This window comes from Kribbella caucasensis (genome assembly GCF_004361855.1).
In the GTDB taxonomy this organism is placed as follows: Bacteria; Actinomycetota; Actinomycetes; order Propionibacteriales; family Kribbellaceae; genus Kribbella; species Kribbella caucasensis.
This window is the reverse complement of sequence record NZ_SNWQ01000035.1, coordinates 25,214-68,245: the sequence shown is the minus strand read 5'-3', so window position 1 is coordinate 68,245 and position 43,032 is coordinate 25,214. Positions and strand designations below refer to the sequence as shown.

The following is a 43,032-nucleotide window of genomic DNA, read 5'->3' as shown; positions in this document are numbered from 1 at the left end:
TGCGGAGCCGCACGATAAGGTCCACGACCTCTACGGGCGTCGCGTTCGGGTTGGAGGCGGGCCGTCGGGAGCGTGGATCGAAGACCGCGTCGCCCTCGCGGCGGTAGCGGGCCAGCAGTTCATAGAGCCACGAGGCTGAGACGCCGTAGGTCGCGGCGACTTCCCGGACAGGACGGTTCTCGACCACCATCGCGGTGATCAGCAATCTGTTGGATGTCATGACCGCACGCTCAGCGCGGGCGGCACTTCATCCCGGGATCTCTGGAGACATCAGTCCGGCATGTCGTGAGACACGTGTCCGGGATGTCGTGAACCAGAACACCACACCCTCCGCTCGAACCGCCAGAACGTCAGTCTGACCTGCGGAAACAGGCCGCTGTAGTCTGCTGGGCATGGTGTCCGGCTGAGTCCGGTTGGGTTCGGTTCCGATCGGTCACTTTCGGTTCTCCGTGCGGGCCCCAGCAAGTGCCACTGCCGGATAGGCGCCGACGGAGAAGCCTCGTGAGAATTTCTGCCAATGACCTGTCGGATCCGGAGTGAGGCGTTCGTAGTAGGGGTGACGGGCGGCCGGAGAAAGGCCGCCGGACGGACAGAAAGGCATGGCGCCATGCGGAAACTGATCTACGGCATGAACCTGAGCCTGGACGGCTACATCGCCGCGCCCGGCGACGACATCGGCTGGGGCGTGCCGAGCGACGAGCTGTTTCAGTGGTGGCTCGACCAGGAGTTGGCGATCGGGCTGTTGATGTACGGGCGCAAGCTGTGGGAGGCGATGAGTTCCCACTGGCCGACCGGCGACCAGCAGCCCGACGCCACCCCGGCGCAGATCGAGTTCGCGCGGAACTGGCGGGACACGCCGAAGGTGGTGTTCTCCTCGACGATCGACAAGGTCGACTGGAACACCCGCCTGGTCACCGGCGACGCTGTAGCGGAGATCACCCGACTCAAGGCCGACGACGGCGAGCCGATGAGGGTCGGTGGCGCCACGCTCGCTGGGGCGGCCATGCGGGCCGGGCTGGTCGACGAGTACGAGATCGTCACCCATCCGGTGCTGGTGGGCGGCGGCACACCGTTCTTCACCGCGCTGGACAGCTGGGTGAACCTGAACCTGATGGAGACGCGGACGTTTCCCGGCGGCGTGGTCCTGACCAGGTACGAGACGAGGCGTTGAGCGCGATTCCTTTGCTGCTTGTCTGAGGGAGTGGCAGCATGCCCCGGAGCAAGGTCGAGCTGTTCGCTGCGACAAGGCAGGGCTCGCCATTCCTCGCCCTCACCCGATAGATGCCGATACCAGTCGAGACGGCGGCGGGGCCCAAGATCAGCGGCAAGATGTTTCGGCTCCGGGAATCCTTGCGCGAGTGGAACGGTCCGGTGGACGGGTGAGGTGGCGGCCGAAAAGATCTTGCTGCACCTGGACGCCGACGGTGGCTCGGCGCACACTCCCTGGCATCAACGAAACCTCAGGCGAGCAGGTGACGTCGGCTTACGGGCTCGTCCGGGCGGTTCGGCCCCGGCCGGCTGGCCGGGATCGAGCGCGGGCTGGCCACGGTGGCGGCCCGCTGGCGCCGCCCTCAGTGGCGCGCTCACCGTCCATCCGCGCGGGATCACCCAGGTAAGGCAATCCCGGCGGACTAGACGTCAGCCTTCGCGCTTCTGGATGCCGTAAGCCATCACGACACCGTAGGGGTGGGTGGAGGTCGCGCAGAGCACGCTCGAGTCACCGAACTGGCTCGGAGGCTTCCACGGGCCGTACAGCGTCGATGCGCTCCAGTTGCAACGGGCCCAGACACGGAAGGTTCCGTACCCGGACTTGCAGAGTGCCCACGCCTTGGACGAGCGGAGGACACCCGCACTGCAGTTGGTCGGTGGCGACGGCTCACGTGCGGCGGCCGGGGAGGCGGAACTCACCGTAAAGGCCAGGGTCCCCACGGCGAGCAGCAAGACCACCGACGCCGCTACGCGCGCGCGGATCGACATCAACACGAACACTCTTCGTACGGACAGGGTCACAAACGCTCCTTTGGTGGGTCTTGGACGACGCCAGGTTAGGAATCGCCGCTGTCGCCGTACTGCCCGTACTGCGCCAGTACTCCGCCTTGCCGATGAGCTGGGCGAGACCCTCCAGGGGGTAGCGGCGGTCCGCCCGGTAGTGCGTGACCGCACTGACGAGCGGCGATGAACCCGGCCGGGGTGATCTGCAGAGCGTTTCTGGGGCATTCGTGCGCTTCCAGGTGACGTCACAGCTCCGGGTGCTCCGGTGGATCGGGCCGCGCCGCCAGTGCCTCTTCTCGATCCTCAGACGATGCAGCCAGCCGCTCCAACAACCGCGCCGCTTCCGCGTCCGAGGGAAGTTCAAGCACGTGACCAAACCTACGACAGGCTGTCCATCCGAGTCGCTGAGTTGCATGCCGTGAGGGAGTGCGGCTATTTGACGGGGACCGCCATGCCGAGGACGGTTTCCAGGACGGCTCGGTTGTTCAGGGGGGTGGTGAGGCGGACTGTGGTTTGTTGGAAGGTTCCGACTCCCGCACACATGACCGGGGCGGTCGGCCACTTGGTTTTGCGGGGTGGGATTTGGACCAGGGTGATGCCGACGGCGTGGTCGGTTTCGAGGGCGTGGGCGACCATGCTTGAGCCGTCGCAACTCCCGCCGAGGTGGGTCACGATCAGGGTGCGGCCGTCTGGGGCGAGTTGGGCTGAACCGATTCGGGTTGCGTCGACTGGGTGCTTTGGGTCGTTCGGGGCCGGGCCGACCGCGGGTGCTGCGATCGCTGCCTGCAGCACGGACACCGGGGAGTTGGCGATCTGGAATCGCCACGCCGGGACGGTGGCCTGACCGCGGGTGGTCATCACCTGCATCGTCGTCAGGGTTGCCTTGGTGATCTTCAGAGTTCGAGCCTTCACGCCGTCGAAGGTCCCTGGTTTGCATTGGTCACAGCGGGCGGCGCCGGTTAGGAGGTAGTCGAAGGTGGCCTTGGCCGGCCGGACCTCGGTCGGCTCGGTGGTGCCGTTGGCCCAGGTGATGGTGCCGTTGGTTGGCGTTGTGGGCAGCGGGATGCTGCTGACGATCTGGCGCAGGGCCAGCGCGATGAACGATGGACGGTCCTTGCCGTTGGAGTCCGGCCAATGGCCTACCTGCTGGTACTCCCACTCGGTGGGGGTCGTGTCCCAGGTGCCGACTGGCACGTAGTGGCTCGCGCCGACGAGCTGCTCCCAGCGGGCGAGTACGGCGTTGGCGCGGGCGAGCTGGTGCTCGCTCGGCTGGGGGCCTTGGTCGCTTGGTCGGGCGCTGGTCGTTGTGGCCAGTACGCCGGGCGCCGCCGTCGGAGTGTCGCCGCCGACTGTCGAGACCACTAGCACGGTGCCGGCCACCACGGCAGATACCAAACCGGCGGCGCCGAGCGGCAGCAGCCAGCGACGGCCTGCCAGGCCCGGCCGCTCTGGCCTCGCCTGCCGGATGCGTTGGTCAGTCATGAGCCCACCTCCGTGTTCGGGTCTACTCGTAGAGAGTCCGCAGGGCCGAGAAACATTGCCTGAGCTGGAAGGCTGTCCAGAATCGATTGGCGGTGCCGACCACAGGGTGAGCCGGCCGCGGGCCGGGACCGAGGAGGACTGATGAAGTACATGATCATGATGTTCGGCGGTGTCGGTGAGACGCTGCGGGACCGGACGCCGGAGTGGATCGCCGAGATGCACGCGTTGCTGATGGGTATCGACGCGGAGCTGCGGGAGTCCGGGGAGCTGGTCGACTCGCAGAAGCTGATGGATCCGCGCGCCGCGAAGACGGCGCGGTTCGTCGACGACGCAGCGCTGCCGACCGACGGTCCGTTCGCGGAGGTGAAGGAGTCGCTGGCCGGATACTGGATCATCGAGGGAACCGAGGAACGGGCGCTCGAGATCGTGTCCAGGGTGGTCAAGTACATCGAGTTCCCGATGGAGGTTCGGCAGATCATGGACCAGCCACCGGCGATGTGACGATGGAGGAGCTGCTGCGCGAACTGGTGCCGCAGGTCGTCGCCACGCTCTCCCGGCGGTACGGGCAGTTCGACGCCTGCGAGGACGCCACGCAGGAAGCTGTGATCGCCGCGCTGGGGCAGTGGCCGGTCGAGGGGGTTCCGAGCCGGCCGCGAGCCTGGCTGCTGACCGTCGCCCATAGGCAGCTCATCGATCAGTGGCGCAGCGACAACAGGCGACGGCATCGCGAGGAACGTGCCACCCGCGAGGAACGTGCCGCCGACGAGGCGATCGCTCCCCCAGCGGACGAGCAACCGCCGGACTCGGACGACACGCTCAGCTTGGTGTTCATGTGCTGCCATCCGGTGCTGCCGCCGACGGCCCAGGTCGCCCTGACCTTGCGGGCGGTCGGTGGGCTCACCACGAAGGAGATCGCCGCTGCGTTCCTCGTCCCCGAGGCGACCATGGCCAAACGCATCACCCGGGCGAAACACACTATCGCCGCCGCGCAGCGGACGTTCGAGCTCCCGCCGACGGAGGATCTCGCCGTACGTGTGCAGGCCGTCCTCAGTGTTCTGTACCTGATCTTCAACGAGGGATACACGGCCAGTTCGGGACCGATCCTGCACAGGATCGACCTGTCGACCGAGGCGATCCGGCTCACCCGGCTATTGGCCCGGCTGCTGCCGACGGAAGGTGAGGTCGTGGGACTGCTCGCCCTCATGCTTCTGACCGACGCACGCCGTCCAGCCCGGACCGGCGACAACGGAGAGCTGATCCCGCTGGAGGACCAGGACCGGTCCCGCTGGGATGCCGCAGAGATCCAGGAAGGTCTTGAGTTGCTGGCCAAAACGCTAGGCCGGCATCCGGTCGGCCCGTACCAGCTCCAGGCCGCGATCGCGGCGGTTCACGACGAGGCGCCAACGGCCGCCGCGACGGACTGGCCGCAGATCCTGGCGCTCTACGAAACCCTGGAGTACGTCGCGCCGGGCCCGATGGTCAGGCTCAGCCGGGCGGTCGCGGTCGCAAACGTTCGCGGCCCACGCGCGGGACTGGCCCTGCTCGGCACGCTGGCCGGGGACGATCCGGCCAGACGCTCACACCGGTTCGATGCGGTTCGCGGTCATCTTCTCGAGCTGGCCGGTGACCGTGAAGGAGCCCGTGCCGCCTACCTTCGTGCGGCCCGTTCGACTGCCAGCGTCCCCGAGCAGAACTACCTTCACCTCCGCGCGTCGAAGCTCGCTACGCAATAGCTGCCCGATGCGCAACAGATGTGAAGGCCTGGACAAGAACCGCCGGAGCGGGTGTCACCGGGTGTTGTTGGACCGCTACGATTCAAGGCGACTGTGATTGCGCCTGTGGATTGGATTCATCGATGAGCGACAGCACGGATACGAGCCTCGACGGACGGCTGGGACTGGACCGGCCGCACGGTGCGCGGGTGTATGACTACTTCCTCGGGGGCAAGACGAACTTCGCGATGGACCGGCAGACCGCCGAGCACCTGCTCGAGGTGTTCCCGGGCTTCCGGACCGCCGCGCAGTCCAACCGGATGTGGATGCACCGCGCCGCCAGGTATGCGGCCGAGCGCGGCATCACCCAGTTCCTCGACATCGGCACCGGGATCCCGACCAGCCCGAACCTGCACGAGGTGGTGCAGGAGGTCACGCCGGACGCCAAGGTCGTGTACGTCGACAACGACCCGATCGTGCTCGCCCACTCCCGCGCGTTGCTGGTGAGCTCGGAAGAGGGTAAGACGGCCTACCTGGAAGCCGATGTGATCGACCCGCAGTCGATCCTCGAGTCGGATGAGGTGAAGGAGACTCTCGACCTGAGCAAGCCGGTCGCGGTCAGCCTGGTCGGGGTGTTCCACTACCTGCCCGACGCGCTGAAGCCGTACGACCTGGTCAAGCAACTGGTCGACGCGGTCGCGCCGGGCTCGTACCTGATGTTCTCGCACTGTACGCCGGACTTCGCGCCGGACCTGTGGGAGCGCGTGATCCAGGTGTACAAGGCCGACGGCGGTGACGCGCAGGTCCGCAGCAAGGAAGAGGTCGAGCGGTTCTTCGAGGGCACCGAGCTGGTCGAGCCCGGTGTCGTGATGCCGTTCAACTGGTACCCGGACAAGGAGACCGACGACCTGGTCGCCAAGGGTGAGTTCACCGACGTCAAGTGCAGCCTCTGGGTCGGCGTCGGCATCAAGCCCTGATCGATCCACCACTGACCGTGCGCCGTACGTCGCACGGTCAGTCGGCTGATCCCGGCTGAGCTCCTCAGGCGGCGATCGGGATCAGCGGAAGGCCACCACGTTGCGCTCGGCCCAAGCACTGAAGGGATTCGGGCGTCGGCCGAGCACGTCCTCGACGTCCGGGCTGATCCGCAACTCCCGCTCGTTCGGTTCGCCGAGGATGGCGAGGGTGCCGTCGACCACCGGCTCGGGCATGAACGTCAGCATCTGAGCCCGGGCCTGCTCGCGGGTCTGCTCGACGAACTCGACCGGCTCGCCCAGGGCCGCACCGATCGCCGCCGCGATCTGCCGCGGGTTGACCAACTCGGGCCCGGTGAGCTCGTAGATCCTGCCTTGGTGGGCCGCCGGCTCCCGCAGCACTGCGGCCGCGACCGCTGCGATGTCGTCGGGATCGACCAGCGGCAGACCGACTTCGGCGAACGGCGCCGCCATCGTCCGACCGGTCCGGATGCTCTCGGCCCAGGCGAACGCGTTGGACGCGATCCCGCCGGGCCGCACGATCGTCCACTCCATCCCGGATCGCCGGACGTCCTCCTCGAACTCCAGCACCCGCTGACCATGCCCTGCCGATTCCGGTCGGCTCGCGGCCGACTGCGATGTCAGCAGCACAACCCGCCGTACGCCGCTGAGCCGGGCGAGGTCGACCACCTTCGACACGCCGTCGCGTGCGCCAAGGACGTCACCCGGAAGCATCAAGAACAACGCATCGGCCCCGTCCAACGCCGGCCGCAGACTGTCGGGATCGGTCAGGTCTGCGGCCAACGCCCGAACCCCGTCCGGTACGGCGGTGACGTGGCGCGCCACCGCGGTGACGGATTCGCCTGCTTCGATCAGCCGCCGGACCAGCTCACGTCCGACATTTCCCGTGGCACCTGTAACGACGATCATCAGATCTCCTGAGTTAGTTAGTTGGCTGACTCAGAGGACGCTAGCATGATTTGCCGAGGTACTGTTAGTCAGGTGACTGACTCGCAGACCGGGACCAGTTCCCGGGCCAGGATCGCGACCGCCAAGCGGCAGCGGCTGATGGCGTCCGCCGCCCGGGTCGTGCATCGGCAGGGCGCGGAGCGGACCACCATCGCCGACATCGCGCGCGACGCCGACGTACCGGTGGGCAACGTCTACTACTACTTCAAGTCCAAGGACGAACTCGTCGCCGCGGCGCTGATCGAACACACCCGCGCGCTGTACGAGCTCACCGCCGTCCTCGAGCGCCGGCCCGATCCCCGCGACCGTCTCAAGGGTCTGGTCCGGACGTGGGCCGGCGAGAGCGAGACCGCGGCACGCTACGGATGCCCCACCGGCACCCTCGCCGTCGAGCTGGACAAACGCGCCGAGGGCGGCCTGGATGTCGAAGCAGGCAAGGTGATTCGGCTGCTCCTGGACTGGGTCGAAGCCCAGTTCCGTGCACTCGGTCGACCTGATCCGGCCGGTGACGCGATCACCCTGGTCAGCACGTACCAAGGCATGTCGCTGCTCGCGAACGCCCTGCGCGACCCGGCCGTCATGACCGGTGAAGCCGCCCGCCTCACCGCCTGGCTCGACTCCCTTGAGCCATGAAGCTGGGGACGGACAGGTGCTGGTGGATCAGCCGCCAGCCGTTCGGGAGGTGCTTGAAGACCCGGGTCGAGCGATGTTGTTCGGAGTCAGCGGAACCGTTCGCTGTCTCGACCGTGACGTGATCGATGCCCCAGGCAACGACTAGATCGTTGGCGGTAGCAACGGTCAGATCGGTGACGGCCAGTTCCACCTTGCCTAGAGGGGTTTCCAGACCGGCCTTGCAGACCTCGCGTACGGCGGGTTTGCCGGTGTAGTTGCCTTCGAGCTCGTACGACACCACCTCGTCCGCGATGTCGCTCATCATCCCGTCGAGGTCCTTGGTGGCGGTCAGCGTCGACCAGTTCGCGATCAGGTCCCGAACGGCATCCTCGGCAACGCCCGCCGGGATTTCGTCGTGCGGGAACGAGTGATGTTCGTGCGTGATCACCCACTGCTCGTCCACCTTGCGCAAGCCGATCGTGAGGCGCAGGCGGTTGTCCGGGTTCTCGTCGGGCATCCCGCATCGCAGCAGCGCGAACGCGAATGCCACGTCGGCCCCAGCGGTCACGTCGAGCGACAGGATCTCGAACGACGCCCCGCGCGCCTGCCACTCGAAGAAGCCTGGCCAGGTCTCGCGGTAGGCGTCGATCCCGCGCACCCCGTCGTACGGCGGAGGTACGTCGAACATCACCACGTCAGCCGAGTGGTTCGCGAGTACGCCGGCCAGGTCGCCCGCGTGTACGGCGCCGGCCCAGCGTTCGATCAAGTCGCGGATCTCCTGCTCGTCCATGGTCATCATGGAGCTCCTTCCACTCAGAGAGTTGTCGGAACTAGAACCCGGGAAGTTCGCCGAACTCATCGCGGACGATCAGAAAAGTTCCTCCGGCAAACCGAACGACGTGAAGTCGGCTTCCAGGAACGAGACCACCTCCGCGATCGCGCCAGCGCGTAGTACGAGGAGATCGAGGCCGGACGGGATGTAGCGGCCGTCCTCCCACCGGTATGTGCCGAACGCGAGCTGCCCGTTCGCCCGGGTCGGCAGGAACCGCCACCGGTCCTGCAGCGGACCGTCGACCAGGAACCCGCGGATCCCGTCGCGCCCGGAGAACCACTGCGGTACCGGCGGCATCGAGTACTTCGCGTCGTCGGCCAGCATCGCCACGATCGCATCGACGTCACCCGCCTCCCACGCGGCCATGTACCGGCGGGCCAGGTTGCGTTGTTCGGTTTCGCCCAGCGACGCCAGTTCGGTCTGCTGTGACGGGACTCCACCGATCACCTTGCGGGCTCGCTGTAGCGCACTGTTGACCGCTGCGACCGTGGTGTCGAGCAGGTCGGCCACCTCTTGTGCGGCGAAGGCCAGGACGTCCCGAAGGAGCAGCACTGCCCGCTGTAGCGCTGACAGGTGTTGCAGCGAGGCGACGAAGGCCAGTTCGACACTCTCCAAGGCGATCACACGTGCTTCGGGGCTCAACTGTGCCGTCCACGCCAGCCGGTGCTCGGGGTACGGCTCCAGCCAGGTCGTCTCCGCCTGTGGTGCAGACAGGTCGGTCGGCAGCTCCCTGCGACCTCGCCGCTCAAGCTGTGTCAGGCAGCGGTTGGTGGCGATCTTGTAGAGCCACGGACGCAAGGTCCCGCGGTCCTCGAAGGTATCCAGGTGGCTCCAGGCGCGCAGCAGCGTGTCCTGTACTGCGTCCTCGGCGTCGTGGTCCGAACCGAGCATCCGGTAGCAGTGCGCGTGCAGTTCGCCTCGAAGTGGAGCTACCAGTCGACCGAAGGCATCCTCGTCCACCTACGTCAGGCTACGGCCACCCAGCGATCGACTGTCGCCGCAGCGGCACCACTGTCGATCGCCTCGGCACACCGCTCAATGCAGAGCGGCAACTGCTCAACCAGCGACCCTCCCGTGAGTGTGGTCAATGCAGCGGCGGCGTTGAGCAGTACTACGTCGCGCACGGGCCCACGTACTCCGTCGAGCAGTCGCCGCAGAACGCCAACCGCATCCGAATCGCGCAGCTCGTCCAGTGAGCTCCGCCGCAACCCGAGCGAGACCGGATCGAGCAGGACCTCGCCGACCGACCCATCACGAACCACGAGCACACGTGACGGACCAGTCGTCGTGACCTTGTCCAGTCCGTCCTCCCCGCGAACCACCAGTGCAGTACACCCCCGCTCGGCGAGCACAGCCGCGATCACCGGCTGCATCCGTGCAGCCGCGACTCCGACCAAACCGAACGCTGGGTCCGCGGGATTGATCAACGGTCCGAGCACGTTGAACGCGGTCGGTACCGCCAGCTCACGTCGTACTACGGCCACTTGTTTGAGGCCCGGGTTGTACTGCGGCGCGAAGAGGAACGTGATCCGCGCCTCGCGCGCGACCCGGGCCGTCTCGGTCGGGGACAGGTCCAGCCGTACGCCGAGCGCCTCCACGAGATCGGCGGAACCCCCGGTCGGCGAGGACGCCGCGCGACCGCCGTGCTTCACCACGGTCGTCCCCGTGGCGGCGACCACGATCGCGGCCATCGTGGACACGTTCACCACGCCGAGCCGATCGCCGCCGGTGCCGACGAGGTCGATGGTGGGGCCGGGGATCTCGACGGGAGTCGCCTGGCCACGCAACGCCGCGGCGAGACCGGCGATCTCGGCCGCCGTCTCGCCTTTCGCTCGGAGCGCGATCAGGAATCCCGACACCTGGGCCGGCGACGCGTTGCCCCGGACCAGTTGCTCCATCGCCCCGGCCGTGTCCGGCGGATCGAGATCCCGCCCGTCGAGCAGCTCGCCAATGAGTCCGGCCCACGTGCGGTCGCTCCCGGTCGGCGAAACGCGATCCGCCGCCCTGGATCCGGGCGGGATGCGGTCCGTAGTACGGGTTGTCATGGGTTCTCCTCGGGGTGCAGGGTCGTCTGCCGAGGAGATACGAAACGGCCGCCTCGACGAGACGGCCGTTGGAGCGCGCGAGCAGCGGGGCCGTCTAGGTGACGGCCCACCAGCTGCTCGTACGCATGATCATGCTGACGACCTTAGCGTCAGTCGGAGCCGCGGACGTGATCGACCACGAACGCCGGTACCAGATCCTCGTCGTTACCCCTAGACCACTCGGGGAAGTCGAACACCGCGAGCATCAACTGCAGCGGGTACTCCGGCGGGCTCGGGCAGCGCCGGAGCACCTCCCCGTCGACCGCGAACTCGGCCAGCCCGGGCGACCAGCGGACGGAGTACGAGTGGAACTCGCCGATGTCGATCGGCAGCCTGACGAACTCGAAGTCATGGGGTAGCGAGGGGTCGCGGAGCTGCTTCATCCCCATCCCGACCGCTGCGGACTCGCCCGGTCGGATATCCCTGCCGAACACCTCCATCACACAGATCTCCCCGCACCGCTCCGGCTCGTCCTCCAGACCGACCATCCACAGCGACACCATCGATCGTGGGGAGATGTCGGCGCTGGCGCGCAGTTCGATGTGGCCGTACTGGGGCGTCCAACCCCAGAACGGCTCCTGCTCCTCCCGCACGACCAGCCCCTCGCGGAACGGCTGCTGCCCAACGGTGCCGCCGATCGGGCCAGAGGAGTTGCCCGACTGAATCCCCGACACGCGCAGCGGCGGCTTATGGTCGTCCCCGCACCACAGTCCCTGCTCCGGCGGGATGGTCAGGCGCAGACGGGTGTCCCCGATCTCGTACTGCGCTGCTGTGGTTGCGCGGGAGCTCCAGTGCGGGAGGTAGTAGGGGAACCACACCGCAGTGTTGAGCTCTGGTCCGTCGAAGTCGTCCTCGAAGGCATCCATCCGCCCATCATGGGTCGGACCGGGTGGCCTGTCACACATCTCACGCCGGTTCCGTCAACCTGGTGACGGATCTCGACAGGAGAATGTGACCGTGGATCAGCAGGATCAGCTTGCCGGGCAGTTCGAGTGCAATCGTGGCCAGTTGCGGGCGGTCGCGTACCGGATGCTGGGGTCGCTCAGCGAGGCCGAGGACGCCGTTCAGGAGGCGTGGATACGGCTCAGCCGGTCCGACGTCAGTGAGGTGGCGAACCTCGGCGGCTGGCTGACCACGGTGGTGTCGCGGGTCTGCCTCGACATGCTGAGGACCCGGAAGTCGCGACGCGAGGACTCCTTCGACACGTTCGTCCCGGACCCGGTGGTGACGCGGATGGACCCCGAGGAGGAGGCGGTCCAGACGGATTCGGTCGGCCTCGCCCTCCTCGTCGTACTGGAGACGCTCTCGCCGGCCGAGCGGCTCGCGTTCGTGCTACACGACATGTTCGGGGTGAACTTCGACGAGATCGCCTCGATCGTCGGCAAGTCCCCAGCCGCGACCCGACAGCTCGCCAGTCGTGCCCGCCGCCGGGTCCAAGGTGCGCCGACCGGCGACGGTGATCTCTCCCGGCAGCGTCAGGTCGTCGAGGCGTTCCTGGCCGCATCCCGTGGCGGCGACTTCGAGGCCCTGCTCGAACTCCTCGATCCCGACGTCGTACTCCGCGCCGATGCCGGCGACGTCCCCGCCGACGCCCTCGCGGCCTCCCGCCTGGTCCGCGGCGCCCGCGCCGTCGTCCAGCAGGCCCTCACCTTCACCAAGCTGGCCCCGCACTCCCGCCCGGCCCTGGTCAACGGCACCCCCGGCGTCGTCACCATCGTCAACGGCCAACTCTTCGGCGTCATGTCCGTAGAAGTCCGCAACGGCCGAATCACCGAAATCAACATCCTCGCCGACATAACCCGCCTCCAAAGCCTCGACATCCCAGCCTGACCGCACCCGCACACCTCGTTAGGTCTGCGCGCTGGCGGGTTACCTCACCACTAGCGTCTTATTGCGCCGATGGCCCGCTCCATCCCGCCATCGGTCCAACAACCTGCCATCGGCAGCCACGCTGGCATGGCCCGCCTCCTCAGCCGCAAGCCGTCCGCTGTGGCGGCCGGACGCGTTTCTGTACGGATGGACAGGAGGTAGTCGACTCACCGGCAGCTCTCCACGCCTGACACCCACCGACCGAACACCCCGGCGGTCGACTACCTCATGTCCATCTGCACGGATTCCCGCCTGATCAGGGCGAGCACCCGCCGGGCCTGGAGCTCTGCGGTCCCCGGTGGATTGCGGTTCGCCGAGGGCCCGCCGGGTCGGAGCAGGGTAAGCCAGAAGATCGCGAAGAGACAGCGGGCGGTCCACAACCGCTCGACGTCGACCGCGAAACGTTCGGCGAACCCGGTCCAGTCCGTCGCACGGGACGCGATGTGCTCGATCAAGTTGGCCAGCTCGATCGCCAGATCACTCCGGCCGGCGTCCTCGAAGTCGACGATCCTGACCCGGCGACCGTCCCAGAGGTAGTTCGCCAGATTCGCATCCCCGTGCCCGACCACCGGCTCGACGACTTCCACCAACTCATCCACCTCCGACCCGGCCAACCACTCAAGTGCCGCAACCTGAGCCTCTCCGACGACCCCCGCGCATCCCGATCCGACGAGGCCGCCGGCGCTGGCCGGACTGACGATTCGCCCGCCGTCCGAGTCGACGACTCCCGCGCTGCCCCGGCCGACGTGGTCGGCGCCGTCCCGGACCGAGATCGCTGCGCGGACCCGGCGTACAAACGCATGAAGTTCCATCGGCTCGAGTCCGCCCGGCGGGATCGACCAGAGCTCCCTGAGGGCGACCTCCAACCCGTCGCGTTGCTCGGCGCTCAACGTGCCGCCAAGCGGGACCCCCGGCACCCTGCTGATCGCGATCGCTGGTCCAGGCAAGAACTCCAGCGGCCGCGGCACCAAACCAGGCGCCGCTGCCGAAATCGCCCGCAGCGCGTTCCACTCCCGCAGATGCTCACCCCGCGCCCAGTCCCGATAGCGCTTCGTGACGACGTGCTCGCCGACGCTCACCTCGTGGGTCTGACTCATCCCGAAAAGGCTGGCGATGGTGTCAATCCTGGGCGGGCTTCTTCGACGTGTTGGTGAGAGCTGACATGTGAGGAGCGCGGAGATGACTGTTCAAGCGGTAGCTGGGGTTGGCGTCGATGTTGTGGCGGGGCTGCTCGGGAATGGGTTTGGTGGGGAGGTGTTCCTGCCGGGGGACGCCGAGTACGACGTACGGCGTCGAGGGTTGGTGCCTGGGTTTGAGTCGCAGCCTGCGGTGGTTGCCGAGGCCGCGGGGCGGGATGACGTTCGGGCGGCCGTGTGGACGGCTCGGGAGTACGGGATGCCGTTGGCGGTGCAGGCGACCGGGCATGGGACTCGGGTGCCGGCCGATGGCGGGATCCTGTTGAAGACCTCGTCGATGACCGCCCTGTTGATCGACCCCGAGCGGCGGATCGCGAAGGTCGGTCCGGGCGTTCGCTGGGGCGCGGTGATCGATGCGGCGGCGCGGTTCGGGCTGGCGCCGTTGGCGGGATCGTCGCGGGATGTCGGCGTCACCGGATACACCCTCGGCGGCGGGCTCGGCTGGCTCGCGCGGAGGTACGGGTTCGCGGCCGACAGCGTGATCCGCGCCGAGATCGTGACGGCCGACGGACGCATCCGCACCGTGAGCGCGGACCAGCACCCGGACCTGTTCTGGGCGATCCGCGGCGGCAGCGGCAACTTCGGGATCGTCACGTCGCTCGAGTTCCGGCTGTACCCGGTCCGCCAGGTGCACGCCGGGATCCTGTACTTCGACGCAGGCAACGCGGCCGCGACGCTCAAGTTCTACCGCGACTGGACCACCACGATCCCGAACGAACTGAGCACCGCGATCGTCCTCACCACCCTCCCCGACGGCGCCCGCGCCCTCGGCATCAAGGTCATGTACTGCGGACCCGCGGACCTGGCCGAGCACCTCCTCAAACCACTCCTGAACGTGGCCGGTCAGCCGATCTCCGGCGAACTCCGGACCACGGAATTCGGGGAGGCCGCGATGGGCGGTACCCCGGCTCGCTACCTCGACCTCGTCGACACACTCCCCGACGAACTGATCGACACCCTGGTCCAGTTGACCGAGCCGACGATCGAGATCCGGCACTGGGGCGGCGCCATGGCGAACCCGGGTCCCGACGCAGGACCGGTCGGCCACCGCGAGGCGCCGTACTCGCTCATCATCGACCAGGACCTGACCCCAGTACTACGGACGTCCGGCCGCACGTTCGTCAACTTCCTCGCCGACCCGACCCGCGCCGCCACCGCCTACGCCCCCAAAGACCTGGAGCGCCTTCGCGAGATCAAGCGCACCTACGACCCCGACAACTTCTTCCACCTCAACCACAACATCCACCCCTGACCGCAGCGAAGGGCCCGACCGGTTGACGTGGTCGGGCCCTTCGGCAGGGCGGTTCGGGCGTTACCCCCGAGATCGTCAGGCAGTGCCTTCGCTGCCGTAGACGGTGACGTGGACGTGGTCGTAGTGGTTCGCGGTGGTGCCGCCGCGGTCTTCCATCCCGCGCCAGCCTTCGCTGCTGCGCTGGACGGTCCAGATCCGCTGCTCCCAGATGACCTCGCTGACGCCGAGCTCCTTGTAGTGAGACCGCACATACGCCGCGATCTCGTCACCGGTCGAGCCCGTCACCATGATGTCGAGCGCCCGGCCGGAACCGTGCTCGCCACTGTCGCCCGCGCGGACCCCGCCGTACGAGCTGACCGACGGGAACAGTGCGCACACCGCGCGGTGGACGCGGATCGCGTCGGCGGTCAACCCGCTCTCGACCGAGGAACCGGACGCGCAGGCCGCGGACGAGATGCCGCCGGCGACGTCTTCGGCCGGCTTGGTCGCGGACAGGTACTGCGCCTTGACCCAACGGGCCACGCCGTTGCGGACGATCTCGGCCCAGATGCCGTTCACCTCGCCGGTGACGGAGACCTTGGTGCCCTTCGACAGGACGGTCAGCAGGGAGCCCTGCTGCAGCGGCGCGGTCCACACGTTCAAGTCGGTGGTGGTGTATTTGCTGCCGACGATCGTCGGCGGTTCCTGCGTCTTCGCGGTCACCGCGGCGCGGGTCTTCGCCGAGGTCGGCTTGGGGATCGGGGCCTGCTTCTTCAGGTGCTTCGCGGCCGGCGGTGTCGCCTTCGGCTTCGCGGTGGGGGTGGTGAGGTTGATGGGTGGGCGGAGAGCGTCCCGGCTGGCCTCGGTATCCCTCGACAGCTGCAGGGGCGAGCTGGCGGTGGATACCTCGGTGGTCGGGGTCTGCTCGGGGAAGGCGACCGCCGAGCCGGTGGCCATCAGGGCCACTGTCGCGCCGGGGATGGCGACCTTCACGATGCCTGGGCGAATCACTTGGCGGCGCGGAGTGCGGTGCCGCGCCTGTCTATGCCGTCCTTCAGCCACTGGTATTCCCATCTGCCGAGACCAAAACGTTATCGACCGGAGGAGTCAAGCACAGAAACCGTCCGGTCTCCCAACTCGCCGCGGTATTTAACGAATTACGAACATCTCCGTGTGGGTCGCACGCTCAGCGGATGTGATCTGGTAAACGGCGCCGGAGCGTGCGGTCTGTTTGACTGCGAGTCATGCAGAACGCCTTCGAGGTGGTGCCCGGTGAGGTCTCCCGGCTGGTGATCGATCGGGCGGAGAAGCGCAATGCGCTCACCCGGGCGATGTGGGCGGCGTTACCCGGCCTCCTCACGCCGCTCGCCGCGGACCCGGCGGTGAAGGTCCTGCTGGTCACCGGACGTGGTCCAGCCTTCTCAGCCGGTGCCGACATCGGCGAACTCGTCTCCGGCGCCGATCCGGATGACCCGATGGCCGAGATCCGGGACGCGAACCTGCAGGCGCAGATCGCGCTCCGTGAGTTCCCCAAGCCGACGATCGCGGTCGTCCGCGGGCACTGCATTGGCGGCGGGCTGGAGTTGGCGGTGAATTGTGACTTCCGGTTCGCCGCGCACGGCAGCACGTTCGGGGTGACGCCGGCGCGGATCGGGGTGGTGTACCCGCCGGCCGCGATCAAGGTGCTGCTCGACCTGGTCGGGCCCGCGACGACGAAGTACCTGTTGTTCAGCGGCGAGTTTCTGTCTGCCCAGCAGGCCGAACTGCGTGGGTTGGTGGACCGCGTGGTCGCGGCCGATGACCTCGATGCCGAGGTGGACGCGTTCGCGGCGAAGCTGGTCGCGCGTTCGCAGCTGACGATCCGCTCGGTCAAGGAATCGGTGAACGCCCTGCTCGCCGGTGACGACGCGGACGCCGCCGCCACCAAGCGCTACCAGGAGACGATCGCGAGCGGCGAACTCGCCGAGGGCGTCGCCGCCTTCACCGAGAAACGCGCACCCCGCTTCCCCTGGACCTGACCACTCGGTACGCCGTACCGCCGGTATGCCGTCATTCGGTACGCCGTACTGCCTGGTTGCTGTGCGCGGTCAAACGGTTGTTGGAGGTTTGGGGTGCGGGTGGTGGGCACTGGATGTGTGCCGTCCTGTCCAGGCGGCCTCGTGACAAGGAGGCGCGATGATCATCCTCGGACTGATCCTGCTGGTGCTGGGCTTCGTGCTGAACGTCTCGATTCTGTGGACCCTCGGCATCATCGTGCTCGTGGTCGGCGTGGTGTTGTTCGCGCTCGGATCCGCCGGCCGCGCCGTCGGGGGGCGGCGGCACTGGTTCTAGTGCCCCGCGCCGATACCCATTGGCGCTCGCGGCGCGGGGTACTAGCTCGTCTCTCCGCTCACTCGCCTCAGCCGCGGTAGACCCAGAACCCTGCGAGTCGACGCAACTCGCGGGGTTCTGTCGGTCCGGGTGGTTACGATCCCGGTCATGAAGTACCTCGTACTGATCTACGGCACCACCGACGACACCTGGACCGGTTCGGCCGAGGACGTCGCGGCGATCCGGGCGCTGACGGCGCTGAAGGACGAGCTCGCGGCGTCCGGCGAACTGGTCAGCTCCGAAGGGCTCAGCCTGCCGCGCGACGGCCGGGTCGTGCAGGTCCGCGAGGGCGTCAAGGTGGTGACTGACGGCCCGTTCGGCGAGGCGAAGGAGCAGATCGCCGGCTTCTTCATGATCGACGTCACCACCGACGAACGCGCCCAGCAGATCGCCGCCCGAGTCTCCGAACTGGTCACCGACCGCGTAGAACTCCGCAGCACCGTCCTCACCGCACCCTGATTCCGGCTCGGCCCACCGCACCCTGATTCCGGCTCGGCCCACCGCACCGGCTAGGCGACTCGCTCGGCCGCGGCGGCGAGTTCTCGCGTGCGCTTGTGGTTCACCAGGAGTCCGGTGCCGACCAGGCCGACGGCGACGAACGCCCAGCAGGCCGCATAGGCGACGCGGTAGCCGGCAGTGAGCGCAGTCGGCGTCGTCCCACGCGTGTTGGCAACCGCGACCGCGGACAACGCGGCGATCCCCACTGCCCCACCGATCTGGAAGCACGCGTTCTGCAGCCCCGACGCGACCCCGGCGTCGTCACCCGACACCTCTCCCAGCGCCGCGATCGCGCCCGCGACACAGCCCGCTCCGAGACCGGCCCCGAAGATCGCCAGCCCCCAGAACGCCAACTCGAAGTACCCCGACTGCGCGGTCGACCGGCTCATCACGGTCGCGCCGATCCCGGTCAGCAGCAGGGATACCGTCGCCACCCGCTGTACGCCGATCCGCGTCACCAGATTCTGGCCGGCGATCGACCCGACGACCGCGGTAGCCGCGAGGACCGACGACATCAGCCCGTACTCGACCGCGGAGTACCCGAGCGCGAGCTGCGCGTACTGCGTGTAGATGAAGTTCAACCCGAAGGCACCGAAGCCGAAGGCGATCGTGATCAGGTTCCCACCGACCACTGCGCGGGAGCGGAACAACCGCAGCGGCACCAGCGGCGCCGACGACTTCTGCTCGATCCGGACGAACAGGGCGAACAACGCGGCCGACACGAGTCCCAGGAACACGGTCCGCCCGGCCGACGACCCGGGCGCCTCGATCACGGCGTACACAAGAACGATGAGTGCGGCAGTCACGGTGACGGCACCGGCGATGTCGAACCCGCGACTACCAGGGCCGCGGCTGTCCTGCAGGAGTACAGGTGCCAGTGCGATCACCAGCACACACACCGGGATGTTGATGAAGAAGATCCACTGCCATCCGAGCCCGTCCGTGACAGGACCACCGATCAACGACCCCGCAGTACCGCCGACGCCACTGACCGCTCCCCAGATCCCCAGGGCCTTGTTGCGCTCGGCGCCGTCCGGGAAGGTCGTCATCACGATCGACAGCGCACTGGGCGCCAGTACCGCCGCGGCGATCCCCTGTAGACCGCGGGCCAGCACCAACGTGTCCCCGCTCCAGGCGAAGCCGCACAGCAGCGAGGATGCCCCGAAGAGCACCAGACCGGACACGAACACCCGACGGCGCCCGAGCAGATCGGAGACCCGCCCGCCGAGCAACAGCAGACCGCCGAACATCAGGGCGTATCCGCTGGGCACCCACTGCACCCCACCTGCGGAGAAGGTCAGGTCGCGTTCGATCGACGGCACCGCGACCAGCACGATCGAGGCGTCCAGGATGATCATGAATGCGGCCAGGCAGAGCAGCGCGAGAGCCAGCCAGCGCTTCGGATCGGGTGCGTTCGACATGAGTCCTCCAGTACCGCGGACGCCCAGGCCGGGCATCGCTGTACCGGGGACGTCGGCACGTGGGCCACCCATCTCGACATTTCCGGCTGCAGGTGTACCTGCATCACTCATCAACCTCGGCTGGGGCGGACCGCCAGCCCACCACAATGCGATCTGGTGGGCCGTTCTGAGCGTGGGGGAGCGCGCCGCCGGCCGATTGTGATGGGCTGGCGGTCCGCACCGGCCGCGCTTGATGAGTGGTGGGAGTACGCGCGTGGCTGTCGAGATGGGGCGCACCGGATACGACGTACCGGGTGAGAGGGGTTACAGAGGCCTCCGTGACCGTCAGGATGGTGACCGTGAAGTACATGCTGCTGATCTACTCCAACCCGGAGAGCTGGGCGAGCCTGTCCGCCGAGCAGCGCGAGGGCCTGGCCCGGGCGCACCACGACCTGACCCGGGAGCTGACCGAACAGGGGATGCTGGTGAGTTCGGCCGGGCTGGCGGACCCGATCACCACCCGGACCGTCTCGGTGGCCGACGACGACTCCCGGACCACGACCGACGGGCCTTATGCCGAGGCGAAGGAACACCTGGCAGGCTTCTACCTGGTGGAGTGCGATGACATCGACCAGGCGATCGACTACGCGGCCCGGATGCCGGACGCGAAGTACGTCGCGGTGGAGGTGCGACCGGTGATGGACACGTCCGGGCTGGAGATGTGAGCGATCCTGACCTGGGGAAGCTGATGGATCCTGACCGGGGCGGTGGGGTGGGGAAGGTAATGAACATGGAGCTGCTGCTCCGGGAGCAGGCGCCGCAGGTGCTGAGTGCGCTGGTACGGCACTACGGGCACTTCGACCTGGCCGAGGAGGCGGTCCAGGAGGCGCTGCTGGCCGCCTCGCAGCAGTGGCCGACGGAGGGGGTGCCGGACAACCCGCGCGGCTGGCTGATCCGGGTCGGCTCGCGTCGGCTGACCGACCTGCTGCGCAGCGAGACCGCCCGGCGGAAGCGCGAGGAGAACGTCGCCCTGCAGGCCGCGCCCGAGGAGTTCGTTGCCACAGGCCCGGAAATCGACGAGCCGGCCGGCCGGGACGACACGCTCACCCTTCTCTTCCTGTGTTGCCATCCGGCGTTGTCGGCGGCCTCGCAGATCGCCCTGACCCTCCGTGCGGTCGGCGGTCTGACCACGGCGCAGATCGCCGCGGCGTTCCTGGTGCCAGAGTCGACCATGGCGCAGCGGATCAGCCGGGCCAAGCGGAGTATCAAGCAGGCCGGTTCGACGTTCGAGATGCCGCCCGAGGCCGAGCGGGACGTCCGGATGGGTGCGGTGCTGCACGTGCTCTACCTGATCTTCAACGAGGGCTACACCGCTTCCTCCGGGACCAACCTGCATAGCGCCGAGCTGACGACCGAGGCGATCCGACTGGTCCGTGGTGTCCGGCGGCTCCTGCCTGATGACGGTGAAGTCGCCGGGCTGCTGGCGCTGATGCTGCTGACCGACGCGCGCCGCCCTGCCCGGACGGACGTGGACGGCACGTTGATCCCGCTCGCGGAGCAGGACCGGTCGAGGTGGAACAGGGACGCCATCGTCGAAGGCGAGGCGCTGGTGACCGATGCCCTGTCCCGGACCCAGCTCGGTCCGTACCAGGTGCAGGCCGCGATCGCCGCCGTACACGGGACGGCCGAGCGGGCCGAGGACACCGACTGGGCGCAGATCGTCGCGCTGTACCAGGTGCTGGAGCAGATCTCGGACAACCCGATGGTCCGGCTCAACCACGCCGTCGCGGTGGCGATGGCGACCGGTCCGAAGGAGGGACTGGCGCTGCTCGAACCGCTGGACTCGGACGGCCGGATGAAGAACCACCACCGGCTGGAGGCGGTCCGCGCGCACCTGCTGGAGATGTCCGGCGACGTGGAGGGCGCCCGGGCGAGCTACATGCTGGCGGCGCGGCGTACCACATCGGTACCGGAGCAGAACTACTTGAAGTCCCGAGCCGACAAGCTCTAGCCGGTACTACGGGACGCGGGCTCACCCTGGTTCGTCGTACCGGGCGCGCCGGGTTCGCCGTACGGGGCGCGCCGGGTTCGCCGTACGGGGTAGTGGGTGGAGTCGCGCTGGGTTGGCGGATGTGTCAGGTTGGGGGCGTGGACCTCACCAAGGCGTCGCTGCTCCGGGAGATGCTCACCGGCACCGAACTGGGCAGCCGTACCACCGAGTTCGCCCACGCACTGCGCAGGTACACCACGCGCCGGGGCGGACTACTCCTCTTCGGCCCACCCGAGGATGAGCCGTGGCACCTCACCGCCCACCTGGACGACGAACTCCACCGCGCCGGTGTCGAGGACGCCCGCCCGTCGCTGGTTCGCTGGGCCCCACCCCCGGATGCCCCACCTCACCTGGCGATCGGCCTGGACCGGCTGCGCGACTCCGGCCGCGGCGAATCCCTGCTGGTCGTCGCCGAGGAGAACCCCGCTGCCACGCTGCTCGAGCGGATCCATGACGTCCGCCGCCGCGGCACCACGATCTTCAGCATCGACAACGGCAACCAGGACCTCGCCTCGCTGTCGCATGAGACCCTCGTCCCCGAAATCCTGGTCCCGGCCAGCTTCGGCTCCGGTTGGGTCAGCCATCCCGTCAGCCAGTCCGACCGGCACGACGACGAGGACGGCCTGCCGGACGAGACGCTCACCCTGCTGCGCGAGGCCGTCGCCGGTTTCGAGATGACTCAGCACCTGGTCAGCCTCGCCGCCGCCGACCCCGAGGCCGACCACCCCAACTGGCGCCGCACGCTCCGCAACTTCATCGAACGCCTCAGCGGCGAACCCGGCTGATCAGGCGTCAGCTGTCCAGATAGAGAATGGCGAGCCGCGGGTAGCGGGTGTGCATCTCGCCGGCGTCGTCGAAGTCGAAGTTCTCGCCGGCCGGGACGTCCGGGGCTGCGGGCGTCGCCGCGTCCACGGCCGACCAGTAGTCCTCCTCGGACCCGGCCGCCGCGGAGTACGCCTCCGGCCCGACCGCCAGCAGCGCCTCGCCGTCGAACCCCTCGAACTCGTCGTCCAGGTCCTCGTCGATCACGTCCGCCAGCGAGTCCGGCTCGGCCAGCGTGGCCTCCCACGCCTCCCGCCCCTGCGCGACCAGCCAGCCCCGGAAGGAGTCGAACTGATCCTCGGACGCCCCGCCGTTGATCAGGTACGCCGCGCCCCACAGGTCCGATCGGTACGCCTGTGCCTGCAACAGCTCGAACTGCACGCCGAAGCCGATGATCTCGTCCGCCGGCAACCCGCCAAGCACCTTCGTCAGCGCGTCGGCGACCCCGTCCGGATCCACCACCGTGTCGTCAACCTGTCCCCGGGCCGCTTCCACCAGCTCCCAGAACCCATCCCTGTCCACCCCCAAAGCGTGTCACGAATCCGGCCTCACGAGGATGGTTCGTTCACCAGGGTTCGTCGAGTTCGGCTCGGAGGGTGGTGGGGAGGGTCAGGCGGGCGCCGGACAGGGCGGTGCGGAGATAGGTGGGGGTGCTCATGCCGACGATGGGGATGATGCTGGGGGACCCGCCGATCAGCCAGGCGAGGACGGCCTCGTTGCGGGTGACGCCGAGTTCGGCGGCGACCTTGTCGAGGGCCTCCAGGCGACGCGTCGTACCGGGGTGGTCGAAGGCCTGGTGGAACGGGCGGTCTTCGCGTTCGTAGCCGCCGGACATCAGCGGGCTGTAGGCGAACAAGTCCTGCTCGGTGTTGCGGTCCGCGTAGTCCAGCATCTCGTCGGTGATCCAGCCGAACCGGTGGTCGTGCGCGTTGTCGCGGACAAACGGTCTGGGCTGCAGGTACGAGTACCGCATCTGCAGTGCCGTCGGACCCATCACGCCCTGCTGCTCGGCCAGACCACGTGCCCGCTCCACTCGCCACAGTGCGTAGTTCGACAGACCGATCCGGCCGATCGTCCCGGCTGCCGCGTGCTTACCGAAGGCCGCGACCGTCTCCTCCAGCGGAGTACTCAGATCGTCGCGATGCGCCCAGTACAGGTCGATGTGGTCCACGCCCATCCGCCGCAACGAGGTCTCCACCGCAGTGTCGATCGCCTGCTCGGTCAGCCCCTCTGTGTGCTCCGGGAAGCTCCCGGGCCACAGTGGTTCGCATCCGACCTTCGTGGCCAGTTTGACCCGCTCGCGAACACCGGGGCGGGCCGCGAACCACCGGCCGAGCAGTTCCTCACTCTGACCACCTCGTCCGCTCTCGTGCTTCCAGAACGCGTAACAGTTGGCCGTGTCGATCCACTCACCGCCGGCGTCGACGTACTCGTCCAGCAGCGCGAACGAGGTCTGCTCGTCGATCCGGGTCCCGAACTCCATCGCTCCGAGAGCGATCCTCAACTCAGTCATGCCCTTGACCCTCTGACCTTGAGTGGACTCCAGGTCAACCCACCCGCCCGTCAGCCAAGACATCTTGTCCCGCATCCCGGACGCCCTGGGTGCCTTGAACAAGAAGCGGGGACCTCGGACAGGTCGACAACCTGTCCGCGGACCCAGGACGGTGTTGAAGGTTCCGTACTGCGGCTGCGGCTAGCCGGCTGCCTTGCCGCGGGTGGATGTCCGTACGACGAGCTCGGGGGTGAAGGTGACTCGTTGGTGCACGTGATCGAGGTTGGAGGATTCGTCCAGGAGGAGTTCCGCGGCGGTCCGGCCGAGGAGCTGACGTGGTTGCCGGACCGAGGTGAGCGGCACCGCGGCTGCCGCGGCGAACTCGATGTCGTCGTACCCGACGATCGCGAGATCCTCCGGCACCCGCAGGCCGAGGCTCACGCACTGCTGCAGCAAACCGAGCGCCAGCAGGTCGTTCGCGCAGAACGCCGCGGTCGGACGCCGGTCGGCGGGCAGCCCGGCGAGTCGTTGCCCGGCGCCCCGGCCTTCCGCGACCGTCAACGCTCGGGTGGTCAGCTCGACCAGGTTCCCCTCCGGGAGTCCGGCGTCCTCGAGTGCCTGGCGGGCCCCCTGGAGGCGGTCGGTGACCTGGCCGATCGTGTTCGGCCCGCCGACGAAGGCGATCCGCTCGTGTCCGAGCTCGATCAGGTGCGCGAGGGCGACCTCACCACCGAGTACGTCGTCCACCGCGACCGAGCAGTGCAGTGATTCGTCGATGGAACGGTCGACCAGGACGACCGGCGTACCCCGCATCGGCAGAGTGGTCAGCCGGGTCGATTCGGAGTCGATCGGGGTGATCAGGACGCCTTGCACGCGTTGCTGTTCGAGCAGGTCCAGGTAGTCGGCCTCGCGGGCGGCGTTCTCGTTGCTCGTGCACAGGAACACGGACAGACCGGCCTCGGACGCGGCCTCCTCGACCCCGCGAGCGACGTCGGTGAAGAACGGGTTGCCCGCGTCGAGCATCAGGTACGCGAGGATCCGGCTGCTGCCGGCGCGCAATTGACGGGCCGACTCGTTCCGGACGAAGCCGAGCGACTCCATCGCGGCCTCGACCTTGGCCCGCGTCGCCGGGCTCACCATCTCGGGCCGGTTGAGCACGTTGGAGACCGTCCCCAGCGACACCCCGGCCGCAGCCGCTACATCCTTCACACCGGCCGCGACGCGAGCCCGCCGGCCACGACCTCGCCCAACTGCCACCCGCCCGGCAACCGCCCTACTCTGCCCAGCCGAGCCTCGCGCCTGCCCAGCGTTGGCTCGCGGCTGCCTGGCCGCCGACCCGGGCTGTTCGGCCGGATCGGGGATGCGACCAGCGCGTCCTGCTGCGCCTGGTGGTGCCACGCGGGCCTCCCCGGTTTGAAACGTGATAGCGGGACGAAGCGTACCCGGCCTACCTGTGGTTGTCCGCAAGGTTCACCTGTGGTTGTCCACAGACTTCCGTCCAAGCACTTGACGCGCGAAGCCGCTCGCAATTACTTTCGTGCAATCTTCTTGAAACCTTTCAGCAATCAGTATGGCCCGACGAGGGGAGGTGGGCATGCCGACACAGACTCCAGTGCTGTGCGTCCGTGAGGTGTCCAAGTCGTTCGGTGCCGTGGCTGCCGTTCGGGAGGTTTCCTTCGACCTGTACGGCGGTGAGGCGCACGCCCTCGTCGGTGAGAACGGGGCGGGCAAGTCCACCATCGTGAAGATGCTGGCCGGTGTGCACCGTCCGGACGACGGCACGATCGAGCTCGACGGCACCCCGGTCGAGCTGACGACGCCCGCCGACGCGAAGGCGGCCGGGATCGCGGTGATCTATCAGGAGCCGGCCCTGTTCCCGGATCTGACCGTCGCGGAGAACATAGCGATGGGCCACCAGCCACTGGGTCGTTTCAACACCATCGACCGGGCCGCGATGACCCGGCGGGCGGAGCAGTTGTTCGCCCGGCTCGGCGTGTCGATCGAGCCGAACCGGCCGGCCCGCGGGTTGTCGATCGCCGACCAGCAGTTGGTCGAGATCGCCAAGGCGCTGTCGGCCGACGCCCGGGTCGTGGTGATGGACGAGCCGACCGCGGCGCTGACCGGCGTCGAGGTGGAGCGGCTGTTCGCGGTGGCGAGATCGCTGCGGGACGACGGGGCCGCGCTGGTGTTCATCTCGCACCGGTTCGAGGAGATCACCGCATTGTGCGAGCGGGTCACGATCATGCGCGACGGCCGGCACGTCTCCACTGATCTGGTCGCCGAGGTGACTGTCGACGAGATGGTTCGCCGGATGGTCGGCCGCGAGCTGGGCGCGCTGTTCCCCAAGCAGGACGTCACTCCAGGCGTGGTGGTGCTGTCCGTCGAAGGGTTGAGCCGCGATCCCGTCTTTGCCGACATCTCCTTCGAAGTCCGGGCCGGCGAGATCGTCGCGCTGGCCGGACTCGTCGGCTCCGGCCGATCCGAAGTGGTCCAATCGATCTTCGGCGTCGACCCGCGCGACGGTGGCTCCGTCAAGGTCAGCGGCCGGACTCTCAAACCTGGCTCGCCTCGGGCCGCCATGGCAGCAGGTGTCGCACTCGTCCCCGAGGACCGTCGCCAGCAGGGCCTGGTGATGGACCTCTCGATCGAGCGCAACGTCACGCTGCCGCGATCCCGCGCGCTGTCCAGGCTCGGGTTCCTCACCGGCGGCAGCGAGCGGCGGTCGGCCCGGGAGTGGACGGCCCGGCTGCGGACGAAGTACGGGCGGCTCGGTGACGAGGTCGGCACGCTGTCCGGTGGCAACCAGCAGAAGGTCGTGCTGGCCAAGTGGTTGTCGATGGCGCCGAAGCTGCTGATCGTCGACGAGCCCACCCGCGGGATCGACGTCGGGACCAAGGCCGAGGTGCACCGGCTGATGTCCAGCCTGGCAGCGGAAGGTGTGGCGGTTCTGATGGTCTCGTCGGAGCTGCCCGAGGTGCTTGGGATGGCCGATCGCGTGCTGGTGATGCGCGAGGGCCGGCTGGTCGCCGAGCTGGACCGGGCGAAGGCCACCGAGGAGTCGGTGATGTTCGCGGCGATGGGTCAGGAGGTCTCGGTATGACGGCCGTCGGGCTGCCCGGGGTGACCGCGCGCAGGTCGTCCCTCGACCTGGTGCTGCGGGCCCGTGAGCTGGGCATCGTGCTCGCCCTCGCCCTGCTGGTCGCGGTGACCGCGATCTCGAACCCGCGATTCCTGTCCGGTCAGAGCATCCGCGACATCCTGCTCGGTACCGCGATCCTGGCCGTTCTGGCGGTCGGCCAGGCCGTGGTCGTGATCACCCGGAACATCGACCTGTCGGTGGGATCGGTGCTCGGCCTGAGCGCGTTCACCGTCGGCACACTGCTGCGTGACAATCCCGGGCTGCCGGTCGTATTCGCGCTGCTGATCGGAGCCACCGTCGGCGCGATCTGCGGCAGCGTCAACGGCGTATTGGTTCGGTACGGGAACGTCCCCGCCCTCGTCGTCACCCTCGGCACCTTGTATGTCGTCCGCGGCATCACCTACTTCTGGGCCGGCGGCCAGCAGATCAACGCCGACGAGTTGCCGGCCGGATTCCTCGAGTTCGGCAACGCCACCCTGCTGGGGATCCCGTACCTCGTCCTGATCGCGCTCCTCGTCCTGGTCGTCACCGGGATCGTCCTGCGCAACTACCGCGTCGGCCGTGAGCTCTACGCGATGGGGTCCAGCCCGCAGGCGGCCAAGCTCGCCGGGATCGCGGTCGGGCGTCGCGCGATCGGGGCGTTCCTGGTCAGCGGCGCCCTCGCCGGACTCGCGGGCGTGTTGTTCGCCGCCCGGTTCGGCACCATCGACGCGGCCGCGGGGACGGGGTACGAGCTGAACGTCGTCGCTGCCGTGGTGGTCGGTGGGGTGGCGGTGTTCGGCGGCAGCGGAACGGTTTGGGGCGCGGCCCTCGGCGCGCTGCTGCTGACCACGATCGGCAGTGCGCTCGCGGTGCTGGAGATCAACCAGTTCTGGCAGCAGGCGATCGTCGGCGGTCTGATCCTGCTCGCCATCGGCGCCGATCGGCTGGTCGCGGCCCGGGTCGCCGCGCGGCTGAAGAAGCGAGGCTCCCATGTCAGCTGACAGCACAGCTCTCGGCGCCGACCGGACGAGCGGTCTGGCCGGCCGGTTCGCCAACTGGAACGTGGCGATCATCGCCGTCACCGTCGTGGTCCTGATCGTCGCGGCCGCGACCGTGCAGAACTTCGGTACGTCGCAGAACTTCGGCTTCCTGGTCCTCGACCTGTTGCCGATCGCCTTGGTCGCGCTACCGATGACGCTCGTCATCGTGACCGGCGAGATCGACCTGTCGGTGGCCAGCGCGCTCGGCCTGTCCAGCGCGGTGATGGGCTACCTGTGGAACTCGAACCAGCCGATCGAGACGATCATCCCGCTCTGCCTGTTGCTGGGCGCGGTGCTCGGCGCGGTCAACGGGTTCTTCGTCACCGTGCTCGGGCTGCCCTCGCTGGCCGTCACGATCGGCACGCTCGCGCTCTATCGCGGGCTGGCCTTCGTCGTCCTCGGTGACAGCGCGGTCGCGGACTTCCCGGCGCTCTACACCGACTGGGTCACCGGCAGTATCGGCGGCACCTCGATCCCGAACGTGCTGATCATCATCGTCGCGCTGGCGGCGGTGTTCGGCGTGACTCTGCACGCGACGCCGATCGGCCGCGCGGTGTTCGCGGTCGGGGCGAGCGAGCAGGCCGCCCGCTTCGCCGGTGTCCGGCCCGGCCGGCTCAAGTTCTGGCTGTACGTCGTCAGCGGTCTGGTGGCGGGTCTCGCCGGGGTGCTGTGGACCCTGCGGTACTCCAGCGCCCGGGCCGACAACGGCGCCGGCCTCGAGCTGGCGGTGGTCGCCGCCGTCCTGCTCGGCGGTGTCTCCATCTTCGGCGGCAAGGGCGCACTGCCCGGCGTGATCGCGGGGGTCCTCCTACTGGCCTCACTGCAGAACGCGCTCCGCCTGTCCGATGTGTCCAATGAGGCGCTCAACGTCGTCACCGGCGTGCTGCTGATCGTCTCCGTGCTCGCTCCCAACCTCGCGAACGCCGTCCGCGGCAGTCTGCAGCGGCGCCGGCATCGCACCGACTCCACGCCCCGTCCAGAAAGAAGGCACTGACCATGTCTTTCCGCATCTCGCGCCGCTTCGCGGTACCGCTGTCCGCGGTGGCCGTCGTGTCGCTCGCGCTGACCGCCTGTGGCGGTGGCACCACCAAGGAGAGCACGGCGAATCAGGCCACCGCGGCGCCGACCGGGTCGAGTTCGGCCGCGGCCGATCCGAACGCCCCGCTCAAGGAGGGCCTGAAGATCGCCTACCTGCCGAAGCAGCTGAACAACCCGTACACCGATGTCGAAGTGGGCGGCGGCAAGGTCGCGGTCGAGGAGATCAAGGGCGAGTACAAGCTGGTCGGCCCGAACGACGCCAGCGCGTCCTCCCAGGTCAGCTACATCAATACCCTGATCCAGCAGCAACAGGACGTGATCGTGGTCGCGGCGAACGACCCGAACGCGGTCTGCCCGTCGCTGAACCAGGCCCGCAAGGCCGACATCAAGGTGGTCACGTTCGACTCCGACGCGGCCAAGACCTGCCGGGACGCGTTCATCAACCAGGCCACCACCCAGGGCATCGGCGAGAGCCTGGTGAAGATGGCGAGCGAGCTGGCCGGCGGTTCTGGTGAGATCGCCATCCTGTCCGCGACGCCGAACGCGACCAACCAGAACTCCTGGATCGCGGTGATGAAGACCGAGCTGGCCAAGCCGGAGAACGCGAAGCTGAAGCTGGTCAAGATCGCCTACGGCAATGACGACGACCAGAAGTCCTTCACCGAGGCACAGGGCCTGCTGCAGTCCTACCCGAACCTCAAGGTGATCGTCTCGCCCACCACGGTCGGTATCGCCGCCGCCTCCCGGTACGTCAGCGCCTCCAGCTACAAGGGAAAGGTCGCCATCACCGGTCTCGGCCTGCCGAACCAGATGCGCCAGTACGTCAAGGACGGCACGGTGAAGAAGTTCGCCCTATGGGACCCGGCCGACATCGGCTACCTGGCCGCGTACGCCGGCGCCGCGCTGAAGTCCGGTCAGATCACCGGTGCGCAGGGTGAGAAGTTCAAGGCCGGCAAGCTCGGTGAGTACACCGTCGGCGCGGACGGCGAGATCGTGCTCGGCCCGCCGACCGAGTTCACCGCGGCCAACATCGACCAGTTCGACTTCTGATCTCGCGAGGACTTCGGTGAACCGCTACTGCTTCTGCCTCCAGGTCAAGCCGGCCCGGCTGAACGAGTACGTCGACCGGCACCGCGACGTGTGGCCCGACATGCAGGCCGCACTCCGTGATTCCGGCTGGCACAACTACTCGCTCTTTCTCCGCGACGACGGTCTGCTGATCGGGTACGTCGAGGCGGACGACCTGGAGGCGGCGCAGAAAGCGATGGCGGCCACCGAGGTGAACGCCCGCTGGCAGGCCGAGATGTCGGAGTTCTTCACCCGCCAAGACGGCGCAGAAGACGGCCGGCCACCGGACGAGTCGTTCCTGCTGCTCCGCGAGATCTTCCACCTGACCCCACCCGCAGAGGACTGAACCATGACGACCGAAGCTGTGAAGAACGCCCTGCGCCGGCAGGAGATCGAGCTGCCCTCCTGGGCCTTCGGGAACTCGGGCACCCGGTTCAAGGTGTTCCCTCAGCCCGGCGTACCGCGGTCGCCGGAGGAGAAGCTCGCGGACGCGGCCGTGGTGCACAAGCTCACCGGGGTGGCGCCGAGCGTCGCCCTGCACATCCCCTGGGACAAGGTCGACGACTACGCCAAGCTCGCGGCGTACGCGAAGGAACAGGGCGTCCGGCTCGGCGCGATCAACAGCAACGTGTTCCAGGACAACGACTACATGCTCGGCAGCGTGACCAACCCCGATCCGCGGGTCCGCCGGAAGGCGACTGACCACCTGCTCGAGTGCGTCGACATCATGGACGCGACCGGCTCCCGGGACCTGAAGCTGTGGTTCTCCGACGGCACCAACTACCCCGGCCAGGACGACATCCGGGATCGGCAGGACCGGTTGGCCGAGGCGCTCAAGGAGGTGTACGACCGGCTCGGCGACGACCAGCGGATGCTGCTGGAGTACAAGCTGTTCGAGCCGGCCTTCTACACCACCGACGTGCCCGACTGGGGGACGTCGTACGCGCACTGCCTGGAGTTAGGGCCGAAGGCAACGGTCTGTATCGACACCGGGCACCACGCGCCGGGGACGAACATCGAGTTCATCGTCGCGTTCCTGCTCCGGGTCGGGAAGCTGGGTGCGTTCGACTTCAACAGCCGGTTCTACGCCGACGACGACCTGATGGTCGGGGCGGCGGATCCGTTCCAGCTGTTCCGGATCATGAACGAGATCATCCGCGCCGACGCGCTCGACCCGGACCGCGGGATCGCGTTCATGCTCGACCAGTGCCACAACATCGAGCCGAAGATCCCGGCGATCATCCGCTCGGTGATGAACGTCCAGGAGGCCACCGCCAAGGCGCTGCTGGTCGATCGCGACGCGCTCCGCGAGGCCCAGCAGGAAGGCGATGTGCTGGGCGCGAACGCCGCGTTGATGGATGCCTACAACACCGACGTCCGGCCCTTGCTCGCCGACCTGAGGTCCGAGCAGGGGCTGGATCCCAACCCGATCGCCGCGTACCAGCGCAGCGGTTACTTCGAGCAGATCGCACACGACCGAGCCGACGGCCAGCAGGCCGGATGGGGAGCATGAGACAAGTGACCGACACCCCGAACGTCGCCGGCGAACTCGTTGCGCGAAGCAACAGACTGGGTGCCGACCCGCGCAACACCAACTACGCCGGCGGCAACACCTCCGCGAAGGGCAGCGCGACCGACCCGGTCACCCAGCAGCCGGTCGACCTGGTCTGGGTCAAGGGCTCCGGCGGCGACCTCGGCACGCTGACCGAAAAGGGCCTGGCCGTACTACGCCTCGACCGGCTCAACTCACTCGTCGACGTGTACCCGGGCGTCGACCGCGAGGACGAGATGGTCGCCGCGTTCGACTACTGCCTGCACGGCAAGGGCGGAGCCGCGCCTTCGATCGACACGGCCATGCACGGCCTGGTCGACGCACCCCACGTCGACCACCTGCACCCGGACTCCGGGATCGCGCTGGCGACCGCGGCCGACGGGGAGAAGCTGACGGTCGAGTGCTTCGGCGACCGCGTGGTCTGGGTGCCGTGGCGGCGGCCCGGGTTCCAGCTCGGTCTGGACATCGCGAAGGTGAAGCGGGAGAACCCACAGGCGATCGGGGTCATCCTCGGCGGTCACGGCATCACCGCCTGGGGGGACACCTCGGCCGAGTGCGAGGAGAACTCACTCGACATCATCCGGACCGCTGAGCGCTTTCTCGCCGAGAAGGGCAAGGCCGAGCCGTTCGGTGTGGTCGTGCCCGGATTCGAGCCACTGCCTGTCGACGAGCGGCGGAAGCGGGCGGCCGCGCTGGCGCCGGTGGTCCGCGGGCTAGCGTCCACGGACAACCGGCAGATCGGCCACTTCAACGACGACGCCGTGGTGCTGGAGTTCCTCGCCTGCGAGAGGCTGGCGGAGCTGGCCGCGCTCGGCACCTCCTGCCCTGACCACTTCCTCCGGACGAAGGTGCGGCCGCTCGTGCTCGACCTGCCGCCGACTGCTCCGCTGGAGGACACGGTCATCCGGCTGAAGGAGCTGCACCTGCAATACCGCGAGGACTACGCGGCGTACTACGACCGGCACGCGAGCCCGGACAGCCCGCCGATGCGGGGTGCCGATCCGGCGATCGTGCTGGTTCCGGGTGTCGGCATGTTCAGCTTCGGCAAGGACAAGCAGACCGCGCGGGTGGCCGGCGAGTTCTACGTCAACGCGATCAACGTGATGCGCGGAGCCGAGGCCGTCTCGACGTACGCGCCGATCGACGAAAGCGAGAAGTTCCGGATCGAGTACTGGGCGCTCGAAGAGGCCAAGCTGCAGCGGATGCCGAAACCGAAGCCGCTGGCGACCCGGGTCGCGTTCGTGACCGGCGGCGGTTCGGGGATCGGCAAGGCGATCGCCCAGCGGCTGGCGGCCGAGGGCGCATGCGTCGTCGTCGCCGATCTCGACACCGCAGCAGCAGAGGCCGTCGCCAAGGAGATCGGCTCGGCGGACAAGGCCGTCGCGGTCGGCGCGGACGTGTCGAGCGAAGCGGCTGTCGCCGAGGCCTTCGAGCAGGCCGTGCTGGCGTTCGGTGGTGTCGACCTCGTGGTGAACAACGCCGGCCTGTCGATCTCGAAGCCGTTGCTGGAGACCACCGAGAAGGACTGGGACCTCCAGCACGATGTGATGGCGAAGGGGTCGTTCCTGGTCTCCCGGTCCGCCGCGAAGGTGCTGATCGACCAGGCGATCGGCGGCGACATCATCTACATCTCCAGCAAGAACGCGGTGTTCGCCGGCCCGAACAACGTCGCGTACGGCGCCGCCAAGGCAGACCAGGCCCATCAGGTCAGGCTGCTCGCGGCCGAGCTCGGTGAGCACGGCATCCGGGTGAACGGCGTGAACCCAGACGGCGTCGTTCGAGGCTCGGGCATCTTCGCCAAGGGATGGGGTGCCAAACGAGCCGCGGTGTACGGCGTACCGGAGTCCGAGTTGGGTGCGTACTACGCGCAGCGGACGTTACTCAAGCGCGAGGTGTTGCCTGAGCATGTCGCGGCTGCCGTGTTCGTTCTCACGGCGGGCGACCTGACCCATACGACGGGTCTGCACGTTCCCGTCGACGCCGGGGTGGCGGCCGCCTTCCTACGGTGAACAAGCCTGCGCTGAGTCCGCCGAAGTGCGAAGTGCTGAGGAGGTAGATCATGTGGAGCACTGACCCGAGTCGCTCGGTCGACGGGAACGGGCTGCTGCCCCGAGTGGAACCGCGGAAGACCAGGATCGGTCTGGTCGCCGGCGGGCTCGGTGCGTACTGGCCGCAGTTCCCCGATCTGCTGCCGCAGTTGCAGGCGTCGGCGCGCCGGGTGTCCGAGCGGTTCAGCGCACTGGACTGCGAGGTCGTCGACGTCGGCTTCATCTCCGACGCGCAGGAGGGCGCGGCTGCGGCGGAGAAGTTGCGGCTGGCGGACTGCGACCTGATCGTCGGCTTCCTCACCACGTACATGACCGCCTCGATGCTGATCCCGGTCGCTCAGCGCAGTGGTGCGCCCGTGCTGTTGCTGAACCTGCAGCCGACCGAGTCGATGGATCACGCCACGTTCGACACGGGTGCCTGGCTTGCGTACTGCGGGGCCTGTCCGCTGCCGGAGATGGCGAACGCCTTCGAACGCTGCGGGATCGACTTCCGCTCGGTCTCCGGGTACGTCGAGGACGAGCGGGCGTGGGCCCGGATCGAGCGCTGGCTCAAGGCGGCAGGGGTCCGGGCGGCGTTCCGGCACGGGCGGCACGGACTGCTCGGTCACCTCTACCCGGGCATGATGGACGTGATCACCGACCCGACGCTGGTGTCCGCGCAGCTCGGCGGTCACATCGAGATCCTGGAGATCGACGATCTGCGGGTCCGGGTGGAGAAGGTGACAGCCGCGGAGACCGAAGCGCGGATGAAGGTCGCCCAGGACATCTTCACGCTGGACGACTCCGTGGTGGAGGACGACTTCCGCTGGGGCGCGACGGTCTCAGTCGCGCTGGACAGGCTGGTCGAGGACTTCGCGCTGGACACGCTCGCCTACTACCACCGCGGTCTCGACGGCGAGGCCCACGAACGGGTCGCCGCCGGCATGATCCTCGGCGCTTCGTTGCTGACGGCAAGGGGTGTGCCGGCCGCCGGTGAGTATGAGCTGCGCACCTCGCTCGCGATGCTGGTCATGGACCGGCTCGGCGCCGGTGGATCGTTCACCGAGCTGCAGGCGCTGAACTTCCACGACAACGTGGTCGAGATGGGCCACGACGGTCCCGCCCACCTCGCGATCAGCTCCGCCAAGCCGCTGCTCCGCGGTCTCGGCGTCTACCACGGCAAGCGGGGCTGGGGTGTCTCGGTGGAGTTCGACGTCACTCACGGTCCCGTCACCGCGCTCGGCCTGGGTCAGCTCCGGGACGGCTCCTTCAAGTTGATCGCCTCGGAGGGCACCGTCGTCCCCGGACCCCTCCTCCAGATCGGCAACACGACGAGCCGCGTCGACTTCGGCTGCGACCCCGGCGAATGGACCGACGCCTGGTCCGCTTCCGGCGTGGCACATCACTGGGCGTTGGGTACCGGTCACCGCACAGCCGACCTGAGAGCCGTCGCCGACCTGCTCCACCTGGACCTCGAAGTCGTCAACCCCACCTGACGTCCACAGCCACCAAGCCGCTTGCCCGAGAGAGGAGTTCGCCCGTGAGTCTTCGACTGGCTGCTGTGGATCTTGGTGCCTCCAGTGGGCGGGTGATGCTCGGGCAGGTGGGCGACGGCAAGCTCGAGCTCACCGAGGCGCATCGCTTCTGGAATGGTCCGGTACGGCTGCGGAACACCTTGTACTGGGACATCCTCAGCCTGTACCGCGAAACGCTCATCGGGCTGGGCAAGGCTGCGCGGCTACAGGTGGAGGATCGGGGTGCGTCGCTCCATAGCCCGACCCGGGGCCGACCGTCGGATGGCGTGGGGCTGGATGGTGTCGGCATCGACTCGTGGGCGGTCGACTACGGGTTGCTGGACAGTGACGGGCGACTGCTCGGGAACCCGGTGCACTACCGCGACGCGCGGACCGATGGGGTGATGGAGCAAGTACTGCGGACCGTCCCGGCCGACGAGTTGTACGCCGTGACCGGGTTGCAGCAGTTGCCGTTCAACACCGTCTACCAACTCGCCGCCGAAGTCTCGTTGGAGCAGGTCAAAACGTTCCTGATGATTCCCGATCTCCTCGGCTACTGGCTGACCGGGCGACCGGGTGCCGAGGCGACCAATGCGTCGACCACTCAGCTGTACGACGTCCGGTCCCGCACCTGGAGCGAGGCGCTGGCCCGACGGGTCGGCGTACCGGTGGGGCTGTTGCCGGAGATTCGGGAGCCGGGGGAGGTGATCGGGCCGATTCTGCCCGCGGTTGCCGAGGAGTTCGGGCTGGATCCCGCGACGCCGGTGATCGCGGTCGGGTCGCACGACACGGCGTCGTCGGTGGTCGCGGTGCCTGCCGCCGAGTCCGACCGGTTCGCGTACATCTCCTCCGGGACCTGGTCGCTGGTCGGCCTGGAGCTCCCCGCGCCGGTGCTCACCGAGGCAGCCCGGCAGGCGAACTTCACCAATGAGGGCGGCGTCGACGGCCGGACCAGGTTCCTGAAGAACGTGATGGGCCTGTGGATCCTGCAGGAATGCCTGCGGGTCTGGGCGACCGACGACCTGGTCCAGCTGCTGAAGGAGGCGGCCGCGGCACCGGCGTTCGCAGTACTGGTCGATCCCGACGATCCGGTGTTCCTTGCTCCGGGCAACATGCCGGCCAGGATCGAGGAGTTCTGCGCGCGGACGGGTCAGGAGCGGCCGGCCGGTCGAGCGGCGTACGTGCGGTGTGTGCTGGAGAGTCTCGCGCTGGCGTACCGGCGGACGCTTCGGCAGGCGCAGGACGTGGCCGGGCGGGAGATCGAGGTCGTGCACGTGATCGGCGGCGGTTCGCAGAACGAGTTGCTCTGCCAGCTGACCGCTGACGCCTGTGGACTGCCGGTGCTCGCCGGGCCGGTCGAGGCCTCCGCACTGGGCAACGTGCTCGTCCAAGCCCGGGCGCTGGGCGAACCGCTGCCGGACCTCGCCGCGATGCGCGCACTGGTCCGCACCACCCATCGACTGCGGCGGTACGAGCCGCAGGGCAAGCCGGCCGACTGGGACGCCGCCGAGTCCCGGGTGTTCGGAACCAGGTGATCCAAATGACCGCCCTCCACAATGAAACAGCTCCCCAACCCAACGTCCTCCCCCGCCACGGTGAGGTCGTGCCGTTGCGGCCTGGGGGTGGGCCCCGTTCAGGCAACGTCGGGCTGCAGCGCGAGATCGGCCACGACGACCTGCAGCTGCTCCGCCTGCTCGCCACCGGTCTGCCGATGGACGGGGTCGCCCGCCGCCTCGGCTTGTCCGAGCGAACCGTCCGCCGCCGAACCCGCGCGGCCTGCGACCGCCTGGGCTTCGGCACCGCCATCGAAGCCATCGTCTGGGCAGCCCACCGCGGCCTGCTCTGACCGTCGGCCAATTCGCGATCCCGACAACCAGCAGGACTACTGCGGCCTGCGCTGACCTTTCCGCCCACCAACAAAACTGACGTTGCGCATCCCCTGCTTCGCGCACCTCCGGTAGATCCCATCTCTGCGAGGAGTCCGCCCCGATGTCGCTCCGCTCACGTGTCGGCTGCCTGGTGACAGCCGTCCTGCTCCTGACCCCATTGGCCCCCGCAACCGCCACACCACCAACCCACCGCAACACCACAGTGCAGAACCTCAGGACGAACAACCTCATCGACCCCCTTGGCATCCCCGGCACCCAACCCAAACTCAGCTGGCAGCTCGACGGCACCCGCCGAGGCATCAAACAGACCAGGTACGAGATCCACGTCGCCACCGCACCGGCCAAGCTCGCCCGCCCCGACGTCTGGGACAGCGGTGTCGTCCGTGATGACCGCTCGATCGAGGTCCCGTACGGCGGACCCGCGCTCACCGCCTACACGACGTACTACTGGTCCGTCCGCGTCTGGGACGAAACCGGTACTACCTCCGCCTGGTCCCAACCAGCCACGTTCGAGACCGGCGCCCTCCAGCCGTCGGACTGGACGGGCGACTGGATCGGCGCCGACAACCAGCCCGGCCCGGAGTGGACCGACTACACGATCGACCTCGACGTGACGGTCACCAAGGAAGCCTTCGGAGTCTTCTTCCGCGGCCGCGGCGGAATCGGCTACATGTGGCAACTGAACCAGGTGAGCGACCCCAAGCTGAGGCCACATGTCCGCCAACCCGGCGGCGGCTACATCGTCCTCGCCGAGATCCCGCTCATTGGCGTCGACCTCACCCAGCGGCACCACCTGCGGATCACGGTCGCCGGCCGGACCATCACCACCTGGCTCGACGACAACCAGGTGGACCAGCGGGAGCGGTCGGACCACGACGCGCCGGGCATCGTCGGCTTCCGGACCAACGGCGTCGAGGAGGGCGTCGTTCACAGCCTCAAGGTGGTCAACTCGGCGAACCAGACCCTGGTCGACACCACCTTCCCGACCGGCGACCAGACCTTCCCCGATGGGACCGTCCTTCCCCAGGGCGGTCTGCAGGTCAAGGGCAACACCGACCTCTGGCTGCCCGGCAAGCCGATCCCGGTCTTCCGCAAGGCGATCTCGTTGCCCACGGCCAAGAAGGTCGCCAAGGCCAGGATCCACGCCGCCGCGCAAGGCATCTACGAGCTCAACCTCAACGGCAAAGAGGTCGGCGACCACGAACTCGCGCCCGGCTGGACCGACTATCGGCAGCGGATCCAGTCGCAGACCTACGACGTCACCAACCAGCTGAAACCAGGCCAGAACACCTTCAACGCGGAGGTCGCTCCCGGCTGGTACTCGGGCAACCTGGCGATGTTCGGCTCCGCCAAGTACGGCAATGACACCGCCTTCATCGCGCAACTCCGAGTCACCTACACCGACGGCAGCACCGACGTCTTCGCCACCGATGGCACCTGGCAGACCGCGCCGGGCGCAGTACGGACGGCCGATCTACTCAACGGCGAGAGCCACGACGCACGCCGTACGCCGACCGAGTGGACCGCAGTACAACTCAAACCCAGCGCGACCGCCCAGCTCGTCCCGCAACCGGATCAACCGGTTCGAGTCACCCAAGAGCTCAAGGCGCGCGCGATCCCGTCACCGACACCAGGCGTCTACCTCTACGACCTCGGCCAGAACATGGTCGGCGTTGCTCGGCTGACGCTCCGCGGGACACCCGGACAGTCCGTGAAGATCCGGTACGGCGAGGTGCTGAACCCGGACGGCACCCTCTACACCGACAACCTCCGTTCGGCGAAGGCGACCGACCACTACACGTTCGCCACCGACCAGATCGAGACGTATCGGCCCAGGTTCACCTTCCACGGGTTCCGGTACGTCGAGGTGACGGGTCTGCCGGCCGCACCACCGGCGAGCGCGATCGTCGGAGTGGTGATGGGCACGGACGGCCAACGGGTGAGCGAGTTCCGGACCAACTCGGCGCTCGTCAACCAGTTGCACAGCAACATCGTCTGGGGCCAGCGCGGCAACTTCCTCTCCATCCCGACCGACACCCCGGCCCGGGACGAGCGGATGGGGTGGACCGGTGACATCAACGTGTTCGCCCGGACCGCCGTCTACAACCTCGACTCCCAGCCGTTCCTGACCAAGTGGCTCCGGGATCTCCGCGATGCGCAGCGGGCGGACGGCGCGTTCCCGAGCGTCGCCCCGACCGTGCCGAACGCATTCGACGGCGGAATGGGCAACGCGGGTTGGGCCGACGCCGGGGTGAACGTGCCGTGGACCCTCTGGCAGGCGTACGGCGACACGTCGGTGATCCGGGAGAACTACAGTGCGATGACCCGGTACGTCGACTACCTCGTCGCCACCTCGAACGGTCTGATCCGCGGCGGCGGCGACTACGGCGACTGGCTCAACCTGGACGACCCGACTCCGGGCGAGCTGATCGGGACCTCGTTCGTCGCGAAGGGGGCTCGCCAGCTCAGCCAGATGGCGGCCGCGATCGGGAACGCCGCCGACGCCGCGAAGTACCAGCAGCTGTACGAGGACGTGAGGTCCGCGTTCGCCGCGCGATTCGTGGCCGCCGACGGCAAGGTCGGGACGGACAGCCAGACCGGGTACATCCTCGCCTTCACCTCCGACCTGATCCCGGCCGACCAGGTCGTAGCTGCAGGCAACCACTTCGCCGACACGATTCTGCGCCGCGGGACCCACCTGGCGACCGGTTTCCTCGGAGTCGACGGGTTGCTGCCGGTGCTGACCAAGATCGGCCGGTCCGACCTGGCGTACCGGTTGCTGCAGAACACGTCGTACCCGTCCTGGGGATACGAGATCGGCAAGGGTGCGACGACGATCTGGGAGCGGTGGAACTCGATCAAGCCGGACGGCACCTTCAACGACGTAGGGATGAACTCGTTCAACCACTACGCGTACGGCGCGGTCGGCGAGTGGATGTACCGCACCCTCGCCGGCGTCTCCGCGGCCGAACCCGGCTACCGCAAGATCCTGATCGCGCCCACCCCCGGAAACGGCATCACCACTTCCGACTACCGCCACGAGACCCCGTACGGCGAGGTCGCCGCCAAGTGGAAGTCGTCGGCCGACGGCTTCACCCTCGACGTCGAGATCCCACCGAACACCACGGCAACGATCCGCCTACCAGCCACCAACCCAGCCTCGATCACCGAAAATGGCAACCCCATCCAATCCGCCGACCTCACCACCGCCAACGGAGCCACCACCAACGGAGCCACCACCAACGGAGCCACCACCAACGGAGCCACCGCCAACGGAGCCGCGACCAACGGAGCCACCACTTTCACGGTTGCCTCCGGCACCTACCACTTCCACACCCGCTGACCCACCGCCCGCCCATCGCCCGAAAATTTCAGGGGTCAACCCCTCACGTTGGGGGTTGCCCCCTCAGTCGTGATGGCACTGGTGGTGACGTCTTGCGGCCGTGAAAATGGGGTCGGGGTGCCCGTGGACGCCGGTTGATTCTTGGTCGTAGGAGACCGTCCCTCAGTCTGGCGCCGGGGCCCGACCTGATGGGTCATGCATTGTTGCTTCGAGCACGCCGGTCAGAATTTCGGTTCCCGACCGAGGCCCCCGGGCATCCCGCCGAACGGTGTCATTGCGGGTGAGGAGGCTGGTCGTGGTGAGGACAGAACCGGTAGTCCTTGATGCCGAGGATGAGGAGCGGGTTGATCGGGTCGCTGCGATCGATGTGGCCAAGGCGATGGGCAAGGTGTGCACCCGGCTGCCTGATCCAGACCACCGGGGCCGGCGGGTGACCGCGGTGTGGGAGGTGTCGGCCACCACGAACGCGATCATCGAGCTTGGTGACCATCTGCTGGTCGAGGGTGTCGAACGGGTGGTGGTGGAGTCGACCTCGGACTACTGGCGGCCGTTCGTGTATCTGCTCCGCGCTGCCGGGCTGACGGTGTGGCTGGTGAACGCCCGCGAGGTCAAGAACGTCCCGGGCCGGCCCAAGACCGACAAGATCGACGCGGTCTGGCTGGCCAAGCTGAACGAGCGCGGGATGCTGCGGCCCTCGTTCGTGCCACCCGCCCAGATCCGGGAGTTGCGCGACTACACCCGGCTGCGGTCGGATCTGGTCGCGGAACGGACCCGGCACAAGCAGCGACTCGAGAAGCTGCTCGAGGACGCGCTGATCAAACTGTCCACGGTGGCTTCGGACATCTTCGGTGTCTCCGGGCGGGCCATGCTCGAGGCGCTGATCGCCGGCCACCGCGACCCCCACCAGCTGGCCGACCTGGCGAGGGGGAAACTGCGGGTCAAACAGGCCGCGCTGATCGAGGCCCTGACCGGCCGGTTCGACGACCACCATGCCGAGATCGCCCGGATGCTGCTCGACCAGGTCGACACCCTTCAGGCACAGATCGACCGGATCACCGCGCGGCTCGACCAACTCATCACCACCCTCCCCGACCCCCTCGAACCCACCAACACAACCGGCGGCAGCGGACCTGCACCGTGCCAGGCATCGCGGTACTACCCAGCAGCCCAGCGACTTGCCGAGATCCCTGGCATCAACCTCAAAGCGGCCCAGGTGATCATCGCCGAGATCGGCCTGGACATGCGCCAATTCCCCACCTCGAAACACCTCGTCTCCTGGGCCAAGCTCTCACCCCGCACCATCCAGTCCGGGCCGAGGAGCCGATCCGGCCAGACCGGCAAGGGCAACCCCTACCTCAAGAGCATTCTCGGTGAAGCCGCCGCAGCGGCGTCCAGAACCGACACCTTCCTCGGCGAACGCTACCGGCGGCTGGTGAAACGCCGCGGCAAACTCAAAGCCCTCGTCGCCGTCGCCCGCTCCATCCTCGTCATCATCTGGCAGCTCCTCACCAACCCCCACACCCGCTACCACGACCTCGGCCGCGACTACTACGACAGCCGCATCGACAAAAACCGCAGAGTCCGCAACCACGTCCGCCAACTCCAAGCCCTCGGCTTCCAGGTAACCCTCGCCACCACCACCTGACCGCACACCCCCTCCCCAGCCTCCCCACACGCGAGGCCATCCCGCCATGCCCAGCCCAGGTCGCTATTTTCCGGTCAGAATCTCGGTGGGCAACACCAAACCTGAGGGGTTGACCCCTGAAATTCGGACGTCACGGGAAGGGGCGAGGTGGAGGGGAGGACGAGGTGGAGAGAGGGCGAGGGGAGGGGAGGGCGAAAGGACGGAGGTCAGCCTGTGCGGAGGCGATAGCCCATGCCTCGGACGGTTTGGATGCGGTCGGCACCCAGTTTGCGGCGGAGGTAGCGGATGTAGACGTCGACCACGTTCGAGCCGGGGTCGAAGTCGAAACCCCAGACCTGGGACAACAATTGCTCGCGTGACAGCACCTGGTCCGGATGCCGGCAAAAGACCTCGGCCAGCAAGAACTCCCGCGCGGTGAGCTCAACCGTCCGCCCGTCCACCGACGCGCGGCGGGTCCGTAGATCGAGGCTCATGTCGCCGACCTGCAGGATGTTCGCGTCGGCCGTCCCCGAACCGTCGCTGCGCAGCCGCAACCGCACCCGCGCGAGCAGTTCCTCGAACGCGAACGGCTTCGCAATGTAGTCGTCCGCGCCGCCCTCCAGCCCGGCGACTGTGTCGCGCACGCTGTCCCGCGCGGTCAGGATCACCACCGGCATCGTCACCCGCGCCTCCCGCAACCGGCGCAGCACGGTGAACCCGTCCATCCGCGGCAAGCCGATGTCGAGCACCATCAGGTCGTACGAGCCACTGACGCCTTCCTGGTAAGCGTTCTCGCCGTCACCGACCACCGTCGTCACGAACCCGTTGCTCCGCAGACCGCGCTCCACGAACGACGCGATCCGCTCCTCGTCCTCGGCAATCAGGATCCGGTTCACCGACCCACCTCCTCAGCAGTTCGCGCCGCCGCCCACCATCGCGGAATTTGAGGGGTTGGCCTCTCAGGTTGGGGGTTGCCCCCTGAGAATCTCGGTGGGCAACCCCCAATCTCGGGGGTTAACCACTCAAATTCCGCGCCGGTCGGGTTCCGGTTCACCACGTCGGCAACCGGGGCACCGGTCGGGTTCCGGTTCACCGCATCGGCAACCGGGGCACCGGTCGGGTTCCGGTTCACCACGTCGGCAACCGGGGCACCGGTCGGGTTCCGGTTCACCACGTCGGCAACCGGGGCACCGGTCGGGTTCCGGTTCACCACGTCGGCAACCGGGGCACC

Annotated in this window: 41 protein-coding genes; 26 read left to right on the top strand and 15 right to left on the bottom strand. The window is 68.1% G+C overall.

The window, feature by feature from the left end; translation table 11 throughout:
- On the bottom strand, nt 1-220 hold a 220-nt coding region (locus EV643_RS40425), incomplete at its 3' end, for a helix-turn-helix domain-containing protein (RefSeq protein ID WP_166665758.1).
- Nucleotides 221-607: 387 nt separating this feature from the next.
- On the opposite strand from EV643_RS40425, the gene EV643_RS40420 reads away from it, so the two are divergent.
- Complete coding sequence (locus EV643_RS40420; RefSeq protein WP_133805524.1) at nt 608-1,171, top strand: dihydrofolate reductase family protein; 564 nt, start codon at nt 608-610, stop codon at nt 1,169-1,171.
- Nucleotides 1,172-1,638: 467 nt separating this feature from the next.
- Here the strand turns inward: EV643_RS40420 and EV643_RS40415 are convergent, their stop codons facing one another.
- Both EV643_RS40415 and EV643_RS40410 read right to left on the bottom strand, forming a co-directional pair.
- Entirely contained in the window at nt 1,639-2,010 is a 372-nt protein-coding gene (locus tag EV643_RS40415; RefSeq protein ID WP_133805523.1) for a hypothetical protein, read from the bottom strand.
- A 414-nt stretch (nt 2,011-2,424) separates the two neighbouring features.
- Complete coding sequence (locus EV643_RS40410; protein WP_133805522.1) at nt 2,425-3,474, bottom strand: lipocalin/fatty acid-binding family protein; 1,050 nt, start codon at nt 3,472-3,474, stop codon at nt 2,425-2,427.
- A 141-nt stretch (nt 3,475-3,615) separates the two neighbouring features.
- Between EV643_RS40410 and EV643_RS40405 the strand changes: the two genes are divergently transcribed.
- From EV643_RS40405 to EV643_RS40395, 3 genes are all read left to right on the top strand, one after another.
- The gene (locus EV643_RS40405; protein WP_133805521.1) at nt 3,616-3,975 is read left to right on the top strand and encodes a YciI family protein; all 360 of its coding nucleotides are present in this window, start codon (nt 3,616-3,618) and stop codon (nt 3,973-3,975) included.
- A 2-nt stretch (nt 3,976-3,977) separates the two neighbouring features.
- A complete protein-coding gene (locus tag EV643_RS40400) occupies nt 3,978-5,207 on the top strand; it encodes an RNA polymerase sigma factor (RefSeq protein WP_133805520.1) in 1,230 nt (409 codons plus the stop codon).
- A gap of 122 nt (nt 5,208-5,329) precedes the next feature.
- A complete protein-coding gene (locus EV643_RS40395) occupies nt 5,330-6,163 on the top strand; it encodes an SAM-dependent methyltransferase (protein ID WP_133805519.1) in 834 nt (277 codons plus the stop codon).
- An 81-nt stretch (nt 6,164-6,244) separates the two neighbouring features.
- Here EV643_RS40395 and EV643_RS40390 read toward each other — a convergent pair whose 3' ends face one another.
- Nucleotides 6,245-7,090, bottom strand: a complete 846-nt coding sequence (locus EV643_RS40390; protein WP_133805518.1) for an SDR family oxidoreductase — start codon at nt 7,088-7,090, stop codon at nt 6,245-6,247.
- 72 nt (nt 7,091-7,162) lie between these two features.
- On the opposite strand from EV643_RS40390, the gene EV643_RS40385 reads away from it, so the two are divergent.
- On the top strand, nt 7,163-7,762 hold the full coding sequence (locus EV643_RS40385) for a TetR/AcrR family transcriptional regulator (RefSeq protein WP_238166147.1): 600 nt from the start codon (nt 7,163-7,165) through the stop codon (nt 7,760-7,762).
- Here the strand turns inward: EV643_RS40385 and EV643_RS40380 are convergent.
- The 4 genes from EV643_RS40380 to EV643_RS40365 all read right to left on the bottom strand — a co-directional run bounded on the left by EV643_RS40380 (nt 7,731) and on the right by EV643_RS40365 (nt 11,523).
- Nucleotides 7,731-8,540 (bottom strand): nuclear transport factor 2 family protein, encoded by an 810-nt coding sequence (locus tag EV643_RS40380; RefSeq protein WP_238166146.1) that lies wholly within the window; start codon nt 8,538-8,540, stop codon nt 7,731-7,733. The two genes, EV643_RS40385 and EV643_RS40380, sit on opposite strands and share 32 nt — an antisense overlap.
- Nucleotides 8,541-8,609: 69 nt before the next feature.
- On the bottom strand, nt 8,610-9,533 hold the full coding sequence (locus EV643_RS40375) for a sigma-70 family RNA polymerase sigma factor (RefSeq protein WP_133805517.1): 924 nt from the start codon (nt 9,531-9,533) through the stop codon (nt 8,610-8,612).
- Nucleotides 9,534-9,538: 5 nt separating this feature from the next.
- On the bottom strand, nt 9,539-10,618 hold the full coding sequence (gene trpD, locus EV643_RS40370) for an anthranilate phosphoribosyltransferase (RefSeq protein ID WP_133805516.1): 1,080 nt from the start codon (nt 10,616-10,618) through the stop codon (nt 9,539-9,541).
- A 149-nt stretch (nt 10,619-10,767) separates the two neighbouring features.
- Complete coding sequence (locus tag EV643_RS40365; protein ID WP_133805515.1) at nt 10,768-11,523, bottom strand: glycoside hydrolase family 16 protein; 756 nt, start codon at nt 11,521-11,523, stop codon at nt 10,768-10,770.
- Nucleotides 11,524-11,614: 91 nt separating this feature from the next.
- Between EV643_RS40365 and sigJ the strand changes: the two genes are divergently transcribed.
- On the top strand, nt 11,615-12,487 hold the full coding sequence (gene sigJ / locus EV643_RS40360; RefSeq protein WP_133805514.1) for an RNA polymerase sigma factor SigJ: 873 nt from the start codon (nt 11,615-11,617) through the stop codon (nt 12,485-12,487).
- Between the two features lie 260 nt (nt 12,488-12,747).
- Here the strand turns inward: sigJ and EV643_RS40355 are convergent, their stop codons facing one another.
- Nucleotides 12,748-13,623, bottom strand: coding sequence for a phosphotransferase (locus tag EV643_RS40355; RefSeq protein WP_202869984.1), 876 nt, complete (start codon nt 13,621-13,623; stop codon nt 12,748-12,750).
- An 82-nt stretch (nt 13,624-13,705) separates the two neighbouring features.
- Here EV643_RS40355 and EV643_RS40350 point away from each other — a divergent pair, with 82 nt between their 5' ends.
- A complete protein-coding gene (locus tag EV643_RS40350) occupies nt 13,706-14,974 on the top strand; it encodes an FAD-binding oxidoreductase (RefSeq protein WP_133805513.1) in 1,269 nt (422 codons plus the stop codon).
- A gap of 75 nt (nt 14,975-15,049) precedes the next feature.
- Here the strand turns inward: EV643_RS40350 and EV643_RS40345 are convergent, their stop codons facing one another.
- Nucleotides 15,050-15,946, bottom strand: coding sequence for an SH3 domain-containing protein (locus EV643_RS40345; RefSeq protein WP_238166145.1), 897 nt, complete (start codon nt 15,944-15,946; stop codon nt 15,050-15,052).
- Between the two features lie 251 nt (nt 15,947-16,197).
- On the opposite strand from EV643_RS40345, the gene EV643_RS40340 reads away from it, so the two are divergent.
- From EV643_RS40340 to EV643_RS40335, 3 genes are all read left to right on the top strand, one after another.
- On the top strand, nt 16,198-16,971 hold the full coding sequence (locus tag EV643_RS40340; protein ID WP_133805512.1) for an enoyl-CoA hydratase/isomerase family protein: 774 nt from the start codon (nt 16,198-16,200) through the stop codon (nt 16,969-16,971).
- A 157-nt stretch (nt 16,972-17,128) separates the two neighbouring features.
- Nucleotides 17,129-17,284: a DUF6131 family protein gene (locus EV643_RS44500; protein ID WP_166665757.1), complete on the top strand. Its 156-nt coding sequence runs from the start codon at nt 17,129-17,131 to the stop codon at nt 17,282-17,284.
- 147 nt (nt 17,285-17,431) lie between these two features.
- Entirely contained in the window at nt 17,432-17,782 is a 351-nt protein-coding gene (locus EV643_RS40335) for a YciI family protein (protein ID WP_133805511.1), read from the top strand.
- Between the two features lie 50 nt (nt 17,783-17,832).
- Here the strand turns inward: EV643_RS40335 and EV643_RS40330 are convergent, their stop codons facing one another.
- Nucleotides 17,833-19,242, bottom strand: coding sequence for an MFS transporter (locus tag EV643_RS40330; protein ID WP_133805510.1), 1,410 nt, complete (start codon nt 19,240-19,242; stop codon nt 17,833-17,835).
- A gap of 317 nt (nt 19,243-19,559) precedes the next feature.
- Here EV643_RS40330 and EV643_RS40325 point away from each other — a divergent pair, with 317 nt between their 5' ends.
- The 3 genes from EV643_RS40325 (at nt 19,560) to EV643_RS40315 (ending at nt 22,056) form a co-directional block, all read left to right on the top strand.
- Nucleotides 19,560-19,946 (top strand): YciI family protein, encoded by a 387-nt coding sequence (locus EV643_RS40325; RefSeq protein WP_238166144.1) that lies wholly within the window; start codon nt 19,560-19,562, stop codon nt 19,944-19,946.
- 59 nt (nt 19,947-20,005) lie between these two features.
- The gene (locus EV643_RS40320; protein ID WP_133805509.1) at nt 20,006-21,232 is read left to right on the top strand and encodes an RNA polymerase sigma factor; all 1,227 of its coding nucleotides are present in this window, start codon (nt 20,006-20,008) and stop codon (nt 21,230-21,232) included.
- A 137-nt stretch (nt 21,233-21,369) separates the two neighbouring features.
- Nucleotides 21,370-22,056, top strand: a complete 687-nt coding sequence (locus tag EV643_RS40315) for a hypothetical protein (protein ID WP_133805508.1) — start codon at nt 21,370-21,372, stop codon at nt 22,054-22,056.
- A gap of 7 nt (nt 22,057-22,063) precedes the next feature.
- On the opposite strand, the gene EV643_RS40310 is transcribed toward EV643_RS40315, so the two are convergent.
- The 3 genes from EV643_RS40310 to EV643_RS40300 form a co-directional block, all read right to left on the bottom strand.
- Nucleotides 22,064-22,615 (bottom strand): DUF4240 domain-containing protein, encoded by a 552-nt coding sequence (locus tag EV643_RS40310; RefSeq protein WP_133805507.1) that lies wholly within the window; start codon nt 22,613-22,615, stop codon nt 22,064-22,066.
- 43 nt (nt 22,616-22,658) lie between these two features.
- Entirely contained in the window at nt 22,659-23,606 is a 948-nt protein-coding gene (locus EV643_RS40305) for an aldo/keto reductase (RefSeq protein ID WP_133805506.1), read from the bottom strand.
- Nucleotides 23,607-23,786: 180 nt separating this feature from the next.
- Nucleotides 23,787-24,794 carry a LacI family DNA-binding transcriptional regulator gene (locus EV643_RS40300; RefSeq protein ID WP_133805505.1) on the bottom strand — a complete coding sequence of 336 codons (1,008 nt, stop codon included), beginning with the start codon at nt 24,792-24,794 and terminating at the stop codon, nt 23,787-23,789.
- A 385-nt stretch (nt 24,795-25,179) separates the two neighbouring features.
- On the opposite strand from EV643_RS40300, the gene EV643_RS40295 reads away from it, so the two are divergent.
- From EV643_RS40295 to EV643_RS40240, 12 genes are all read left to right on the top strand, one after another.
- Nucleotides 25,180-26,685, top strand: coding sequence for a sugar ABC transporter ATP-binding protein (locus EV643_RS40295; protein ID WP_133805504.1), 1,506 nt, complete (start codon nt 25,180-25,182; stop codon nt 26,683-26,685).
- Nucleotides 26,682-27,707, top strand: a complete 1,026-nt coding sequence (locus tag EV643_RS40290; RefSeq protein WP_133805503.1) for an ABC transporter permease — start codon at nt 26,682-26,684, stop codon at nt 27,705-27,707. The genes EV643_RS40295 and EV643_RS40290 overlap by 4 nt, the downstream gene beginning before the upstream one ends.
- On the top strand, nt 27,697-28,740 hold the full coding sequence (locus tag EV643_RS40285; RefSeq protein ID WP_133805502.1) for an ABC transporter permease: 1,044 nt from the start codon (nt 27,697-27,699) through the stop codon (nt 28,738-28,740). Before EV643_RS40290 ends, EV643_RS40285 begins: the two co-directional genes overlap by 11 nt.
- A gap of 2 nt (nt 28,741-28,742) precedes the next feature.
- Nucleotides 28,743-29,834, top strand: coding sequence for a rhamnose ABC transporter substrate-binding protein (rhaS, locus tag EV643_RS40280; protein WP_133805501.1), 1,092 nt, complete (start codon nt 28,743-28,745; stop codon nt 29,832-29,834).
- A gap of 16 nt (nt 29,835-29,850) precedes the next feature.
- Nucleotides 29,851-30,198: an L-rhamnose mutarotase gene (locus EV643_RS40275; protein ID WP_133805500.1), complete on the top strand. Its 348-nt coding sequence runs from the start codon at nt 29,851-29,853 to the stop codon at nt 30,196-30,198.
- Nucleotides 30,199-30,201: 3 nt separating this feature from the next.
- Nucleotides 30,202-31,365 (top strand): L-rhamnose isomerase, encoded by a 1,164-nt coding sequence (rhaI, locus tag EV643_RS40270; protein ID WP_133805499.1) that lies wholly within the window; start codon nt 30,202-30,204, stop codon nt 31,363-31,365.
- Nucleotides 31,366-31,370: 5 nt separating this feature from the next.
- Nucleotides 31,371-33,413 carry a bifunctional aldolase/short-chain dehydrogenase gene (locus EV643_RS40265; RefSeq protein ID WP_238166142.1) on the top strand — a complete coding sequence of 681 codons (2,043 nt, stop codon included), beginning with the start codon at nt 31,371-31,373 and terminating at the stop codon, nt 33,411-33,413.
- A 50-nt stretch (nt 33,414-33,463) separates the two neighbouring features.
- Entirely contained in the window at nt 33,464-34,927 is a 1,464-nt protein-coding gene (locus EV643_RS40260) for an L-fucose/L-arabinose isomerase family protein (RefSeq protein ID WP_133805497.1), read from the top strand.
- 44 nt (nt 34,928-34,971) lie between these two features.
- The gene (locus EV643_RS40255; protein ID WP_202869982.1) at nt 34,972-36,480 is read left to right on the top strand and encodes a rhamnulokinase; all 1,509 of its coding nucleotides are present in this window, start codon (nt 34,972-34,974) and stop codon (nt 36,478-36,480) included.
- 5 nt (nt 36,481-36,485) lie between these two features.
- Nucleotides 36,486-36,791, top strand: a complete 306-nt coding sequence (locus EV643_RS40250) for a helix-turn-helix domain-containing protein (RefSeq protein WP_133805496.1) — start codon at nt 36,486-36,488, stop codon at nt 36,789-36,791.
- A 143-nt stretch (nt 36,792-36,934) separates the two neighbouring features.
- Entirely contained in the window at nt 36,935-40,177 is a 3,243-nt protein-coding gene (locus EV643_RS40245) for a family 78 glycoside hydrolase catalytic domain (RefSeq protein WP_133805495.1), read from the top strand.
- 295 nt (nt 40,178-40,472) lie between these two features.
- Entirely contained in the window at nt 40,473-41,822 is a 1,350-nt protein-coding gene (locus tag EV643_RS40240) for an IS110 family RNA-guided transposase (RefSeq protein ID WP_202869981.1), read from the top strand.
- A 206-nt stretch (nt 41,823-42,028) separates the two neighbouring features.
- Here the strand turns inward: EV643_RS40240 and EV643_RS40235 are convergent, their stop codons facing one another.
- Nucleotides 42,029-42,697 carry a response regulator transcription factor gene (locus EV643_RS40235; protein WP_133805494.1) on the bottom strand — a complete coding sequence of 223 codons (669 nt, stop codon included), beginning with the start codon at nt 42,695-42,697 and terminating at the stop codon, nt 42,029-42,031.
- Between the two features lie 75 nt (nt 42,698-42,772).
- Between EV643_RS40235 and EV643_RS46230 the strand changes: the two genes are divergently transcribed.
- Nucleotides 42,773-43,032: hypothetical protein (locus EV643_RS46230; RefSeq protein WP_238166141.1), on the top strand; the 260-nt coding region annotated here is incomplete at its 3' end.

Excerpts from the sequence above, each read along its gene's own strand:
- EV643_RS40420 (WP_133805524.1), top strand. The coding sequence starts at position 608 with ATGCGGAAACTGATCTACGGCATGAACCTGAGCCTGGACGGCTACATC.
- EV643_RS40410 (WP_133805522.1), bottom strand. The coding sequence starts at position 3,474 with ATGACTGACCAACGCATCCGGCAGGCGAGGCCAGAGCGGCCGGGCCTG.
- EV643_RS40405 (WP_133805521.1), top strand. The coding sequence starts at position 3,616 with ATGAAGTACATGATCATGATGTTCGGCGGTGTCGGTGAGACGCTGCGG.
- EV643_RS40400 (WP_133805520.1), top strand. The coding sequence starts at position 3,978 with ATGGAGGAGCTGCTGCGCGAACTGGTGCCGCAGGTCGTCGCCACGCTC.
- EV643_RS40395 (WP_133805519.1), top strand. The coding sequence starts at position 5,330 with ATGAGCGACAGCACGGATACGAGCCTCGACGGACGGCTGGGACTGGAC.
- EV643_RS40390 (WP_133805518.1), bottom strand. The coding sequence starts at position 7,090 with ATGATCGTCGTTACAGGTGCCACGGGAAATGTCGGACGTGAGCTGGTC.
- EV643_RS40380 (WP_238166146.1), bottom strand. The coding sequence starts at position 8,540 with ATGATGACCATGGACGAGCAGGAGATCCGCGACTTGATCGAACGCTGG.
- trpD (WP_133805516.1), bottom strand. The coding sequence starts at position 10,618 with ATGACAACCCGTACTACGGACCGCATCCCGCCCGGATCCAGGGCGGCG.
- EV643_RS40365 (WP_133805515.1), bottom strand. The coding sequence starts at position 11,523 with ATGGATGCCTTCGAGGACGACTTCGACGGACCAGAGCTCAACACTGCG.
- EV643_RS40355 (WP_202869984.1), bottom strand. The coding sequence starts at position 13,623 with ATGAGTCAGACCCACGAGGTGAGCGTCGGCGAGCACGTCGTCACGAAG.
- EV643_RS40350 (WP_133805513.1), top strand. The coding sequence starts at position 13,706 with ATGACTGTTCAAGCGGTAGCTGGGGTTGGCGTCGATGTTGTGGCGGGG.
- EV643_RS40340 (WP_133805512.1), top strand. The coding sequence starts at position 16,198 with ATGCAGAACGCCTTCGAGGTGGTGCCCGGTGAGGTCTCCCGGCTGGTG.
- EV643_RS44500 (WP_166665757.1), top strand. The coding sequence starts at position 17,129 with ATGATCATCCTCGGACTGATCCTGCTGGTGCTGGGCTTCGTGCTGAAC.
- EV643_RS40335 (WP_133805511.1), top strand. The coding sequence starts at position 17,432 with ATGAAGTACCTCGTACTGATCTACGGCACCACCGACGACACCTGGACC.
- EV643_RS40330 (WP_133805510.1), bottom strand. The coding sequence starts at position 19,242 with ATGTCGAACGCACCCGATCCGAAGCGCTGGCTGGCTCTCGCGCTGCTC.
- EV643_RS40320 (WP_133805509.1), top strand. The coding sequence starts at position 20,006 with ATGAACATGGAGCTGCTGCTCCGGGAGCAGGCGCCGCAGGTGCTGAGT.
- EV643_RS40305 (WP_133805506.1), bottom strand. The coding sequence starts at position 23,606 with ATGACTGAGTTGAGGATCGCTCTCGGAGCGATGGAGTTCGGGACCCGG.
- EV643_RS40295 (WP_133805504.1), top strand. The coding sequence starts at position 25,180 with ATGCCGACACAGACTCCAGTGCTGTGCGTCCGTGAGGTGTCCAAGTCG.
- EV643_RS40290 (WP_133805503.1), top strand. The coding sequence starts at position 26,682 with ATGACGGCCGTCGGGCTGCCCGGGGTGACCGCGCGCAGGTCGTCCCTC.
- EV643_RS40285 (WP_133805502.1), top strand. The coding sequence starts at position 27,697 with ATGTCAGCTGACAGCACAGCTCTCGGCGCCGACCGGACGAGCGGTCTG.
- rhaS (WP_133805501.1), top strand. The coding sequence starts at position 28,743 with ATGTCTTTCCGCATCTCGCGCCGCTTCGCGGTACCGCTGTCCGCGGTG.
- rhaI (WP_133805499.1), top strand. The coding sequence starts at position 30,202 with ATGACGACCGAAGCTGTGAAGAACGCCCTGCGCCGGCAGGAGATCGAG.
- EV643_RS40260 (WP_133805497.1), top strand. The coding sequence starts at position 33,464 with ATGTGGAGCACTGACCCGAGTCGCTCGGTCGACGGGAACGGGCTGCTG.
- EV643_RS40250 (WP_133805496.1), top strand. The coding sequence starts at position 36,486 with ATGACCGCCCTCCACAATGAAACAGCTCCCCAACCCAACGTCCTCCCC.
- EV643_RS40245 (WP_133805495.1), top strand. The coding sequence starts at position 36,935 with ATGTCGCTCCGCTCACGTGTCGGCTGCCTGGTGACAGCCGTCCTGCTC.